We start from the raw sequence: 57,671 nt of genomic DNA, 5'->3' as shown, positions 1-57,671 counted from the left end.
AATAGAGTTTATTCGCTAAGGAGGACATTGTCCATGAGTAATATTGAAGAAAATAATGATTTACTAGAAGCACTAAATAGTGTAATTGAAGTTAAGGTTGGTTCTGTTATAAAAGGTGAAGTTTTAGCGATTGATGATGCTAAACAAGTCATTGTTGGTATTGAAGGCGCCGGTGTTGAAGGTGTCGTTCCAGCAAAAGAACTAGCACTTAAAGCTGGCGAAGAAACAGAAGACGTTGTCAAAATTGGTGACGTTATGGATTTAGTCGTTATCTCAAGTATTGGTGGAGATAAGGAAGGTGGTAGTTACTTACTATCACAAAGAAGAATTGCTGAACGTGAAGTTTGGAATGACTTACAAAAATTGGCTGATGACGATGCTACAATTGAAGCAACAGTTACACAAGTTGTTAAAGGTGGATTAGTTGCTGATGCTGGTGTCCGTGGTTTCGTACCTGCTTCAATGATTGATGATCGTTTTGTTGAAGATTTATCAAAATACAATCATCAAACATTAGATTTCAAGATTATTGAAATTGATCCAACTGAAAATAGATTAATCTTGTCACATAAAGCTATTGTTAAAGCTCAAAGAGATGCTCAAAAAGCTGAAACACTTAAAACATTAACAGTTGGTGAAATTGTAACAGGAACAGTTGCTCGTCTAACAAACTTTGGTGCATTCGTTGACCTTGGTGGCATTGATGGACTTGTTCATATTTCAGAAATTTCATACAACCGTATTTCTAAAGCTGAAGATGTTTTATCAGTTGGCGAAGAAGTTAAAGTTAAAGTATTGGCAATTGATTTAGATAAGAACCGTATCTCATTGTCAATCAAACAAACATTACCTCAACCATGGGATAATGTTGAAAACGATATTCATGTTGATGACGTCTTAGATGGTACTGTTAAACGTTTGACGACATTTGGTGCATTTGTTGAAGTTATGCCTGGAATTGAAGGATTAGTTCATATTTCACAAATTTCTTACACACATATTGCAACACCAGGTGAAGTTCTAAAAACTGGTCAAGCCGTTCAAGTTAAAGTCCTTGAAGTACATCCAGCAGAACATCGTTTAGCTTTATCAATTAAAGCACTTGAAGAAAAACCAGCAACAGAAGAAAAACCAGAAAAGAAAAAAACAGTTAAAAAAGCTGCACCAAAAGCTAAAGCTTCTAAATCAACAATGAGTGGTATGCCAGAAGAAAGTACTGGTTTCACACTTGGTGATATTTTAGGTAAAGCATTAGAAGATGCAGATACTAACAAATAATTAAAATATTATTTTTAAGTAACGACTGAACTGTGGTTCAGTCGTTTTTATTATTACAAAAGATTTTTAGAGAGTGAGGTTATCGTCTATGGCAAATCCTGTTGTAGCAATTGTTGGACGTCCTAATGTTGGAAAGTCTACAGTTTTTAATAGAATAGCGGGTGAACGAATTTCGATTGTTGAAGATACGCCCGGTGTTACACGAGATCGTATTTATGCGCATAGTGAGTGGTTAGCGCAGAAATTTAGTTTAATTGATACTGGTGGTATTGATATTGGTGATGAACCTTTTTTAACACAAATCACTGAACAAGCACAAATTGCGATTGATGAAGCTGATGTGATTGTTTTTCTTGTAAGTGTAAAAGAAGGCGTAACTGATGCTGATGAAAAAGTTGCTAAAATTTTATATCGTTCTGATAAACCGGTAATTTTAGCCGTTAATAAGGTTGATAATCCAGAATCACGACAAGATATTTTTGATTTTTATTCACTGGGATTTGGGGAACCATTCCCACTTTCTGGAAGTCATGGACTTGGTGTCGGTGATTTGTTGGATGAAATTACAAAAAAATTCCCTGAGAATATTCCTGATGAAGATGATAGTCGAATTAAATTTAGTTTGATTGGTCGTCCTAACGTTGGTAAATCTTCGTTAGTGAATGCGATATTAGGTGAAAATCGAGTCATTGTTTCACCTATCGAAGGGACAACGCGTGATGCAATTGATACAGCTTTCGATTCGGAAGAGGGCGATATGTTCTCAATGATTGATACGGCTGGTATTAGAAAACGTGGGAAAGTTTATGAAAATACTGAAAAGTATTCTGTCCTACGTGCTATGCGGGCGATTGATCGTTCTGATGTTGTCTTGGTCGTGTTGAATGCTGAAGAGGGTATTCGGGAACAAGATAAGAGAGTGGCTGGATATGCTCATGAAGCAGGTCGTGGTATTATTATCGTTGTTAATAAATGGGATACACTTGAAAAAGATAATCATTCACTTTCTGATTTTGAAGCTAACATTCGTCAAGAGTTTGCTTATCTAAGTTATGCGCCCATCATTTTCGTGTCAGCTATTACACAACAACGTTTAACTAAGATACCAGCGTTAATTAAACATGTGAATGAGAATCATAGTCGTCGTATTACATCTTCAGTCTTGAATGATGTCATCATGGATGCTGTTGCTCATAATCCAACACCAACTGATAATGGTAAACGATTAAGAATTTACTACGCAACACAGGTAGCAATACAACCACCTACGTTTGTTGTATTTGTTAATGATACTGATTTAATGCATTTTTCATATGAACGTTTCTTAGAAAATCAAATAAGAACATCATTTGATTTTGAAGGAACACCAATTCATGTCATTGAAAGAAGAAGAAAATAAATTCCAATTGATAAAACGCTATCATTATATCTTTTTTTCTTCTAAAGTGGCTAAATACCTTGATGTCATACGTTTTGTATGGTATCTTAAATAAAGAATTAGTAGAGTAATCTCTGGTTCTGTTATTATTATTTAGTTAAAATAATAACGGCTGAATATCTCTTTAGATATTCAGATATATTTTAGGGGAGGTGAAACATTATGGCAAACAAAGCACAATTAATCGAAAATGTTGCAAAAGAAACAGGATTGACGAAAAAAGATGCTACTGTCGCAGTTGACGCTGTATTTGGTTCAATCCAAAGCACATTAGCTACAGGCGAAAAAGTTCAATTAATCGGTTTCGGTAACTTTGAAGTACGCGAACGCGCTGCTCGTAAAGGTCGTAACCCACAAACAGGTGAAGAAATTCAAATTCCTGCAAGTAAAGTACCTGCATTTAAACCAGGTAAAGCTTTAAAGGATTCTGTTAAATAAGACTTAGAAAAAGCTAGTACAATTCATTTTGTACTAGCTTTTTCATTCTATAATTTATTTTATAGACAATAGCCAGGTAAGAGATTACTGGCTATTGTCTGCATGATAGATTAAACTGATCCATATTGATTTAATTAAGGAAGGGAAGTTATGTAATGACACATTCAGAAATTATGTTGGACTATTTGGACGAGGGCCAAATTGATGAAGCAATGAAAGAATTTGCTAAAGCATTGAGAAAAGATAATGATGCAACCTTGTTTAGTTTGGCTGAAGAACTGTATAGTTTAGGCTTCTTAGCGCAATCTAAGCGTACTTATGAAAGATTGTTGGAAAAATATCCAGAAGAAGACACATTAAGAACATTCTTAGCAGATATTGCGATTAGTGAAGGCAAATCTGATGAGGCACTTAATTATTTGTCAGAAATTGATGAAGATTCAGATGCATACCTACAATCTCTTATGGTTGCGGCTGATTTGTACCAAACGCAAGGTATGTTTGAAGTTAGTGAAAATAAATTATTGACGGCATATAAATTAGCACCAGATGAGGAAGTTATTCAATTTGCTTTAGGTGAATTATATTTCAATACGAAACAGTTTAGTCAGGCAATTGGGTTTTATCTTGAATTAATTAAGGCAGGTCAAACTGAGCTTTCGCAAGTTAACCTCGTTCAAAGATTAGGCGTTAGTTACGCAAATAGTGGTCAATTTGAAAAAGCAATGGCTTATTTGGAACAGATTCATTTAGAAAATATGGATTCTGATACTAAATTACAAATGGGATTAACGTATTTACAATTAAATGATCAACAAAAAGCAATTGATATTCTTTATGATTTGAAAGAAGAAGATCCTTCGTACACGTCACTATATCCAATTCTTGGGCAAGCACTGACAAGCGAGAATCGATTGAATGATGCGTTACTTGTCTACCAAGAAGGTTTAGCAGTTGATGAGGTAAATGATACGTTATATGAACAAGCAGCTGTTGTTGCCTTAAAATTGGATGATGAAAAGCAAGCAGAAAAATATTTGAATAAAGCAATTGCTGTTAATCCAGATAATACGGGAATATTGCTTCAATTAAGTAACTTATTAGTTAAGCAAGAACGTGATGATGAAGATATAAAATTGTTAGAAGATATAAAAAGTGATGGCGATGTGGATCCACAAATATTTTGGAATTTGGCAATTTCGTATGAAAGGCTTGAAGATTATGAAAAAGCTGAAGAAAATTATTTAGAAGCCTATCCATATTTTACTAATCAACCTGATTTTTTAAGATCTGTTATATTTGTCTTTAGAGAAAATGGGCGACAAGAGGAATTACAAGATGCAATCAAGCATTATTTAGCACTTGTTCCTGATGATCAAGAAATTATCGACATTCAAAATGACGCAAATTATTAAATTAGAAAAAGATAGTTATACCAATATGAAGGGTATGAGCTATCTTTTTTTAGTGTATCTATTTGGTTGAAGGGAGTGATTAAAATGGCAAAGATTCATTTAGTTACGCCAAAATTAGAAGATAGTGATGAAATATTTAATTTAATTGTTCATAGTCGGTTTGAACTAACCCAATGGCTTCCTTGGGTAGATTTTATGAAATCTAGTGCTGATGAAATTAATTTTTTACGTAAATAACTTCAAGATAAAACTAAATTGACATTCGTTATAAAAATTAGTGGAGATATCGTTGGTATGATTGATTTACATGAGATAAATTGTTTAGAGAGAACAGCTGAAGTCGCCATTGGGAAAGGGACTGTATCGGTGGCGTTGAGGATGCTTGAAGAATTGGCTCACAGAGATTATGAAATTAAAAATTTGAAAATAATTTTAAACTTGAATAATAAAAAGAGTGCACAAGTGGCCAAACGAAATGATTATCGATTCGTAGAAAAAAGTGGCCAAAATTTATATTTTGAAAAGGAATTAGGAAAATCCTAATTCCTTTTTTAATACGTTTAAATAGTTAATTTCTGTTTAATTATTAAATGACGATAGTATAAAAGTGAACTTGGATCAATTCTTAATTTGGCCATAAGTTCTGAATCTGGTGCTGTGTTATTAGTGAGAATAAAAAAGCAAACAGCTGATTGGTATAGCGAACTTGGTGAGCTATTAGGTTCAACAAAGTGTAAATCTTTCTTTAGATATTTATGTAGACCAGGTAAAGATAATAAGGGGGATTGATTATTTTTGCGTAATTTTAAAAAGCAATCATCAGATTGTTGCATATCTTGTAGTTGTTGAATATAAATGTCAAACTGATTCAAAAAAATTTGTTCTGTCTCTGAGAAAATTAACTGCTTAAAAGAACGATAAAATCCAGGTTGTAAGATTTCTGAAATTTTATAGAAGTGTCGTGTCATTAATAAAACAAGTCGAGAATAGTAACTAATGTCTGAATTTAAAAGATAGAAGTCAAAGTTTACTAACCAATCAAATGTTAAAATAGAACTGCTACTATTTTTTTTACCCTTTAACATTAGAGTTGGGATATGGGTATTAATCTGATGAACAAATAAGTATTTAAAATAACCATTCAAATGTGATAAAACCTTTGTATATGTTGAATTTTTAATTTCTCGTTTGTCTTGAAGCATGACTAGATACTGTCGGATGTCTTCTTCTAAAATCGTTTCAACACTGTTAGAGGTTTGATAAGTGATATTAAAATGGAGAAGGTAATTAAAAAAATCATGAATATCGTGATTATATTCTAAAATCGTTGATTTAGATAAAGAACGAGACCTTAATGATAAATTAAAAGCTTGTTTATAGGGATAATTCATTTGGAAAATCTCCTTAGTAATAAATAATAAGTTACTTTAACTATAACGCATTTAAAAAGAAAACGCACTGCAAAAATCGCAGTGCGCAAAACAAGTTATTTATTAAAAATCTGACTTATTTTATTCTTTTTCTGCCGATCATAACTAAATCCTTGACCTAATACCTCATTAACATTGCTAATCGAGACAAATGCATTTGGATCTAGCGTTTGTATTATTTCTTTTAATTGATGAAGTTCATTTCGGTTTATGACAATATAAATCATTTTTTTATCTTGGTGAGAATAAGATCCCTCACCATTAATATAGCTAACGCCTCTTTCTAATTTGGACCAAATTTCATTAGTAATCATTTGATACTGATTGCTAATAATTAAGATGCCAAGCCCGGAGTAACTGCCTTCAAGCGTGAAATTGACAATTCTTGAGAAAACGTATGAGCTTAATAGGGTATACATCATATGTCTAAGGTCCAAGTAACTGAGTGATATAATTAGTACAGCGACATCAAGCGCAAGAATTGTTTTTCCCATTTGAATGCCACGTGTTTTTTCTAAAATTCGTGCAACGACATCCGTACCGCCAGTTGTACCGCCAAAACGATAAACCAATCCAGAACCCAAACCACCGAATGCACCCGCAAGTATACCTGCTAAAAATAAATCATTATTCACATCAATATGAATTGGGACACGTTGCCAAATCCATAAAAAAGCTGATAACATTATTGTTCCATAAATAGTGTAAATTAATGAGCGCTTACCTAAGAATCGGTAACCAATAATGATTAATGGAATATTAATTGCAAGTGTTGAATAGGCTGGATCAATGTGAAACCAATAACGTAAAATTAAAGTTACACCGGTGATACCACCTTCAGCCAGATGATTTGTGATATTAACAGTTGCTAGTCCGAATGCATAAAAACAGCACCCAAGAGCAATCATTATTAAATCTATTAATTTAATTCGTTCATTTTTTAAAATTGGGTTCACCTCCTGAAGTAAAGTTCCTTTGATTATCATACCATATTATTGATAAATGTCTGGCGACTAACATTTTAAATCTAGTATAAATCTGTTAAACTAGATTGTATTAATTAAAAGAGGAGGATTACTATGATTAAAGTTTTGGTCGCTGGATTTAAGGGACGAATGGGTACCACTACAACGAATATGATCTTAGAAAATCCATTATTTGAATTAGTTGGTGTTTACAGTACATCAGCTACAGAAAAAAATATAAATGAAATTGCTGACTATAAAACACATGATGTACCAATATTTAACGATTTAGAAAAAATAAATGTGGCAGCTGATGTTTGGATTGATTTTACTGTTCCAAACGCTGTTTTAAAAAATGTTAAATTCGCTATTTCAAAACATATATCACCCGTTGTTGGGACAACGGGTTTATCAGAAGATAATATAAATGAACTGAAGCAACTGGCTAAAGCTGAAAAGTTAGGTGGCTTAATTGCACCTAACTTTGGGATTTCCGCTGTGTTATTGATGCAATTTGCACAACAAGCTGCTAAATATTTACCTGATGTTGAAATTATTGAAATGCATCATGATAAAAAATTGGATGCCCCAAGTGGGACTGCTTTGAACACCGCAAAATTGATTGCTAAAGTTCGGGAACCTAAAGTTCAAGGAAATCCCGACGAAAAAGAGACATTACCTGGTGCAAGAGGGGCTGACTATGAAGGTATGAAAATTCATAGTGTCCGATTGCCTGGATATGTTGCGCATGAACAAGTATTATTTGGTGGAAATGGTGAGGCTTTAACTATCCGTCAAGATTCATTTGATCGCATTTCATTCATGTCTGGTGTTGCCGTAGCCGTTGAAAAAATAGGTCAATATGAAGAATTATTTGTTGGATTGGAAAATATTTTATGATTGTTTCTAATCTTGCGGATGATTTTATTAATGCAGAACCAGTGATTACGGCCATTGAAGATGCTGGATTTGAAGCTTATTTTGTTGGAGGTAGTGTGCGGGATACCATTTTAAAGTTGCCTATTCATGATATTGATATTGCGACTAGTGCATATCCCAATGAAATTAAAGAAATATTTAATAAAACAGTTGATACTGGCATTCAACATGGGACAGTGATGGTTTTAGATCATGGAGAAGGCTATGAAATCACCACTTTTAGGACAGAATCAACTTATCAAGATTTTAGACGTCCGGACCATGTTGAATTTGTTCGTTCATTAGAAGAGGATTTAAAACGTCGCGATTTTACAATTAATGCATTGGCAATGACTCATGAGGGCCAGATTATTGATTTATTCGGTGGCTTACAAGATTTAGAAAATCATCTTATAAAAGCAGTTGGTAAAGCTGATGAGCGTTTTAATGAAGATGCACTAAGAATGATGAGAGCGATTCGTTTTGCAAGTCAGTTGGATTTTACAATTGAGGAAGAAACCGCTAGGGCATTGGAAAAACATGCACCACTTTTGAAGAAAATTGCCATTGAACGTATTCATATTGAATTCGTTAAATTACTATTAGGGAACAATCCTAAAATTGGCTTACAACATTTCGTTAAGGCTGATTTAGCACGATATTGTCCTGAATTTGATAAATATTTACCAGAATTAATGAATATGTCACAAATATCAACCATTAAATTAACCTCGGAAGTAGCTGCTTGGTCGTTAGTCATTCATGTCTTAAAAATAGCAGAATCTGATATTAGTCGATTTTTAGTGGCATGGAAAAGTTCAAATGAGCTGATTACAAATGTTCAAGTTGTTATTAAAGCACTAACGGGTATCTTAAATGACACTGTTAGTCGAGAACTGATGTATGAGACAGGATTAGAACGTTTGCTAATTGCCAATGAAGTTGCAACAATCTTTAATAACCACTTAGATGCTAAAAAATTGGCAACGACTTATGAGCAACTCCCTATTAAGTCGAAAAAAGAGATGGTTATCAATGGTGGTCAATTAATAAAAGAAGTCGGTATTCGACCAGGTGAAAAGTTAGGTCGTATTTTAGCTATATTAGAACATCGCATTTTAATGGAAGAAGTTCCAAATGAATCAACTCAATTATTAAGATTAGCTGAACAATTAATGTCAGAATTAACGTAATTTAGAAATTACAAGACGTGTTCAGTAAATTTAACCTATAAAAGAGAATCAAATTAGATAAGAGAGTGATGACATGCAAACACTAAGAGTCGAACATTTAAAGAAAACATATGGTGAAAAGACATTATTTGACGATTTAAATTTTATCGTCAATGAAAAAGATAGAATTGGATTGATTGGAACTAACGGTTCAGGGAAAACGACATTGTTAAATGCGTTGACTGAACTTGATCCAGCTGATTCAGGCGATTTAATTAAACCTAATAATTACCGCATGAGTTATTTAAAACAAATTCCTGAATTAAATGACGATATGACCATTATGGAGGCAGCGTTTGAAGGGGCTTCACCTGTTTTTGAAACTATTCGCCACTATGAAGCAGTTTTAACAGCATACAGTGAACATCCTGAAGATGAAAAATTACAGCAACGTTATTCCGATGCAGAAGATCGCATGAACCGTGAAGATGCATGGAATGCCGACAACGACGTTAAAACCATTTTGACGCAATTGCAAATTACTGATTTAACACAAAAAGTCGCTACTTTGTCTGGTGGACAGAAAAAAAGAGTTGGGTTAGCTCAAGTCTTGATTCAAGCACCTGACTTATTAATTCTTGATGAACCTACTAATCATTTAGATTTTAGCTCGATTGAATGGTTAGAAAGCTATCTTAAAACGTATAAAGGCGCTTTAATTGTTGTTACTCATGATCGTTACTTTTTAGACCAAATTGCGAACCAAATTTTAGAATTATCATTTGGTAAGTTGTATGCTTATGAAGGTAACTATCAAGATTTTGTTGCTCAAAAAGCTGAAAGAGTGGCTCAAGAGGTTACGGCAGAACACAAAGAACAACAGTTATATAAAAAAGAATTAGCTTGGATGCGAACGGGTGCCAAAGCTAGATCAACAAAACAACAAGCACGCATTAATCGATTTAATGATTTAAAAGAAAATATGAATTCGTTACAAATCGATCAAGACGTTTCAATTGGATTAGGACAACAACGACTGGGTAAAAAGGTCATTGAATTAAAAGATGCTAGTTTAGTTTTAGAAAATCATAAAATTATAGATCATTTTAATGAATTAATTCAAGCAAGTGACCGAATCGGGATTACTGGTAAAAATGGTGCTGGTAAATCAAGTTTACTTAATGCTATTGCCGGTAAGTTACCGCTTAATTCTGGTGAATTATTAATGGGTGAAACAGTTAAATTAGGGTATTACCAACAACAAACTGAACCGATTCCTGGTGACAAAAGAATGATTAGTTACCTGAATGAAATTGGTGAAAATGTTGAAAACAAGCACGGTGAACGAATCAGTACCACGCAACTTTTGGAACAGTTTCTTTTTCCTCGATTTATGCACGGAACGTTAATTAGACAACTATCTGGTGGCGAAAAAAGAAGACTTTATCTCCTTAAATTGCTTATGCAACAACCAAATGTTTTGTTATTAGATGAACCAACAAATGATTTAGATATTGGAACATTGACTGTTCTTGAGGATTATTTAGAATCATTCAATGGTGCTGTTATTACGGTTTCTCATGATCGATATTTTTTAGATAAAGTTGCAGATCAACTTCTTATTTTTGAAGGTGATGCTAAAATTAAGCGTTATACCGGATTGTTTACATCATATCTTGCAAATAGTGCAATACAAGATGAGACAGTAACAGCGAATAAGGCTAAAACTGTTGAAACTGAAACTATTTCAAATGACAAAGCCAAAATTAAATTAACTTATGCTGAACAAAAAGAGTTTGAAACAATTGAACAAGAAATCGATACGTTAGAAACTAAAAAAGAAAAAGCCGAAAATGATATGGCAAGTACCGACGGCAATGATTTTGTGGCACTAAGTGATTTACAATTTTTAATTGATAAATTAGATACTGAAATCGAAGAAAAAATGACCCGTTGGGACTACTTAGGGAAATATGCAGAAAAGGAGTAATTATCATATGGAAGAAACGTATTTACAACTCGAACGTGATATTTTAGAACATGGAAATGATAAGACTGATCGTACACAGACTGGAACTAAAAGTCTTTTTGGTTATCAAATGAGGTTTGATTTAAGTCAAGGATTTCCATTACTAACGACTAAAAAAGTACCATTCGGTTTAATTAAAAGTGAATTGTTGTGGTTTTTAAAAGGTGATACCAATATTCGCTATTTATTAAAACATAAAAATCATATTTGGGACGAATGGGCTTTTAAAAACTATGTTGAAAGCTCTGAATATAATGGCCCAGATATGACTGATTTTGGTCATCGTTCACTTTCAGACCCTGATTTTAAAAAAGAATATAACAGTCAAAAGAAACTTTTTTGCGATAAAATTATTGAAGATGATGCGTTTGCTGAAAAATTTGGCGAACTGGGTGATGTTTACGGAAGTCAATGGCGTAAATGGAAGACGAGGCAAGGGGACACAATTGATCAAATTAAAGATGTTATTGAAGCAATCAAAAAAACACCTGATTCTAGAAGATTAATTGTATCAGCTTGGAATCCAGAGGACGTCCCTAATGTCGCCTTACCTCCCTGTCATACATTATTCCAATTTTATGTGGCCAATGGTAAATTGAGTTGTCAATTATATCAAAGAAGTGGTGATGTTTTTTTAGGTGTTCCATTTAATATTGCTAGTTATGCGTTATTAACCCATCTAATTGCAAAAGAAGTTGGACTCGAAGTTGGCGAATTTGTTCATACGTTAGGTGACGCACATATTTATAATAATCATATGGATCAAGTGAAGGAACAGCTGACTCGTGACGTTCAACCAATGCCCAAGTTGTGGTTGAATCCGGATAAAAATAGTATTTTTGATTATAATATGTCGGATATTAAAGTTGAAGGTTATAATCCAGCACCTCCAATTAAAGCACCTGTTGCCGTTTAATCGTTTATTCTATAAGGAGATTACGCATGATTAATTTTATTTGGGCCGAAGATAATGAGCATCATATTGGATATCAGGGGAAATTACCTTGGTATCTGCCAAATGATTTAAAATTTTTTAAGGCAACAACTCTCAATAAGGTCATTGTGATGGGTAGAAATACATTTGAAAGTTTCCCAGGATTATTGCCAAATCGAATTAACGTTGTTGTCTCAAGTCAAACAGATTTGATTGAAACAGATAACTTGAAAATTGTCCACTCGATAGCTGAATTGAAGACTTTATTAGGAAACTATACTGGTGATATTTTTATTATTGGTGGCGCAACTTTATTTTCAGAAATGTATTCAAGCGTTGATTGTCTGTACCAAACGAAAATTGATGCTATTTTCGAGGGCGATGTGACCATGATTCCTATCGAATATCACGATTGGAAATTGGTCAAAACAATTCCTGGTATCGTTGATGAAAAAAATAAATATAAGCATGAATTTAGAATTTATGAAAAAAATAAGCACTAAAAAAGTGAAGTTACACTCAAAGATTGAGTATAGCTTCACTTTTTACATTTTCAAGTATAAAATAAAATTGAAAAGAACATTAAGCCTGTACCTAGCATCACAAACAGGTGCCAAACAACATGTAAATATTTGACGCCATTAATACTATAAATGCCCGCACCAATTGTGAAGGCCAAACCACCAGAAACTAATAACCAAAAACCGGTTACGCCAAGACTAGAATAGAGTGGGAACATAGCACTTAGGCAAAGCCAACCCATAATCAGATAAATAATTGTTGAAATTGTTTTGAAATGACCTAACCAGATTGATTTATAAATAATTCCCAAAATGGTCATGACCCAAATAATTCCAAATAATGTCCAACCTAATGCGCCACCAACAGCGATAAGGCAGTAGGGAGTATAAGTCCCTGCAATTAAAATATAAATACTGCTGTGATCAAATATTTGAAAAACGGTTCTTGCCCGTGTAAAAATTAAACTGTGGAATAACGTCGACGTTAAGTAAAGTAATACTAAAGATGAGCCATAAATGGCATATGATGTAATTTCTAATGCACTTCCATCATGAGTTCCTTTGATAATTAAAAGAATTAATCCTGCTATGCTTAATCCAAAACCAATGCCATGGGTCACGGCGTTTAACACTTCATTCAAAATGAGGTAGCGCCTACTGTAATTTTGTTCCAAAAAAACACCTCAGTCATTAATTTCTATGTGAAATAGACTAGCATGTCTGATATACTAGACATTAAACATAGAAAAGTTTATAGTGACGTTATTGTATCATGATTAAAAACTTTTGTTAAGAAAGTGTGGATGAAGAAACATGTCAAACATTAAAATAGTAACAGATTCATCTGTTGGATTAATAGATGCTGAAGTAAAAGAAAACAACATTAATATTATACCTTTAAGTGTTATGATAAATGATTCGATTTACGTTGAAGGTGAATCAATTACAAATGACGAATTCGAAGAAAAAATGGAAACGTCAAAAACATTACCAAAAACAAGTCAACCACCGATTGGAACTTTTGTGGAAATGTTCGATAAACTTGGCTCAGATGGAAGCCAGGTCCTTTCACTTAATATGACAGATCAAATTAGTGGGACGGTGCATACTGCAGAACAAGCTGCACAAATGAGTCAATCAGATGTGACAGTTGTTGATACACGATCTACTGATCGAGGTATGGCATTCCAAGTTTTAGCAGCAGCTAAATTAGCAAATGCTGGTGCATCAATGAACGATATTTTAACAAAAATCGCTGAAATTCGTGAAAATTCAACCTTATATATGGCTGTTATGACCTTGGATAATTTAGTTAAAGGTGGCCGTATATCAAGATTAACAGGAGTCCTTTCAAGCGTTTTGAATATGAAAATCATTCTTGAAATGATAGATGGTGAATTAAAAATTAAAAATAAAGGCCGTGGTATGAAGACGGTTAATAAGTTTGTTTCAGATTTAGTTGAAGAATTAAAAACAACACCTCACGTTAAATCAATTGGTATTTCTCATGCTGGAAATGAAAAAAAAGCATTTGAAGTTCGTGATTTATTACAGGCGGCAGTTCCAACAATAGATATTCTAGTTCGCCAAACAGCTCCTATTATTGCCACACATGGTGGTCCAGGAGCATTTGCGGTTATGTTTTATGTAGATAAAGACTAAGAATCTTAAATGATCACATTTAAACTGGTCCAAAAACAACTGTTTTTGTCCAGTTTTTTTAATCTTAAAAAGGAATGATTTTTTGAAATTTTTAAAAAGCTTTTTAATCACTATTTTAAGTATTATGGTACTAAGTGGCGTTATATTTGGCGGTATGTGGTTTGCAACGGGCCATTTTTCAAATCAAAATTTAATTACAATTCCACACAAAAAAAAGGCGATTAAATTAGTAGCACTTGGTGATTCTTTAACGCAAGGTGTAGGAGATACAACCAATAAAGGCGGATTTGTACCATTGATTAAGGCAAAAATGAATGCTAAGCAACAAGTCAAAGTCACATCTTCTAACTTTGGTTTATCAGGAGATCGAAGTGACCAAATCTATGCTCGTCTAAAGAATCAGCCTAAGATGCAAAAAACGTTATCAAAGGCCAATGTTGTAACTTTAACAGTTGGTGGTAATGATTTATTGCAAGTTATTCAAAAAAATATTTTATCTAATGACGTGACTAAATTAAATAAAGCAATAACTGCTGAAGAGCTGACGTATACAACTAAATTAAACGAATTATTTAAAGAAATTCGGAAATATAATAGTAGTGCGCCTATCTATGTCATTAGTGTCTATAATCCATTTTATGTTTATTTTCCCAATATGAATAGTATGACGACAATTGTTCAATCATGGAATAAAACGACTAATAAAGTTGTTAAGGCTGACAAAAATAGTTACTTTGTTACAATCGCAAAACAGCTTTCTGAGGGACAATATTATGGTAAAACAAATACGTTAACTAAAAAATCAGACAATTCCGATTTATCTGGGTTATCTGGTTTTAACCTTGAGAGTGTTTTACAGGAAAAAGATGAGAAAAACGATTATATTTCTGTAACAGATCATTTTCATCCGAATAATAAAGGCTATAAAAAAATGACCGATTTATTATACGAATCAATGCAAAAAAATCATTTATTTAAATAATGGGAGAGTTATGGCTAAGAGATCAGAACAAATTCACGTAAAATCTAAAAAAAATTTTAACGCATGGAAAATAGCATTTATCGTGTTACTTTCTTTATTAATTGGTACGATGCTTTATCTTTTTGTTAGTGTGGCAAGCCAGTCGCAAGACCAAAAAACATTAACAACGCAAACGAATTCAAAAGCAACAGAAAGAACAAACCTTAGTGTTGAAATGAATAAGGAACAGCTAAATGGAACGATTAATTATTATTTAAAATCAATTCAAAAAGGACAATCAATTAAATATCGATTTTTGGTAGATAAATCTGCGATCTTAATGGGTACAACAAATGTTTTAGGGCAAAATATTTCGTTTACGTTGTACTCTGATCCGGTTGTGACACCTAATGGAAATATCGTATTAAAAACCAAATCAGTTGCTGTCGGTTCATTACCAGTTCCTAAAAAATTTATCATGAATTATGTAAAAAAGGCATACACATTACCAAGCTGGATTACCATTGATAGTCAAAAGCAAACAATTATGCTTAACTTAAAAGAGCTAGATATTGAAAATGGTATACAGGCTAGTGCGACAAAAATTGATTTAAAGAACAATATTTTTAAATTCGATGTATCTATTCCCTTAAATTAAACGAGGTATAATTTTATGAGACAAACATTCTATCAATTTTTGATGACCGAACGTAATGATCACGGTATAGATGAAGTGGCACAATTTGCGAATAATGCTTTTTTTGATCAAAGTTTCCCAAAACTATCAGATAATTATGATTTTGTATCCAATTATCTTGAATTAAATGCGGGCTATTTGCCTTCAATGACCATCTTTGATGATGCTTGGGCACGATATTTAGACAAAATGAATTAGTGGAGGTTTTTAAACATGGAAAAAAGAAAAAAAGCAAGACGGTTTAAAGCCGATCGTCATTTTTGGACATTGTTAGGTTCAATTTTTTTAGCATTCATTATTGGTGCCGCAGCAATGTATTTTTTTGCAATTAAACAAATTAATAAAGAAGTTAGCTCGTTACAAAGTACCAATTCAGATTTAACTAAAATTGAATCTGTATATTCAACGTTAAACAACTCTTATTATAAAAATATAAGCAAGAAAAAATTAATTAATGGTGCAATTAATGGAATGGTTGATGCAACTGGAGATAAATTTACGTCTTACTTAGGTAAAGCTGACGCAACTGATTTAAATTCAACTATTACAAGTAAATTTGTTGGTATTGGTGCGGAAGTTAAACTTAATAAGAAAAATATCCAAATTGTATCCGCCATCAAAGGAACGCCTGCTAAAAAAGCAGGTTTGAAGACAGATGATATTATTCAAAAAATAGATGGTAAATCAATTTATGGTGATAGCTTAGATAAAGCTGTTTCAAAAATTCGTGGTAAAAAGGGAACTACCGTTAAATTAACTATTAAACGTGATTCATCAACTTTTAATGTTTCAATAAAACGAGATGATATCCCTGTTAAAACGGTTTATAGTAATCTTTCGAAGAAAAATAAAAAAGTTGGCTATATTCAAATTAGTACTTTTTCTGAGAATACGTCTAAAGAAGTTAAAGCTGCAGTAAAATCCCTTAGAACAAAAGGTGCTACATCATTTGTTCTTGATGTTCGTGATAATCCAGGTGGTCTTATGGATCAAGCATTGACAATTGGGTCAATGTTCTTAAAAGATGGTAAAACAATCATGCAAGTTAAAGCCAAAACTGGAGATCCGCAAGTATATAAAGCTGGTAAAAAGTATGATTCCGGGTTTAAAGTTACGGAAAAAACAGTTGTTATGATTAATAAAGATAGCGCAAGTGCTTCTGAAATTTTAGCAGCCGCACTTAATCAATCGGGTCATGACAAATTAATTGGTTCTACTTCTTATGGTAAAGGAACTGTTCAAACAATCAGTACTTTTACTGATAAGACAGAATTAAAAGTTACGATTGCTAAATGGTTGACGCCTGATGGTTCTTGGATTAACAAAAAAGGAATCAAACCAACTGTTTCGGCTGATTACCCTGCATATGCTTACTCAGCACTAATCAATACTGATAAAACATACAAAAAAGAAGATGTTTCAACTCAAGTTAAAAATATACAAACTTATTTAAAGGCACTTGGTTATTACAAAAATAAAGATAATGGCTATTACGGTACATCAACGGTTAACGCCGTTAAGGCTTTGCAAAAAGCCAATAAATTGAATCAAACGGGTGAAGTTGATAAAAAAACGGCTTTAAAAATTGAAACTTTGATTCAGGAGAAACTTTCAAAAGATGATCCTGCATACGATGCGGCAATTAAAGCAGCCACAAATTAATAAAAGACTGGAGAGAGTGAAACTAAATAGCGGAACTCTCTTCTTTTTGTGCATAATTTAAGGTATTCTGATTAAGAACGTTAAATATAAAGAATTAAGCAAGTTAATCAAAAATTTTCTTGGCTTAACAAGGAGAATTTAAATGACAGTAATCCAATGGTTCCCAGGACATATGGCAAAAGCCTTACGATTAGTAAAAGAAAAATTGAGTTTAGTAGATATTGTACTCGAATTAGTTGATGCAAGGTTACCTGAATCATCTAGAAATCCACAACTGGAGCAACTACTTGCCACAAAACCTCATGTGATGGTTTTGACAAAAAAAGATATGGCTGATCCTAATGTGACTGCTCGTTGGTTGCATTACTATGAAAGTAAAGGGATTCCAGCTGTTGCTGTAGATAGTCAGCATGGACAACTAAATGCGATTGAAAAGAAAATAAATGTCGTTTTAAAAGATAAATTAGCGTTACGAGAAAGTAAAGGGATTATTCAACAACGTGTTAAGGTAATGTGTATTGGAATTCCTAACGTTGGAAAATCAACATTATTAAATCATTTAGTAAATAAAAATGTTGCCATAACAGGTAATCGACCTGGTGTAACAAAAGCACAACAATGGTTAAAAGCTGGGAAATCAATGTCACTTTTAGATACACCCGGTATTTTATGGCCAAAATTTGAGGATCAAAAAATTGGTCAACGTCTTGCTTTAACTGGCGCAATTAAAGATTCTTTATATTCAAAAGATGATATCGCCTTGTATGGATTAGAGCATTTTAAACAAACAAATCCAAAGGCATTACAAGAAAAATATAAATTAACTGATGAGCAAATGGCGATGAGCGATGTTGATTTATTATTAGCTTTAACAAAAAAAATGGGCTTTAAAGAGGATTACGATCGTGCAAGTGAGCGTGTCATTTTTGACATTAGACAAGGAAAACTTGGTCGTTATACCTTAGAGATTCCGCAATTAGGTGGCGAATAAACGTGTCTGAACTCACAATTGCTCAAATAAAAACACAATTAATTGATCATCCTTCAGATGATTTTATTCAAGAAATTACTGAAGATCCTCGTAAAGGTGTTATTAAACTTTTGGCACAATATCATAATCGACAAACAAAAACTCTTGAACACCAGGCTTCTTTTGAACATAGGTTATTGATAGAAAGAAATCTTTGGCAAAACGGTATTCCGTATATTGCTGGGATAGATGAGGTTGGCAGGGGGCCGTTAGCTGGCCCAGTGGTTAGTGCGGCCGTTATTTTACCTCATAATTTCAACTTAGTTGACGTAAATGACTCTAAAAAATTAACAGCTAATAAACGTGAGGCACTATATGGTCAAATATTAGCTGTGGCGATTTCTGTAGGTGTATCCGTGATAGATAATCAGATTATTGATGAAGTTAATATTTATCAAGCCACTCGAATTGCTATGTTGGAAGCTGTCAATTCATTAGATGTAAAGCCACAACAATTATTAATTGATGCCATGACAATTGATAGCGATATTCCGCAAGAAAGCTTCATTAAAGGTGATTCTAAAAGTGCTAGTATCGCAGCGGCTAGTATTGTGGCTAAGGTTTACCGTGATCATTTGATGACCTTTTATAATGAATTGTATCCGGGATATGATTTCACTCATAATGATGGTTACGGAACTAAAAATCATTTAGCAGGACTTGATGAATTGGGCGTAACACCAATTCATCGTCAAACATTTGAACCAATCAAATCAATGCTAAAAAAATAACCAATTGAATACGTACCTTATTAGTATTAACTAATAAGGAGAACTCATGACAATAAGAGAAACTTTCATTAAACTTAGATTATGTTCAGAAATTACGTATATTGGTGAAAATAAACTTTTTGATTGGTTACAACAAAATCCAAATTATACAGATTTAACTTTGGAATTAATCAATCATATTCTAAAATTTAATAGTAAAAAAAGAGCCAACTTTAATAGGGTCTATACTAGTGCTTCGTTGCAGGCTGAAGTTGTTGCTAATGAAGCACATGCCACAATTGTAACTATTATTGATGAAAATTATCCGTATCGGTTGAAAGAATGTTATCGGCCACCAATTGTTCTTTTTATGCGTGGTAATTTACAACTATTAAATCGGCAATCACTAGCTGTTGTTGGTGCTCGCCAAAGGACAGCCTATTCAATAGAAGCTATTCGATTGTTATTACCGGCAGTTGTTGAAAGTAAAAAAGTTATTGTAAGTGGATTAGCAACTGGTGTTGATACACTTGCACACCAGTTTTCAATCGCTAATGAAGCTGATACGATTGCAGTAATTGGGACTGGTTTAAATAGATACTATCCAAAAATAAATAAAGAATTACAAATTGAGATTAGTCAAAAAGGACTTTTAATTTCCGAATATGGACTCAATACGGGACCTGAACGAAATCATTTTCCAGAACGGAATCGAATTATTGCAGGTCTGTGTGAATGCCTATTAGTTACGGAGGCTAAGCATCATAGTGGTAGCTTAATAACTGCTAACTTGGCGTTACAAGAAAATCGCACGGTTTTGGCCGTACCAGGATCAATTTCAAGTCCACTTTCACTTGGTTGTAACGAGTTGATAATAGCCGGCGCAATGCCAGTTATTAATGGTCAACAAATACTTGAAGAGTTTTACGAAAACTAATTACGCTTGACAAGCCTCTCTATCATGCTTTAAGATTACTTACGATTTTAAAAATGTTATTGCTACCAATATAATTACGATGAAGGAGTTCAATTATGCCAGTAACCAAGAAGAAAAAAAGAACACCGGCTAAGAAAAATCTAGTTATTGTTGAATCACCTTCTAAGGCCAAAACAATTGAAAAATACTTAGGAAGTAGCTATCATGTCGTAGCTAGTCTTGGACATATTAGAGATTTACCTCGAAGCAAGATGGGTGTCGATGTCGAAAATAACTATGATCCCCATTATATTTCAATTCGTGGCAAAGGTGATGTCATTAAAAGTTTAAAAAAAGAAGCGAAAAAAGCGAAAAATGTTTATCTTGCGGCCGATCCTGATCGTGAGGGTGAAGCAATTGCTTGGCATTTATCGCACATTTTAGATTTGGATATTACAGCAAAAAATCGTGTTGTTTTTAATGAAATTACAAAAGATGCAGTAAAAAATGCTTTTAATGAGCCTCGGTCAATTGATATGAATCTGGTTGATGCGCAACAAGCTCGTCGTATCCTTGATCGATTAGTTGGTTATTCAATTAGCCCTTTACTTTGGGCAAAAATAAAAAAAGGATTGAGCGCAGGTCGTGTTCAATCTATCGCTTTGAATTTAATTATTGAAAGAGAAAAAGAAATTCGCGCCTTCCAACCTGAAGAATATTGGACCATCGATTCTGAATTTAAAAAGGGCAAAGAAAAGTTTGATGCTGCTTTTTATGGTATCAATGGAAAGAAAAAAGCACTCAAAACTAACGATGATGTTCAAAAAGTGATGACTTTAATAGACACAAAAGTTGATTTTGATATCACTGCCGTTACAAAAAAAGAACGAAAAAGATTTCCCGCATTACCCTTTACAACAAGTACCATGCAACAAGATGCTAACAGAAAATTAAATTTCCGTACAAGAAAAACTATGATGGTTGCACAACAATTGTATGAAGGAATTCATCTTGGAAAACAAGGGACTGTTGGGTTAATTACTTATATGCGTACCGATTCAACTCGTGTATCTACAACGGCTAAACATGAAACTGCTCAATATTTACATGAAAAATATGGTGCAGAATATGCCGCTACCAAGCCAAGAAAAGGGAAACTACAAGAAGGCGCCCAAGATGCCCATGAGGCTATTAGACCTTCATCTGTCTTACGTACGCCTGCTTCAATGAAAGATTATTTGAGTAACGATCAAATGAAATTATATAAGTTAGTTTGGTCACGATTTGTTGCTAGTCAAATGACACCTGCAGTTATGGATACAATGTCTGTATCCATTGAACAAAATGGGGTCGTTTATCATACTTCTGGTTCAAAAACTAAATTTGCTGGATACACAAAAATTTATGAAGATAACAAAAAATCAGATAATATATTACCTGATTTAGAAGTTGGCGATCATGTTAATTTGGCTAAAAATCAGCCTAATCAGCATTTTACTCAGCCACCTGCTAGATTTACTGAAGCTAATTTAATTAAAACACTTGAAGAAAATGGTGTAGGGCGCCCATCAACGTATGCGCCAACGTTGGATACCATTCAACGCCGTTACTATGTAAAATTAGTTGCTAAACGTTTTGAGCCAACTGAATTAGGTGAAATTGTTGATGATATGATTGAAGCTTATTTCAGTGATATTGTGAACGTTAAATTTACTGCTGAGTTGGAAAAAGGTCTTGATGACATCGAAGTCGGGGACGAGAATTGGGTTAAAGTCGTTGATGATTTTTATAAACCTTTTTCAAAAAATGTTGAACATGCTCAAGAAACAATTGAAAAAGTTCAAATTAAAGATGAACCCGCTGGATTTAATTGTGAAATTTGTGGGTCACCTATGGTTGTTAAAATGGGACGTTATGGAAAATTTTTCGCATGTAGTCGATTCCCAGATTGTCGTAATACAAAGGCAATTGTTAAAGAAATTGGTGTTATTTGCCCATTATGTCATCAAGGTGAAGTCATTGAACGTAAATCTAAACGTAATCGTTTATTCTATGGATGTTCAAGGTATCCAGATTGTGAGTTTGTTTCATGGGATAAACCAATTGGCCGTGAATGTCCTAAGTGTCAACATTATTTAATTGAGAAAAAAGTCAAAGGCGGCAAACAAGTTAAATGTAGCCATTGTGACTACGAAGAAGCCGTTCAAAAATAAATCAGATTATCTGGTAGCAGGAGGATTATAATGCCAAATATTAGCGTTAATGTAATTGGTGCCGGTCTTGCCGGTAGCGAAGCTGCATGGCAAATTGCCAATCGAGGGGTTCACGTTAACTTGTACGAAATGCGCCCCATTAAAATGACACCAGCTCATCACACTGAAAATTTTGCTGAACTGGTTTGTACAAATTCTTTAAGAGCCAATCAAATTTCGAATGCAGTTGGTCTTTTAAAAGAAGAAATGCGCCAATTAGATTCAGTAATTATGACATCTGCTGACCACAATTCAATTCCTGCTGGCGGTGCATTAGCCGTCGATCGAGATAAATTTTCTAAAGAAATTACTAATTTAGTCAAAAATCATGAAAATGTAACGGTTATTAATGAAGAGTTAACTGAATTACCAGAAGGACCAACCATTGTTGCCACTGGTCCATTAACATCAGCAGGATTAGCAGAATCAATTCAGCAATTAAATGGTAGTGAAGGCCTGTACTTTTATGATGCCGCTGCACCTATTTTAGAAAAATCATCATTAGATATGAATAAAATCTATCTAAAATCACGATACGATAAAGGTGATGCTGCTTACCTGAATTGTCCAATGACTAAAGAAGAATTTATTACTTTTTATAAGGCCCTCATTGAAGCTGAAACGGCTGAAATGCATGATTTTGAAGATGAAAAGTTTTTTGAAGGATGTATGCCAATCGAAGAAATGGCTAGAAGAGGTGCTAAAACGATGCTGTTTGGTCCTTTAAAACCAGTCGGTTTAGAAGATCCAAAGACTGGTAAACAACCTTTTGCTGTTGTTCAATTACGTCAAGACAATGCTGTCGGTGATTTATACAATATGGTTGGTTTCCAAACACACCTTAAATGGGGCGAACAAAAGAAAGTTTTTTCATTGATTCCTGGGTTAGAAAATGCTGAATGTGTTCGTTACGGTGTTATGCATCGTAACACATTCATGCGTTCTCCTGACACCTTAGAACCTACGTACCAATCAAAATTTAGAGATAATCTCTTTTTTGCTGGTCAAATGACCGGTGTTGAAGGTTATGTTGAAAGTGCTGCAAGTGGCTTATTAGCAGGTATAAATGCTGCTCATCTTGTTTTAGGAGAAGAACCAGTCGTTCTACCTAAGACAACTATGATGGGAGCCATGGCTCATTATATAACACACGCGAATGGCAAGCATTTCCAACCAATGAACGCCAATTTTGGTATTGTACCAAAATTAGGCGGAAAGAAAATTCGAGATAAGCAAGAAAAAAATCAAGCGGTTGCAAATCGTGCGCTAGAGCATTTAGCCATATTTAAACCAACTCTTTAAATATTTATGAAATATCTGATTAAATAATTGAGTTATCCTTCATTGTTGTGCTACAGTAGTAGCGTTCAATGAAGTTTTTTTATACAATAAAATGAGAAATAATGGAGGAATTTATTATGGCAACTGTTTCATTTCATGCAACAACAATTTGTGCCGTTAAGCATAACGGACATTGTGCAATGGCTGGAGATGGTCAAGTTACGATGGGTGAGAAAGTTATTATGAAAGGGACTGCCAGAAAAGTTCGTCGTATCTATAATGATCAAGTAGTAGTTGGTTTTGCTGGAAGCGTTGCTGATGCATTCAACCTTGAAGAACGTTTTGAAAAAAAATTAAATGAATTTAGTGGGAATTTACAGCGTGCTGCAGTTGAATTAGCACAAGATTGGCGTAGTGAACAATCATTACAAAAATTAGAAGCCCTTTTAATCGTAATGAATAGCAAAGAAATGTTACTTGTTTCTGGTAGTGGCGAAGTTATTGAACCTGATGACGATATTTTAGCAATCGGTTCTGGTGGTAATTTTGCACTTTCTGCTGCAAAGGCACTTAAACACCATACAACTGATATGTCTGCCAAAGAAATTGCCGAGTCATCAATTAATATTGCTGGTGATATTGATATTTTCACGAATCATCATGTTATCTCTGAAGAATTATAGAAAGTAGGTAAATTTATGACTGTAATTGATAAAACACCAAAACAAATTGTAACTGAATTAGATCAATACGTTATTGGTCAGAATGATGCAAAAAAAGCGATAGCTGTTGCCTTGCGTAATCGCTATCGTCGGATGCAACTTTCTGAATCAATGCAAAAAGATGTCACACCTAAAAATTTAATGATGATTGGACCAACTGGTGTTGGTAAAACTGAAATTGCTCGTCGCTTAGCAACTATGTTGGAAGCACCATTTGTGAAAGTAGAAGCAACCAAATTTACCGAAGTTGGTTATGCTGGACGTGATGTGGAATCAATGGTCCGTGACCTAGTTGATGTTTCAATCAAATTAGAAGAAGATGCTCAATATGGTCGTGTTTCGGGCGAAGCATCAAGAATGGCAGATAAGCGTCTCGTAAAATTGTTGGTTCCTGGTATCAGAAAACAAAAAAAAGCTGAAAATATCAATATTATGCAAATGATGTCTCAAATCCAAAAGGGGCAAATGCCAGCAGGTTTGGACACGGAAAACGAAGAAGAGGTTACTGATGACATTAGAAATGAACGGTTATCTGTGTCAGAACAATTAAATCGTGGTTTATTAGAAAATAACGAAGTTACAATCAAAATTGATGAACCTAAACAACCATCTGGTATGAACGGTATGATGGGCCAGATGGGAATTGATATAGGAGATTCATTAAGTGCTTTAACGCCAACTCGAAAAATCGAAAGAACGTTAATTGTATCAGAAGCACGAAAAATTTTAATTCGTGAAGAATCAAAAAAATTAGTTAATTCGGCAGATATTAACCAGGCCGCAATTGAACGTGCTGAAAATACGGGAATTATTTTTATTGATGAAATTGATAAAATTACCTCTAAATCTCAAAAAAATAGTGGTGAAGTCTCAAGAGAAGGTGTGCAACGTGATATTCTCCCAATCGTTGAAGGCTCTCAAATTTCAACTAAATTTGGTCCGATTAATACTGATCACATCTTGTTTATTGCATCAGGGGCATTTCATGAAAGTAAACCTAGCGATTTAATCGCAGAACTTCAAGGTCGTTTTCCAATTCGGGTTGAATTAGATGATTTAAGTCAATCAGATTTTGTTAAAATTTTGACCGAACCCCATAATGCGTTGATTAAGCAGTATATTGCTCTAATTGGCACTGATAATATCAATGTGACATTTACAATTGAAGCAGTAGAAAAAATATCTGAAATTGCATATAACGTTAACCACGATACTGAAAACATTGGGGCACGTCGTTTGCATACTATCCTTGAAAAATTACTTGAAGATTTATTATTCGAAGGACCTGATATGCAGATGGGAGACATTACAATTACTGAAAGTTATGTCGAAGATAAGATTGGCAATATCGTTGCCGATAAAGATCTTAGTCGTTATATCTTATAGAAATGGGTGAATAAATTGACAGTTGAATTGAAAAATGATTTCATCACAGTTAAGATTTCTGAACAAGGTGCTGAACTAGTTAGTGTTAAAGGAAACGACACAGCTATTGAGTATATTTGGCAAGCAGACAAGAAATATTGGGGTCGACATGCACCCGTTTTATTCCCAATTGTTGGACGTTTAAAAAATGATGAATATGAATATAATCAAAAAATGTATCAGATGGGACAACATGGATTCGCTCGTGATATGCTTTTTACGGTGATTTCTCAAACTGAAACGTCAGTTGTCTTGGAATTAGGATCATCTCCAGAAACAAAAATCAAATATCCATTTAATTTTCGATTGAGATTACATTATATTTTGACTAATCATCAAATAAAAGTTATTTACGATGTCTATAATCCTGATGAAAATGAGTTATTATTTTCAATTGGAGGCCATCCAGCATTCAATATTCCATTAAAGAATGCCTATCTAGATTTGGAAAATTACCAAATTGAGATTGCTCCCAACGTTGAAAGACGTCAGATTCCATTAGTTGGACCATTTAACGATATTGCAAATGCAAAATTGGTTAAGTTCAACGAACCTATTAAGCTATCTCGAGAAACTTTCAAAAATGATGCCTTAATTTATGAATTGAAACAATCAGAAACAACTGTTTTACTTTCAACGCCTGAAGATGATCATGGGGTTTCTGTAACATTAAATGGTGCTGATTATGTTGGTGTTTGGTCAAAATATCCTGAAAATTCACCGTTTGTTTGTATTGAACCATGGTGGGGTTTAGCTGATAACGTTGCGTCTACAGGCAAATTATCTGATAAAAGTAGTCTTTACAAGTTAGAAGAAAATCAATCATTTGAAGGATCATACGAAATTACAGTATTTTAGCCAAATAAAAAATCGATGACTATTCATCGATTTTTTTTATTCCGTAAATATAAGCCAAGTCCAAACGGCACCATACTCTCAGTTCCATTAAAAATACGCTTTATATTGTCTTTATGTTTATAAATAACGAAAATAGTTAAAATCCCCGCAATTATAGTTAATAGCCAATCTTGAAAGGCTATCGCAACTATCAACATCCCAATAAATCCAAGGACACTTGCAACACTCACCATACTTGTTAAAAGTATTAATGAAATGAAAATTGTACAAGCTATGATGAAAAATAATGGATTATAGGGTAATAAAATACCTGCGCCAGTAGCGACTGCTTTTCCACCTTTAAATTTAGTGAAAATAGAAAAGGTATGCCCAGCTACGGCGCCGACTCCAATTAGTAAAGGACTAACGGTTGCAGCAACACCGAACATGTAAGGCAGACTTGCAGCAATGATACCTTTTGAGATATCCATTACTAAAACGACTGTACCTGCCTTTGGTCCAAGAACGCGATAGGTATTTGTTGTACCAACGTTTCCACTACCAAATTTTCTGATATCTTTTTGATAAAAATATTTTCCAATCCAAACACCTGACGGAATTGATCCTAAAAAATAAGCAATCACTAACATTAAGACAATTGTACCCATGATTATAAACTCCTTTCGACCAGTAAATCTGATAAGTAGTATTTTAACATTCTTTTTAGAAGACACCAATTTATTTTATAAAAAAGAACGTCTATTCGGATTTTTCTTTACATTTCAAAAAAGAATGGGTTATTATAGTAACGTTACTGTATGAACACAGAGTAAGGAGAGTTTAACTGTATGACTAATCCAAATAAAATAAAATACAACGATGATTCAATTCAAGTTCTTGAAGGACTTGAAGCAGTTAGAAAGCGACCTGGTATGTATATCGGGTCAACAGATAGCAAAGGATTGCATCATCTTGTCTATGAAATTGTTGATAATGCTGTTGATGAAGCCTTGTCAGGTTATGGTTCACAAATTGATGTTACCATTCACAGTGATAACAGTATTACGGTTGTCGATTACGGTCGTGGTATGCCAATTGGTATGCATGCGTCAGGAATTCCAACTGTTGAAGTTATTTTTACTGTCTTACATGCTGGTGGAAAGTTCGGTCAAGAAGGTGGCTATAAAACTTCTGGTGGACTACATGGCGTTGGTGCGAGTGTTGTTAATGCCTTATCATCTTCATTAACGGTTGATACCGTCCGTGAAGGCGTGCGTTATGAAGAAAAATTTGAAAATGGTGGGCATCCAGTTGGAACATTAAAAAAATTGGGTGCTACTAAAAGAGCAAACGGAACAACGGTTACTTTTAAACCTGATGAAAGTATTTTTTCAACGACGGTTTATAAATATGATATTTTAGCTGAAAGACTGAAAGAATCCGCCTTTTTATTACGTGGTGTTAAAATTGTTTTAACTGATGAAAGAACTGATAAACAAGATATCTATCATTTTGAAGAAGGTATCAAAGAATTCGTTGCTTATCTGAACGAAGATAAAGATACACTTGGCGAAGTGATGTATTTTGATGGCACTAAAGATAAAATAGAAGTTGAAGTTGCAGCGCAATATAACGATGGCTATTCAGAAAACCTGATGTCTTTTGTTAATAATGTTCGAACAAAAGATGGTGGTACACATGAAGCCGGAATGAAGTCTGCTTGGACAAAAGCTTTTAACGAATATGCTAGAAAATTAGGCCTTTTAAAAGATAAAGATCGTAATTTAGAAGGTAGTGATGTTCGAGAGGGCCTTTCAGGCGTCATTTCAGTCCGAATACCTGAAGAGTTACTCCAATTCGAAGGACAAACAAAAGGAAAACTTGGCACACCTGAGGCAAGATCGATTGTTGATAGTGTCCTGAGTGAAAAACTTGGTTTTTATTTGATGGAAAATGGTGAGTTTGCACAAGAACTTGTTAGAAAATCAATTAAAGCTAGAGAAGCGCGTGAAGCTGCTCGTAAAGCACGTGATGATTCACGTAATGGTAAGAAGAAAAAGAAAAATGATCGCTTACTCTCTGGAAAATTAACACCCGCACAATCAAAAAACGCTAAGAAAAATGAATTGTTTTTAGTCGAAGGTGATTCTGCTGGTGGTTCAGCTAAACAGGGCCGTGAACGTAAATTTCAAGCGATCTTACCTTTACGTGGTAAAGTCTTAAATACTGAAAAAGCAAAATTACAAGATATTTTAAAAAATGAAGAAATTAATACAATGATTTATACAGTTGGGGCTGGCGTTGGGGCTGAATTCAAGATTGAAGACAGTAATTACGATAAAATTATTATCATGACTGATGCCGATACCGATGGTGCCCATATTCAAACATTATTACTAACGTTCTTTTATAAATATATGCGACCATTAATTGATGCTGGAAAAGTTTACATCGCCTTACCTCCTTTATACAAAATTCAAAAAGGGACTGGCAAAAAAATGGACAGCATCTATGCTTGGACTGATGAAGAACTTGCTAAAGCAACGGAAAAAATTGGACGTGGCTATAGTTTACAACGCTTTAAAGGACTTGGCGAAATGAATGCAGATCAATTGTGGGAAACAACAATGGATCCAATGACAAGAACTTTAGTTAGAATTCGAATTGACGATCCCGCACTTGCCGAAAAAAGAGTGACAACGTTAATGGGCGACAAAGTGGAACCACGTCGAAATTGGATTGAAGAGAACGTTCAATTCTCACTTGAAGAAGATGGTAGTATCTTGGATAAAGTTTCTAGTAAACAAGTTACCGATTCAAAAGATGATGAAGTACAATCAACGACTGACTAAGGAAGGGGGATTACCGATTTGGCTATAGAAAAAGATACATCAAAAATTCAAGAACTAACCTTAGAAGATGTTATGGGCGAACGATTTGGTCGTTATTCTAAATACATTATTCAAGAACGTGCTTTGCCCGATATTCGTGATGGTCTAAAACCCGTGCAACGTCGGATTTTATACGCAATGAATCAAGATGGTAACACGTATGATAAAGGCTTTAGAAAATCAGCTAAATCAGTCGGAAACGTAATGGGTAATTTTCATCCGCATGGAGATAGCTCTATTTATGAAGCTATGGTTCGTATGAGTCAAAATTGGAAATTACGCACGCCATTAATTGAAATGCACGGAAACAATGGTTCAATGGATGGTGATTCTCCAGCTGCAATGCGTTATACAGAAGCCCGTACAAGTAAAATTGCAACTGAAATGTTACGGGATATTGAAAAAGAAACAGTTGATTTTGTTTTAAATTTCGATGATACAGAATATGAACCCACTGTTTTACCAGCAAGATTTCCTAATCTATTAGTAAATGGTGCAACCGGAATTTCAGCTGGCTATGCAACTGAAATTCCACCGCATAATTTAAGCGAAGTTGTTAATGCTGTTGTCTACTTAATTGGACATCCTGATGCAACGTTAGATAAATTAATGACCTTTGTTAAAGGACCTGATTTTCCAACTGGTGGTATTTTACAAGGATTATCTGGTATTCAAAATGCTTATAAAACAGGACGTGGTAAAGTCGTTGTCCGCTCAAGAACAGAGATTCAAGAATTAAAAGGTGGTAAAACACAAATTATTATTTCAGAAATCCCATACGAAGTGAACAAAGCCGTTCTTGTTAAAAAAATGGATGAAATTCGCTTACTTAAAAAAGTGGATGGTATTGCTGAAGTTCGAGATGAAAGTGATCGTGAAGGATTACAAATTGCGATTGAATTAAAGCGTAACGTTAATGCGCAAGGTATTTTAAATTACTTATTCAAAAATACTGATTTACAAATTTCGTATAATTTCAATATGGTTGCCATTAATAATCAACGGCCTGAATTAGTTGGTTTAAAGAAATTCTTATCATCTTACTTGGACTATCAATTAAGTGTTACGAAAAAAAGAACTGAGTTCGACTTGAAAAAGGCTGAGTCTCGCCAACATATCGTTGAAGGACTAATTAAAGCATTATCTATTTTAGATCAAGTCATTAAAGCGATTCGTGCAAGCAAAGATAAAAAGAGTGCTAAAACCAGTTTAATAACTCTTTTTGACTTCACAGAAAAACAAGCTGAAGCCATTGTTTCATTACAATTGTACCGCTTGTCTAATACAGATGTGACTGCACTCGAAAAAGAAAATGCTGAACTTGCTGAAAAAATTATTAATTATAAAGCAATATTAGCCGACCCTAAAGTATTATCTGATGTGGTTAAAAGAGAATTAAAAAAAGTCTCAAAAGAATATGCCACACCTCGGTTAACTGAAATACAAGAACATATCGAAGATATCAAGATTGAAACAGCTGTCTTGGTTACACCTGAAGAAGTTCAAGTATTAGTGAGTCGTGATGGTTATCTTAAACGTAGTTCATTGCGTTCGTTTAATGCTTCAGGAGTAGAAGAAAATGGATTGAAAGATGAAGATTATATTATATTTAATGAACCCGTTAATACTTTGGATCATTTATTTATATTTACAAATAAAGGTAATATGATTTATCGACCTATTCATGAAATCACTGAAGCAAAATGGAAAGATACCGGTGAACATATTTCGCAAACCATTGGATTGGACGCTGATGAATACCTGATTAAGGCATTCTCTTTCAAAAAAGTAGATGCCCCTGGTAAATTTATTTTTGCAACTAAAAATGGCTTTATCAAGCAAACCACAGTTTCAGATTTGAAACCTGGACGAACTTATAAAGGTCATGCAAGTAAATTTATGAAATTAAAGGTCCCTGAAGATGACGTCATCTTAATTTCATATTTAGAAAAAGATGATGCCTCATTATTTGTCTTCAGTGCTTCGCATGATGGCTACGGATTGAGATATCCGCTTGAAGAGGTCCCAATTGTTGGTGCCAAAGCAGCTGGTGTCATTGCGATGAATCTGAAACAAGACGATTTCGTTGCGTCAACTTGTTTAGTTACGGAGAACAGCCAAATTGGTTTGTTAACACAACGTGGCTCATTTAAGCGTATGGCTGTTTCAGAAGTTAGTTCGACAAGTAGGGCGAAACGTGGTGTGCTTATTCTTAGAGAGCTTAAGAAGGAGCCTCATAGAGTGATTGGAATTAAACCAATTACCAAAGATGTTAATTTAAGTGTTATTACTGAAAGTGGTCATGAATTTATTATTGAACCAATGTCACATCCGTTATCAGATAGATATTCAAATGGGTCATTCATTATTGATACAGAACAATTAGGAATACCTAATCTATTAAATGAGATTAAATAATAATTAAATTCTTTAAGAAAAAGGGCGAATTAGTTTGCTCTTTTTTTTTATTACGCTTATTATAATAATATGACTATTATTATTTAAACTGAGGAGACACAACTAATATGAAAACAAAGCAAGAAAATATATTTTCATCAAAAACGTTAACATATTTTCTGCAACTTGCAGATATTATGAATTACACGCAAACAGCACAAATATTAGGTATTACACAACCTGCACTAACGCAACAAATTAAAAAATTGGAACGAACAGTTGGTGCACCACTTTTTTATTCTGTTGGTAAAAAATTACATTTATCTGATGCTGGTTATACGATGTTGGATGCAACACATCAAATTTATGAAACGTTGAACAAAGCAACAAACGAAATTCAACAATCAACCAGTGCAACACAAGGGGAAATCACGATTGGTATCCTAGCCTCAATTGAAGATGAAGTATTTGATGATTTTGTCATACAATATTATAAAAATAATCCAGATATTATTGTGTCATTTCACTTATTGACACGTAAAGAAATCTGGAGTGAACTCGAAAATAATAAAATTGATTTGGCAATTATGTACCTTCCAGATGAAAGTATTAAAAACTGGAAACCGTACGAAAGTAAGAAAATCATTACTGAAAATTTATTATTTTTACATCATAATGAAAAATTAGCTTCTAAGAAGAAAGTTAAGCTTCAAGAAACCATTGATAATGTTTGGGTTACTTATCCAAATGATTATTATCTTGATAAAATAATTAAAACAATTTACCAAAATCAATTAGTGAACTTACCAAAAAGTGTTGCTCGATTTACAGCACCTTCACAAATTTTAAAATTTGCTCGTGCAACCCATGCTTACACGGCATTACCAACTTCATTTCTAGTTGCTCATCCAGAAAGTAAAGACCTTTGGACATCAAATTTTGACCCAGAAATTAAATTTGATTTATCATTTGTCTTTAGAAAAGATAAAGATGAAATTCCTAGAAATGAACATTTTTTAAGTGCTTTTGATGACTATTTAGAAGAAAAAGATTACATGACTCGTCTTAAAGAAATTAACAAAAATTAAGGAGATTATAAATAATGACTAAACAATTAATTTTCGGGCACCAAAGTCCTGATACGGATGCAGTAGTAGCTGCCAAAGCATTTTCATATTTACAAAACAAATTAGGTTTTGATACTGAAGCTGTTGCCCTCGGTTCGTTAAGTGAAGAAACAAAATTTGTTTTAGACTACTTTAATGAACCCGAACCAATAATTATTAAAACAGCTAAAAATGAAGTTGACTCAGTTATGTTAGTTGATCACAATGAATTTCAACAAAGCGTTTCAGATATTGCCGACCTTGTTGTGACAGATGTTGTTGATCATCACCGTATCGCTAACTTCACAACAAATATGCCACTTAATTTCCGTGCAGAAGCTGTTGGTTGTTCAAGTACCATTCTTTGGAAAATGTTTAATGAAAATAATGTTGAAATTCCTGCTAACATTGCTGGTTTAATGATGTCTGCTATTATTTCTGATACCTTATTATTCAAATCACCTACCACAACACCAGTTGATATTGAAGCTACGAAGGCTCTTTCTAAAATTAGCAATACTGACTACAACGTCTATGGGTTAGATATGTTAAAAGCTGGTACTAACTTATCAAGTAAAACTGAAGAAGAATTAATTAACGGAGATGCTAAATCTTTCGATATGGCTGGAAAAACAGTTCGTGTTGCACAAGTCAATACCGTTGATTTAGAAGAAGTATTTAATCGTGAAACTGCTTTAGTTTCAGCAATTGAAGCTGACAGTAAAGCTAATAATTATGATTTATTCTTATTATTAGTGACAAATATTTTGGATAGTGATTCAGAATTATTAGTTGTCGGAGAACCTAAAGAAATGGTTGAAAAAGCTTTCGATAAAAAGCTTTCTGATAATAAATTATCATTACCTGGTGTCGTTTCAAGAAAGAAACAAGTCGTTCCTCAATTGCAAGCTGTTTTTGAAGCAAAATAAAGATTAAAAAAGTTTAGACTTTATCTCTAAGCTTTTTTATTTTAAGGAGGAATTGGCAATGACACCTGAAGAACAAATTCAAGCAGTAAAAGAATATACGCAAAATAAATTAGCATCAGACACTTCTGGACATGACTTTGCTCATATTGAACGAGTCGTTGCAAATGCAAAGAATATTGCCTCAGAATCTTATAACATCAACTACTTAGTCATTGTTCTTAGCAGTTATTTACATGATGTTATTGATGATAAAGTAGTTGATAATGTTGAAAAAGAAACAGCTAGCTTAACTCATTTTTTAACATCTATCAATTTAACTAATAGCCAAATTAATGATATTTTAACGATTATTCAATCAATTTCTTTTAAAAAGCAATTAGGAAACGAAGCGGTTAGTTTGTCTGAAGAAGCTAAAATCGTTCAAGATGCTGATCGCTTGGATGCCATTGGTGCCATCGGAATTGCTAGGACCTTTTATTACGGCGGCCACGTTGGTAGTAAGATTTATGATCCGCAGCATGGTCCAAGAGTAAATATGACTCCAGAGGAATATAGAAACGTTAAAAATCAAACAGTTATTAATCATTTTTATGAAAAATTATTAACATTAGCTGACACAATGAAAACAGAACCAGGTTATAAATTAGCTAAAAAAAGGCATCAATTTATGCTAGATTTTCTAGAAAATTTCAAAGCTGAATGGGACGGACAAGCATAAAAAAAGGTTCTTCGTCAACTGTTGTTGGTGAATGATATTATGAAGGTTCTAATCACTTAGTGATTAGGCCTTTTTTTGTATGAATCTTAAGGGTATAAAATATTCTGATGCGAAATCTATAAAAGTTTCTAAAACCAAAACTAACGCGTTTAATGACCTTTATTTTATTATTTGTGCCTTCTAAAGGACCGTTAGAATAATGATGATTAAAGGTATTTTTAATTTCAAAATGGTGAAGAAACAACGTTTCAATACTTTTAGTCATTTCTTCGGAACAACCTTCGGTGTTTTTAATTGCTGAATCATAGGACTTCCAATCTTTTAGGTGAAGGGCTGATCTAATTTGGTTCATGAGTTCATATGCCTTTTTCAATTCTGGATTTAAACTTAGTAAATGGTCAATGATATCAATTTCTGTTGTTAAGTATGGAAAGTAGGTCCATTTTTTAAAATTCTTGTAATCCAGATTTTCAGCCGGTTTTAATAGGAGCTTCCAGTAACGTTTTAGGGCCTTATAGTCTTGTGATGATGTTGGCAGTTCTTTCATAAGTTTGATTCTAGTTTTGGTGAATCCACGATTCACTGAATTGATAATATGAAATTTATCGATAATAACAATCGCATTAGGAAAGATTTCTTTGGCTAGTTTAGGATAGGTATAATTCATATCAGTCACAATAATCTTCACGTTTTTTCTAGCTGTAGCTGAATAACGATAAAAATAGCGTTGTATTTGGTAGAGTCGTCGACAAGATAAAAAATCGATTAATTCATGATTACTAGCATCCATAAATTCAAAACTCATGGCATCTGTAGCAGATTTAGTACTCTTGACTTCGTCAAGGAGTAGAACATTGGGTAAAAATTTATAATTAGGTTTAAAATCCCGTTCAGAGGCCATGAGAATACGACCTACAAAGGAATCAGAAGTCGAAATTTCATCAGCAATGTGAGTTAAAGAAACGGGTTCTGTCAATTTAGTTAAACAGAGTTTTCTAGAAGTATTGGAAATCGTACAGTTCTTAGGGACTGCACTAGTTTGAGCTAAAAAGTATGATTGACACTCGTTACATTTAAAATATCTGCGTTTGAGAGACAAAATAATATTTTTTCCTAATACTTTAGGATAACGAATGGTTGTTTGACGCCAACCATACTTAATTATCTGACCTTCGTGCTTAATACCGCAGTTGGGACAAGCCTTCGGCTGGTAATCGAGAATACCGTTAAACCTGGTGACACCATCATTAGATGTCTCATAATCAATAATCATTAGATTATTGTCTTCTATTCCAAGCCAAAATTTAGTATGATTAGACATGCGGAGATTCCTTCTTTCTTATTAATTCATCTGTGGTGGTTGAACGATAATGGATTTGGATAAACCGGCTCTTCGTCAACTGTTGTTGGTGAAATTGTCATTGAGAAATCTGTTATTTGATAACAGGTTTCTTTTTTTGCTTAAAATTTAATTGTACTCAAAATACGTAAACGATACTGGCTAAAATTTTTAAACCCATAAGCATTGCGCTTAATTACTTTTAGTTTATTGTTAAGTCCTTCTAAAGGACCGTTAGAATAGGGATATCGTAGCGCATTTTTTAAATAATCTGGTTGTTTCATGAGTGATACAGTTACCTTTTGAAATTGTTCTGAAACGCCTTTGGCGTTAGTTAACTGATAATTAAGTTTTGACCAATCTTTATTACGGATGGCAGTTAAGCTATTTTGAAGACAATCATAGGTATTAGCTAAGATTGGATCAATAGCTAGTAGATTTTGAATTAGATCTGTTTCAGTTTGCCATTCTTTGAAGTAAGACCAATGACGAAAATTCTTATAATTTAATTGGCTCATTGGTTTTAATAACAATTTCCAATATCGTTTTAATTGTTTGTAGGATTGGGAACTTACTGTAAGTTTTTTCATAACTTGAATTCTAGTTTGATTGAAAGCTCTAGTCATAGATTGAACAATATGAAATCGATCATATACAACAATGGCATTAGGAAACAACGTTTCAGCTAGTTTAGGATAGGTATAATTCATATCTGTCACAATTATTTTGACGTTATCACGTGCAGTTTTAACATAACGATTAAAGTGTTTGGTAATCTGATAGATGGTTCGTGCCTCGATTAAATCAATTAATTCGTGAGTTTTGGCATCCATATATTCAAAGCTTAAGGCATCTTTTGTTGTTTTAATCTCATCGAAAAGAAGAACTTCTGGTAAATAATTTAAATTCACTTTGAAATCATGTTTGGTTAAAGCAAGCACACGACTAACGTAGTTAGTCGAAGTAGCGAGTTCTTTTGCGATATGGGTCATAGAACTCGTTTCTTTTAATTTTTCAATACATGCTTTACGGCAGTTAAGTGAAATGGAACAATGTTTTGTTGTGAGTGTTGTTTGTGCCAAAAAGTAACCGTGGCATGTTTTACAGTGGAAATTTTGTTTGCGTAATTTAAGAATAATAGTCCGTTCAAATGAACGAGGTAAGCGAACCGAAACAGTTCGCCAACCATAATTAATAATCTGATTTGTATTGATAACGCCACATTTTTGGCAAGCTTTAGGACGATAATTTAAAGTACCATAAATAAAAATAGTACTATCAGAATCAGACTGAATAGCTAAATTATTATCAATTATAATATTTGGGTCTTCTATTCCAAGTAAAACTTTAGTATGATTAATCATGAGGGAACCTCTTTCTTTTGGGCTGGCTGGCCATTAAAGGAAACGAAGTTCCCTTTTTTGTATTATTATATAAAAAAATTGCCGCCAGTGATAGATTTTCTATCACCAACAACAAATATTGTAGAGCCGATAAACCGTACCCAAAAGTCTTATGGCTTTTGGGTCTTTTTTTGTCATTATACAAAAAAACTGTTATTAGTAATAGAATTAATTTCTATTACCAACAACAGATATTGTAGACCCTAAAAAAAACGGTTAACTCATCAAAATGAGTTAACCGTTTTTATTTTATAATTTATTAATAGCATTTCGCTGCTCTTCATCAATCATATGTGTATATAGCGCGGTTGCGCTTGTTGAGCTTTGTCCTAACTGTGTCGCAACAAGTTGCTCATTTTTTGTCTCTAAATATAGCTTAGAGGCAAGCGTATGTCGCAATTTATGAGGTGTAACGCGCACCTTAAACGCCGAGGAGTACTTAGCAACCAATTTTTCAATTGTACCACTCTCAATACGTTTACCAATGCCACGATAAGATGAACAAAATAAGGCTTTTTCTGATTTATCTGTTTTATAGTTTATTGCTCGCACTTCAAGATACTTAACAAGATAAGGAATAACCCATGGCGCAATTGGAACAGTATCTTTTTTACCACCTTTTCGAATAACAGTAATGTTGTTTGTTTTTAAATTTAGATCGGGTAGGTCACTATTTGCAACTTCTGAAACCCGTAAACCACTGCCTAGCATCAACGCATTAATCGCAATGTCACGATCCTTATCACGTTTAAAAAATGAAAGACCTTTTGGTTTCAATAAATTTGCATATTTTTGATCGATAAAATTGATATAATCACGATCTTCAGTTCCTAACATCAATTTATCCTTGATATTAGCCGCACGTGTTGCAAAAGTCTCATTATCTTTTACCACAGAAATTTTTTTCATTACATTACGATAAAAATAGGGCTCTCCGTCTTCTTTTTCTGTTTCTTCAGAAAGATACCTAAACAAAGATGAAATAGCTGTTAATGAGCGATTTACCGTACTTCTCGAGAGCTGTGTATTACTATTAGCATTGTTTGATTTGCTTCTTGAAAGTAGGGAAGACTTGTATAATTCCATATCTTCCTTTTTTAAATGTTCCAAAACGCTAATATCGATTGTTTTAATAGATGTACCATCAACAATTCCTTCAGCCAATAACCAATCAAAAAAACGTCTAAATTCTGTTAAATATTGATATAAAGTCGCATTGGATAGGGGAATAGTAGATTTAGATTGGTAATACTCCTGTGCATACCAAGGCTGTTGTTGTAATTCATTTTCAATCAATTCTAAATACTTTTCTTTTCTCAAAAGAACACCTCATTCCACTAAATAATTCTATATGTAGAGAATAACATATCAAGCAGACAAGTTTCAACTTTCGTTAAAATCTAAAAAAATAGTTAAATAATAGCCATATCATAGCAATATTTAACATTTAGACATTAATTTAGCAAATTGGCATAAAAATACCTTAAAATTGCATTTTACTCATTAAAAATGCAATTTTAAGGTATTTATTGATTTAATCCTATAAATGATGTTTTTAAGACATTCTAAATAATTAATAAAATCATATTATAATAATGAGATTTTATTTTTTATAAAATAAAAATACGCTTGAATATAAGAAATTATAAAATATTTTTATAATTATCTAAAACAATCATACGTAAGTAAGTATTTACAACATATTACTTTGAATGTACTGCTATCCAACTTTCATTAAATTGTGTGTTTTAACTAAAGTTGAATGTAATTCATTTGATGAACCTTGATTAACCAATATTTTTAGTCTTTTCAACTTTATGCATTTTTAACATCTATTTTACTTTGCTTTTGCTGATTCAGTCATCTACTGATGATTTTTTATCAGCATTCGATTTGGATTCTTTATTAAGCTTATCAGAACTTGTCGTTTCTGGTGCATTATTTTTATTTGATTCAATATGGCTGTATGTCGCATAGCCACCAATTGCTAAAAAGAATAGTACAAGTAGAATAATATATGATTTATTCATTATTTAAGACCCCTTTATCAGAATATTTAGATGATAATGAAAAACTGACACTCATGAAATTTGAATGAGTGTCAGTTTATTAATATAAGTAATGTTACTATGCTTGATCAAAATCTTTAATCCATGCTAAGGCTAAGGCTTTTTCGCCCAAATGAGTCCCAATAACAGGTCCAAAGTAACTGATATCAAATGTCATATCAGGATATTTTTTCTTCATTTTAACTTGCCATTTAACAGCCGCAACTTCATCGTTTGCATGAATAATCAGTCCACGTAAAGGATAATCAACTGACGTACGATGTTCTTCAAATAAATCCTCAACTCGTTTAATGGCTTTTTTTGTTGATCTGATTTTTTCAAACGCCACAATTTTATTTGAAATGCTATCAAACGTTAAAATTGGTTTAATTTTTAGAACACTTCCAATAAATGCTGAAGCATTAGATAAACGACCACCTCGTACAAGGTTTTGTAAATCATCAACAATAAAATACTCACCTAATGTGGTTTTTAAATCATCTAATCGCGCAATAATAGCGTCGATATCAGCTTCTTCGTTAGCCATCTTAGCGGCTTCTAAAGCTAAATAACCCATTAACATAACTGTAATTCCTGAATCATAGGGTATGACACGTGTTGATTCAATCGTTGGTGCGATATTTTTTAAATTATCAATAAATCCTGAAATTGTATTTGTTAAATGAATACTTAAAACAATATCATAGCCTTCACTGCCTAATTTATCATACAAATTAATCATTTCTCCGACAGAAGGTTGTGAGGTACTGGGAAAAGATTCAGATGTCTTTAATTGTTCATAAAATTCTTCCGTTGTAATATCGACACCTTCATTATAAATTTTATTGTCGATAATTACTGGAATAGGGATAATCGTAATATTATTTTTTTCAATCTGTTCTTTAGATAAGTACGCCGTACTATCTGTTACAATTGCTATTTTCATTAATTAAACACCTCGTTTTTATAACAGTTTAAACGTCAGTTCTCGTTAGACTTTTATCTAAGCGATTTAATAACATTCTTAATAAATTTTGTTCATCTTCTGGCCATTTTTCAAAAATGGTTGCTTCAAGATTAGTAAATCCTAAGTCTACCGCTTTTGAAGATTCAACACCAACTTCAGTCATCGTATAAATTAATTGTCGTTTATCTTCACCAATACTGTGCTTATCAAGCATCTCTTTTTCAACTAAACGTTTTAATTGACGGCTGAGTGTTGAAATATCCAAATCAGTTTCTAAAGCTAACTTTTCTTGCGTGTTAAATTTAGCACTGATTTTTTTTAATAACTGCCACTCAGATATCGTTAAATTATTTTTTTTAGTTAAACGTTGTAAAATCATTTTATACTGTTTGTCAATTGATAATAAGTTTTCAAGACTTGTTTTCATTTTGCTAACCCCTCAAATTCAATATATCTTGCATTATACAACATTTATACTAATTATGGCAAGAAAACTATTTAATAACGTTTCTTTGCGATTTATCGCTCAAAACGTTACACTTATAGATATTAAACATATTTTATAGAAAGTGAGTTGATTAAATGTCATTTGATGGCGTTTTTACTCATGCAATGATTAGTGAACTGAGAACGAAACTAATCGGTGGTCGGGTCTCAAAAATATCACAACCCTACCCTAATGAGGTTATTGTTACAATTCGTGCTAATAGAAAGAGTCACCCGCTTCTATTATCTGCACATTCGAGTTATGCTCGTGCACAAATTACTAATATTCCCTATTCAAATCCTAAAACACCAACTAACTTTACCATGATGCTTCGTAAATATATAGAAAGTGGTCAACTTGTTGCAATTGACCAAATTGCTAATGACCGGATCATTAATTTTTCATTCTTAACTAGAAATGAATTGGGTGATGAACAACCCTTAATCTTAAGTTTGGAAATGATGGGTCGCTATAGTAATTGTCTCTTGATTAATCCGACAAACGATAAAGTTTTAGATACAATTAAACATATCAGTTCAGACCAAAATCGTTATCGAATGCTGATACCTGGTGCAACCTATCGTCAGCCACCAGCACAAGATAAATTAAATCCATTTACGGATACATCTAACGTTTTTAAAAATCTCCTATCTGAATTCCCAAATAAGGACGTTTTAGCAAAAGAACTTCAAAATCATTATCAAGGGCTGGCTGGTCAGTCTAGTATGGATCTTGCAACTGCACTCCACACTAATTTTGAAGATTTAGATGTAAGTTGGAAAGCTTTCTTTGCACAATTTGATACGCCTACGCCAACTATTTTATCTGGTAAGCGTCTTGATTTTTCAGCTATTCCAAATAAAGAAATCGGGACTGGTCAAACATTTGAGTCATTAAGCGAAATGCTTGATACCTACTATCTTGACAAAGCTAATAAAGACCGCGTTCAACAACAAGGTAGTCATTTAATTCGTGTTGTTAAAAATGAACTCAAAAAAAATCGTGGTAAACAAAAAAAATTAGAAAAAACGCTTAAAAATACTGAAACTGCTGACAAATTACGCGTCCAAGGTGAATTATTAACCACCTATCTTCATTTAGTTAAACAAGGAATGACAGAGATTACGTTACCTAACTTTTATGATAATGAAAAAAAGATGACAATCCAATTATCTAATCAAATTTCACCATCAAAAAATGCACAAAAGTATTTTAAAAAGTATCAAAAACAAAAAAATGCAGTCATTTTTGTTAATGAACAACTCCTTCTTAATCAAAAAGAAATTGATTATTTAGAAGAAATTCAATCAGAAATTGAATTAGCAGAACCTAAAGATTTACCAGACATTAAAACTGAATTACAACAACAAGGTCTGGTAAAAGAACAAAAATTAAACAAAAATAAAAAAGTAATTAAAGTTAAATTAAGTAAACCAGATGATTATTATGCAACTGATGGAACACTCATCTCTGTTGGGAAGAATAATCTTCAAAATGATCAATTAACAATGAAAACTGCTAATAAATCAGATATTTGGTTACATGCTAAAAATATACCTGGCTCACATGTAATTATTCATAGCTCTGATCCCAGTGATGAAACAGTGACGGAAGCTGCTAACTTGGCCGCTTACTTCTCAAAATATCGTCAATCAGCATCTGTCCCAGTTGATTATATTCAAGTTAAACGTATCAAAAAACCTAACGGTTCAAAACCTGGATTTGTTGTTTATGAAGGGCAAAAATCAACATTTATTACCCCTGATTTTAAGAAAATATTGGCTATGCGTCGCAAATAAAAAATATCGACTAAGATAACTTCTTAGTCGATATTTTTATTTATAGCCAATCACTTGGATTAATACGCCATTTATCCAGTAATAATTTTTCCTCAGAATCAATTTTTCCTTGTTCATTAGCAACTTTAATTAGTGTCGAATAAGTTGTTAAAGTATCAAATGGTGTGTCAATTTCAGCAAAGTTAGTGATACTTGCCTCTAGTTCATAACTAAAAATACCAACAACACCTAAAACGTCAGCACCTTCATTTCTTGCTGCTTTAACTGCTTGAATAACACTTCCACCCGTTGAAATAAGATCATCAATCAAGATAACTTTTTGTCCTTTAATTAAGCGACCCTCAATTTGTTGACCGGTTCCATGATCTTTAGGCTTCGTTCTGACATAAATTAAAGGTAAATTCAATTCTTCGGCAATCCATGCAGCGTGTGGAATACCTGCAGTCGCAGTTCCAGCAATAACTTCTGTTTCAGGATACTTTTCACGAATAATATCGGCAATACCTTTAGCGATTCTAGTACGAATAATTGGATAGCTAATTGTTAAACGATTATCACAGTAAATTGGACTTTTTAACCCACTTGCCCAAGTAAAGGGTTCATTCGGTGATAATGTGACAGCCTCAATTTCTAATAAGTCACTGGCAATTATTTCTGCTAAATTCATCTAAGCGTCCTCCCACATTTTTTTAATTGTTTGATAAGCAGAAAAAGAATCTTCAGCTTGCGTAATTGATCGACCGACAACGATTGCACTACTTTGATTTTTCTTTGCCTCAGTCGGTGTCATTACTCTCTTTTGATCACCTACTGCCTGACCTGCTAATCGAATACCAGGTGTGACAGCTAAAAATTTTTCAGATGTTGCGTCCTTAATCATTTTAGCTTCCTGCGCTGAACAAACAACGCCTGCTAAACCAGCCTGTTCTGTTAATTTAGCATAATTAACAACACTTTCAATTAAAGGACGTTCAACTAATTGTTCTGTTTCTAATTGTTTTTGACTAGTAGATGTTAATTGTGTAATCGCAATGATTTGTGGTAATTGTTTCGAATGGTTCCCTTGATCTAGTCCATCTAATGCATATTTCATCATTTCAACACCACCAGCTGCGTGAACTGTTGTTAATGAAATACCAAGCCGGCTTAAACTTGTCATTGTTTGCCGAACTGTATTTGGAATATCATGACATTTTAAATCAAGAAAGATATCATGTCCTTGGTCAATTAATTCTTCAACGAAATGGGTCCCTTCACTGTAAAATAATTCCATTCCAACTTTAACAAAGAGACGTTCATCTTGAGGAAATAAATGTAAAAAATCCATTGTTTGCGTTTTATTTTGAAAATCTAAGGCAATAATAGGTCGATTAATCATTATCTACTCTCCCTTACTTCAGTAATTAATTCAGCTAAAGATTTTATATTGAGTTCATCTAATTTTGCAGGTAATGCTTCGATTAAATCTGGACAAACCATTGCATTTTTAAAATGAGCCGAACCAATTCCGACAGCACTGGCACCAGCAAGATACATTTCGATGACATCGTCAACTGTTTCAATACCGCCCATGGCAATAATCGGTAAGTCAGACACACGACTCACTTCATAAACCATACGAACGGCAATTGGTTTAATTGCAGCCCCTGATAAACCACCGATTTGCCGTCCAAGAACCGATTTTCGAGTATGAATATCGATCTTCATACCTTGGACTGTATTAATTAAACTAAATCCATCTGCGCCATTAGTTTCCGCCGCAATGGCAATTTTTGTAATATCCGTTACATTAGGGGTTAATTTTACAAAGACTGGAATTGTTGTGACTTTTTTAACAGCTGCGACCAAATGACCCGTAATTTCTGGGTCTGTACCAAATAACATGCCACCGACATCAACATTTGGACAAGATACATTTAATTCTAAGGCAGTAACAAGGCCCGAATCATTTAGCGACTTGGCCACTGTTACATATTCTTCTTCAGTGGCTCCCGCTACACTTGCAATAATTGGTAAGTCTGGATGAGCTGCTTTTAATGCTGGCATTTTTTCAGTCACAATAGCATCAATTCCGGGGTTCTTTAGCCCAACAGAATTTAAAATGCCATCGTTGATGGGCATGATTTGTGGTTGTTCATTACCATTTTTTCGTTCCATAGTTGCTGTTTTCGTAATGATGCCACCCAATAAATCCAAATCATATTTTTTAGCACTTGGAACATCGCCAAATCCAAAACAACCACTAGCTGGCATAATTGGATTTTTAAAATGAATGCCTGCTAATGTAACTGCTAATCGCTCTTCAACCAAATCATTTTCCCCCTCATTTTTTATAGTGCAGCTACTGAAAATGCCTGACTTTCTAAAGCTTGAATCAGCGCATCAACCGTTTGTAATGATGTAAATAACGGAATATGTTGCATGATTGCCTTTTGACGAACTTGGTAACCATATGACCTTTTTTCATGATCATCTGATAACGTATCAATCACAAATTGAACCGTTCCAGATTGAAGTAAGTGGCTAATATCATCTAACTGCTTATCAATACTTTTAGCTTCCGTACTAACAAATGTTTTAAGGCCATGTGCTGCAAAGAAATCAACCATTTCAGTTGATGTTAAAACTTGATAGCCCAATGAAATAAATCGCTGGACAAGTGGTAATGCGGCATTTTTGTTTTTAGCGTCATTATTCAATAAAACAGAGCCATTACCTGATAAATTAATATTAGAAGCAACTAGCGCTTTGTAGAGTGCTTTAGAGAAGGTTTGATCTGTTCCCATGACTTCTCCAGTTGATTTCATTTCTGGCCCTAAAAATGGATCAACGTCATTCAATTTACTGAATGAGAAGACAGGTGCTTTTACATGAATTAAATCAGGTTCTGCAAACAAACCATCTCGATAACCTTGTTCTTGTAAGCCGTAACCTAAAATAATCTTGGTTGCAACCTGAGTCATTTTTATACCTGTCACTTTACTTAAAAATGGCACTGTCCGACTGGCACGTGGATTAACTTCCAAAATATAAAGCTCATTTTGATGAACAATAAATTGGAGATTCATCAAACCCACACATTTTAGTTTAAGCGCAATTTTTTTAGTTGCACGAACAATTTCAGTTTTAATTTCATCTGATAAATGTTGTGATGGATAAACCGCCATTGAATCACCTGAATGAATCCCAGCATGCTCAATATGTTCCATAATTCCTGGAATTAAAACTGAAACACCATCACATATCGCATCAACTTCACATTCGATACCTTCAAGGTAACTATCAATTAAAATAGGATGTTGTGGCGCAACTTTAACATTATTAATCAAGTACGTTTCAAGTTCTGCTTGATTTTGAACAATTTCCATTGCACGTCCACCTAAAACATAGCTAGGTCTAACAAGCACCGGATAGCCAATTTCTGTGGCGCGTTCGATAACTTCATCTTGTGTCGTTGCCGTCTTACCAATAGGTTGTTTTAATCCTAATTGGTTAATGACTTGATTAAATGATTCTCTATCTTCGGCACGGTCTAGATTTTCAACCGATGTTCCTAATATTTTAACGCCATGCTGTTGTAGTCCCCCAGCAAGATTAATGGCAGTTTGCCCACCAAACTGTACAATAACCCCTAAAGGTTTATCAACATCAATCACGTTCAAGACATCTTCTAATGTTAATGGTTCAAAATATAATTTATCTGCAATCGAGAAATCAGTTGAAACCGTTTCAGGGTTACTATTCATAATAATGGCTTCATATCCAGCAGCTCGAATGGCTCTAACGCAATGGACAGTTGCATAGTCAAACTCGACTCCTTGACCAATTCGAATAGGTCCCGAGCCAATGACCATAATGGCTTGTTTGTGACTCTTTTTACTTTCATTTTCATGTTCATACGTACTATAAAAATAAGGCGTTGATGATTCAAATTCCGCAGCACACGTATCAACCATTTTATAAACTGGTATAATGTTATTTTCTTTCCTTAACGTTCTAACATCATCGGGCGTTACCTGCCAAATATTAGCAATAACTTTATCACTAAACCCATGAATTTTTGCTTCACTAAGAACATCAACATTTTGGGCATGAGTACTTAATGCCATTTCAATTTCGATGATATGTTTTAATTTATCTAAAAAAACTAAATTAATTTTTGTGAGTTCTGCAATTTCATCAATTGTGTATTCTCGGCGAATGGCTTCTGCCAAATAGAAGAGTCTTTGGTCAGTTGCATTAACCAATTGATTTTCTAATTCAGAATCGGTCGCATTTTGTGCACCCTCCAACTGTAAGTAATCTTCATCAATTTCTAAAGATCGAACCGCCTTTAGTAAACTTTCTTCCATGTTACGGCCAATCGCCATAACTTCACCAGTTGCCTTCATTTGTGTTCCAAGTGAACGATTAGCACGATTAAATTTATCAAATGGCCAGTGTGGTATTTTAGCAACAACATAATCTAATGCTGGTTCAAATTCAGCAAAAGTTGTTTTAGTAACTGGATTTAATATCTCATCTAAATTGAGTCCGATAGCTATTTTAGCAGCTATTTTAGCAATTGGATAACCCGTTGCTTTTGAAGCTAATGCTGATGACCGGCTCACTCGTGGATTAACTTCTATAATATTATATTTGAAACTATTAGGGTCAAGGGCAAGTTGTACATTACAACCACCTTCAATTTTTAACGCTCTAATTAATTTTAATGAAACATCTCGTAACATTTGATATTCTCGATCAGATAAAGTTTGAGTTGGTGCAAAAACAATTGAATCCCCCGTATGAATTCCGACTGGATCAAAATTTTCCATACTACAAACAACAATGGCATTGTCAGCATGATCACGCATAACTTCAAATTCAATTTCCTTGTATCCTGCAATACTCTTTTCTATCAAGCATTGTGTCGTTGGTGATAGTTCCAATCCATTAACAACCGTTTTTTCAAGTTCCTCAGCTGTTTTACACAAACCACCACCAGTTCCACCCATCGTAAATGCTGGTCTAACAATAACTGGATAGCCAGCAACGTTCGCAAATTCAAGTGCATGCTCTAACGTTTCGACCGTCAAAGATTCTGGAATTGGTTCATTTAACTCTTGCATTAATTGCTTAAATTGTTCACGATCTTCAGCTTGGTCAATTGATTTTAATTTTGTCCCTAACAACTCAATATTTAGTTCATCTAAAATACCTGATTGGGATAATGCCATGGCTAAATTAAGCCCTATTTGCCCACCCAGCGTTGGCACAATAGCGTCTGGGTATTCTTTACGTAAAATACCTGAAACTGATTCAACCGTTAAAGGTTCAATGTACACTTCATCTGCAATTTCTTTATCCGTCATAATTGTTGCCGGATTTGAATTGACTAAAACGACTTCATAACCTTCTTCTTTTAAAGATAAACAAGCTTGTGTACCAGAATAATCAAATTCTGCGGCTTGACCAATAATAATTGGTCCAGATCCAAGAACCATTATTTTATGAATATCATTTCTCTTAGGCATCTTTATTTTCTCCCAACTCTGTTTATCATTTCAATAAATTCATCAAATAAATAATCTGCATCATGAGGTCCAGGTGCGGCATCTGGATGGAATTGAACACTAAATGCTGGATCTGTTTTATGTCTAATCCCCTCAATGGAATCATCATTAATCTCACGATAAGTAACCATTAATTTATCTGAATCAATGGAATCACTAGCTACTGCATAACCATGATTTTGTGACGTAAAATCAATTCGACCAGTTGCGATTTCTCTGACCGGATGATTAAATCCACGATGACCAAATTTCATTTTATATGTATCCGCGCCGTTGGCTAGTGCAAATAGCTGATGACCTAAACAAATCCCGAAAATAGGGAATTTAGGCTGAATTTCTTTAATCATTTCAACAACTTCTGGCAAATTTTTAGGATCTCCCGGTCCATTTGATAGGAGAACACCATCGGGTTGTAAATCAGATATTTGTTTTGCAGTTGCATTATAAGGTAATACAATGACATTACAATCTCGTTTTGATAATTCTCGTAAAATACTATGTTTTAACCCAAAATCAACTAATACAATATTTAATTTTGTTCCTGGATTAGGATAAGGTCTTGTTGTTGAAACCTGTTGAACAATGTTTTGATTAAGAACGGTTGCGCTCATTGCGTCAAATGCGTGATCAATATCAGCATCTGAGTCAATAATGCTCCCTTTCATTGTTCCTACAGACCGTAATTTTTTCGTTAATTCACGGGTATCAATTCCATAGATACCTGGGATATCCTTTTGCTTTAAAAATTCATCTAGCGTTAATTGTTGACGCCAATTGCTAGATACTCTGGCAACATTATTGACAATAACGCCTTTACATGAGGGTTCTATAGATTCATAATCATCCAAATTAACCCCGTAATTACCAATTACTGGATTAGTAAACGTAATAATTTGGTTGCTAAATGATTGATCTGTAATGGCTTCTTGATACCCCGTCATTCCCGTAGTGAAAACGACCTCACCAGTTGTTGATGCCTTAGCCCCAAAACTATATCCTTTAAAAATACTACCGTCTTCTAAAATTAAGAATCGCTTCATCTTCATGAATTACTCAACCTTTCGACCATCATATTTAATCTCTCCGCTAACCATTGTTACTAGTGTTGCGCCATAAACTTCTTGACCTGTGAATGGACTATTTTTACCCTTTGATAAATAATCTGCCGCCTTGATTGTTTGTTTATTTTTGAGATCAAAAATAGCAATATCAGCATTCATTCCAGGTTTCAGCGTACCACTATCTAAATTGAATTTTTTAGCAGGATTTTCACTCATTAAAACAATCAGCTGACTCAACGTTAAAATCCCTGTTTTAACAAGTCTTGTATATAACAATGAAAAGGCCGTTTCACTTCCAGTTATACCAAAAGCGGCATCAATCATACTTCCTCGTTTTTCATCTTCACTATGTGGGGCATGATCTGTTGCAATCATATCGATTGTGCCATCTAATAGGCCTTTAATTAAAGCTAAGCGATCATCTTCAGTTCGTAATGGTGGATTCATTTTATAATTGCCATTATCCATATGAATATCTGAATCGGTTAATAATAAATGGTGTGGCGAAACTTCACAGGTAACCTTAATACCATGGCTTTTAGCAAGTCGTATTAATTCAACACTTTCTTTTGTAGAAACATGACACATATGATAATGAACTCCTGTTTTTTGTGCCAGCATTAAATCACGTGCAAGTTGTGATGATTCTACGATTCCCATAATACCGGGTAAGCCAAGATTTTTTGCACGAATGCCTTCATTCATAACGCCACCAAATAATAATGAATTATCTTCAACATGCGAGACCAGCGGTAAGTTAACACTTGCTGCTTCTTTCATTGCAAGATACATCGTTCCTGCCGTCTGGATACCTGAACCATCATTGGTAAAGGCAAATGCCCCAGCTTCTTTTAATCCAACAAAATCGACTAATTCTTCTGAAGTTCTATTCTTAGTAATTGCAGCATATTGAGCAATATGTACTTGACCATCTTTTTGATTACGGCGCTTTATTTCAGAAAAATGTTCAATAGTATCTGGAACTGGGTCTAAGTTAGGCATTGCTCCAACTGTTGTAAATCCACCACGTGCAGCCGCTTGACTGCCTGTTTTAATTGTTTCTTTGTATTCAAATCCAGGTTCACGGTAATGAACATGAAGATCCACTAACCCAGGCGTAACAATTAAATTTTCTGCATCAATGACTAAATCAATATTTGAAAGCTCATCAGCTAACCCAACACCAATTGCTTTAATTTTGTCATCTTCAATTAATACATCTTGTTGACTAAAATCATGGTTTAAAAATACTGTGCCATTTTTAATTAATTTTTTCATGCTTCATGTGCCTCCATTAAATGACGGCCGTTAATAACGGCTTCTAAAATAGCCATTCGGACGAATACGCCATTTGTCATTTGTTTAACAAATCGTGATTGCTCACATTCAACTAATTCGCTTGCCAATTCCACATCTCGATTAATCGGACCTGGATGCATAATAATTGTTGATTTCTTTAATTTTTTACCTCGTTCAACGCTTAATCCAAATTTTTCATGATAATTCTTTTTTGAAAATTGACTATCATCAGTGTGACGTTCATGTTGAACACGTAACATCATCATAACGTCAACTTCACCGACAAGTTCGTCCATCTCTAAGTATTGACCATATGCAGCAAATTCTTCAGAAAACCATTCTTTTGGACCTGAGAAATATAATGAAGCACCTAATTTTTTCAATAATTGCATATTACTTTTAGCGACTCGTGAATTAGTTAAATCACCAACAATTGCGACTTTTAAGTCTTTAAATGTTCCGAATTCTTCTTTAATAGTCATCATATCCAGTAAACATTGCGAAGGATGTTGACCACTTCCGTCTCCACCATTGATAATACCGACGCCTAAATCATTATCACCAATCAATTGTTGATAATATTCATTTTCAGGATGACGGATAACAGCGATTTGAGTCCCAATTGCCCCCATTGTTAAAACCGTATCATATAAGGTTTCGCCTTTACTAATTGCACTAATACTTGGGTTAAACGACACAATATTTAAGCCCATTCGTTGTTCAGCTACTTCAAAGCTACTGTGTGTTCTTGTACTATTTTCAAAAAATAAATTTGTTGTAAAAATTGGACATTTTAAGTTAAATAAAGACGGGTTTCGTTTAAATGTTTCAGCTCTTTCAATTAATGCCTCAACTTCTTTTGTCGATAAGTCCTCGATTGATACTAAATGTTGTAACTGAACTAAATTTGTCTTTTCATCTAACAAAATATCATCTCCTATTATTTTTCGCTCTTAGCTTCTTTAGGTAAAATAAGGTTTAATGCAATTCCTACCACTGTTGCAAGTGCAATACTGGTTAATTGTAAATCACCAATTTTTAAGTACATACCGCCAATTCCTAAAACTAGAATACTAGCTGTAATCATTAAATTGCGTTTTTTATCGTAATCAATTTTGTTATCAATTAGAATACGTAGACCACTTGATGCAATAACACCGAAAAGTAGAAAACTAATACCACCAATAACAGGACCTGGAATACTCTGAATTAACGCACTAATCTTTCCAACAAAACTGAAAACAATAGCGAAGAAAGCAGCGCCACCAATTACCCAGATACTGTGAACTTTAGTCATGGCTAAAACACCAATATTTTCACCATATGACGTTGTTGGTGGGCCTCCTACAAATCCAGCAATGATTGATGATAACCCATCACCAAGTAACGTTCTATTTAAACCAGGATCTTTGAAAAAATTTCGTTTCGTTAATTTATTCAAAACCATAATGTGTCCCATATGTTCCGTCATTGTGACAAATGCAATTGGCGCCATACCAATAATTGCGCTCCAATAGATTTTAGGTTGATAATTTACAAATGCAACATTGAATGCGGGTAATGTGAACCAATGTGCCTTTTCTACCGTTGAAAAATCAACAATCCCACATAAAACTGCCATCAGGTAACCGCAAACGATTCCTAATAAAATCGGGATTAAACTAATGAACCCTTTAAGATACATGTTGAAGAAAATGGTAATTGCTAAAGTAAAAATTGCGACCCATACATATTTAATATCGTAAGTGCCTGATTTTAGCATCGCATTATTTGCTGCCGTTGTTGCCATAGATAACCCAATAACCATGACGACAGGTCCAACAACAACTGGTGGCAAGACCCGATCAAGCCAACCTGAACCCGCTTTTCCAATAATAATTGAAACAATTAGATAAACCAATCCGGCTGAGATAGTTCCTTGAGCAACTGCAGGATAGCCAGATGTTTTCATTAACATCTGCATGACAGCAATAAAAGCAAAACTTGACCCTAGATAAGCTGGAATTTTCCCATTCGTAATACCAATGTAGACTAAAGTACCAACTCCTGAGCTAAATAAAGCAATGCTTGGATTTAAGCCAACTAAGATGGGAACTAAAACTGTTGCCCCAAACATTGTGAATAAATGTTGAATTGATAAGCCCATCCATTGTCCAAAAGATGGCTTATCATGAATATCAAGTACCGCATCTTCATTTCTAAATTTTTCTGCCATTTTTTATCATTCCCTTTCTGTATAAAAAAAACGCACCTCTATAGAGAGATGCGTTCGACGTTGAAACTCAGCACGGACTTAATCCATACCAAGTTCATAAATCGTTTGCTCTCTCTGGAACATCTTAACGACTTATTATTTAATTTTTTCAATTTCGATTGAATCTTTACCATCAATTTCTTCTACTGAAACTGAAATTTGTTCATCTGGAGATGTTGGAATATTCTTTCCAACAAAGTCAGCTCTTATTGGTAATTCTCTATGGCCTCGATCAACAAGAACAGCTAAGTTGATTGTTTGAGGACGGCCTTGATCCATTAAAGCATCAAGTGCAGCTCTAATCGTACGACCAGTGAATAAGACATCATCAATTAAAATAACTTGCTTACCTGTTATATCAAAATCAATTTGTGTGCCTTGCTTATTAACAGTTGGTTCATTTCCTAAACTTGCATCATGACGATCATCACGGTAAAGTTCGATATCTAATGAACCTACCAAAACATCTGCACCTTCAAGTTGTTTTAAACGATCTGCAATTCGCTGTGCTAAATAAATACCTCTCGTTTTAATCCCAATTAATACCAGATTATCAATACCCTTGTTCTTTTCAATAATTTCGTATGTCATTCTTGTTAAGGCACGTTTCATTGCCAATGAATCAATTACTTCTTTTGCCATTTGACGTTCCTCCTCTTTTTTATCCAATAAAAAAGCCTCTTAATCTAAAAATACTTAGACTAAGAGGCAGACTTCTACAAAAAAGAAATCTATTCGCACGTTACCTTTTAGTCTCACGGGACTATTTTAAAGGAGCTTTATTGGTTTTTATGTTACGTGATAGAATTCGTTTTGTCAAGATAATCTAGTGTACTTTTGAAAATAGGTGGAATTGGGACTTCAAAAATAAGTTCTTTACCCGTAGTGGGATGCTTAAATCCAAGTTTAGCTGCATGTAAAAATTGACCATGTCCTTTAATTGTTTTACGCGGTCCATATAAAGGATCTCCAACAACTGGGTGACCAATGTACTGCATATGCACTCGAATTTGATGTGTGCGCCCTGTCTCCAATTGACATTTTATTAGTGAATAATCTTCATAATTTTTTTCCACTTTAAAATGTGTCACTGCTGGCCGACCATCTGCAACCACTGCTTGTTTCATCCGATCTTTAGGCGAACGACCAAGTGGTGCTTTAATAATACCTGATTCTTCTTTAATTGGCTGATGAACTAAAGCAATATATTCACGAATATTTGTTTTAGCTTTCAATTGAGCTGCCAACGATTGATGCGCTTTATCATTTTTAGCCACCATTAGTAACCCAGAGGTATCCTTGTCAATCCGATGAACAATCCCGGGTCTAAAGGCCCCATTAATTGTTGACAAAGGGCTATGGAATAATAGAGCGTTAACTAATGTCCCATCTGGGTGTCCTGGTGCTGGATGAACAACCATGCCTTGCGGTTTGTTTACGACAATGACATCGTCATCTTCGTAAACAATATCCAAAGGAATATCTTGTGGTATCAGATTTAACTCAATAGGTTCAGGTTCAACCAAACTAATTTTGTCACCTGGTTGAACCGCATATTTTGTTTTTTCCATTTTGCCATTAACTAAGACATCGCCACTTTCAATCCAACGTTGGACTTTTGATCTGGATATTTCTGGCATTAACGTCGCAATCACTTTATCGAGACGTCCTACTTCACTTTGAATCACTAATTCTGTCATTTATCGTCTTCCTTTAAAACAATTATTAATAAAATGATAACGCCAACGGTTAATGCCATATCTGCTACATTAAAAATTGGAAAATTGATAAAGTCGGTTTGAAACATATCGACAACATACCCAAATCTTAATCGATCAATAAAATTACCCAAGGTCCCAGCAATCATCAAAACAATACTAAGTTTATAACCTGCATTTGTTCGATATTTGTAGAAATAATAGACCATTAAAACTAAGGCAGCAATCGACACAATGAAAAAGAACCATTGTTTACCCGCTAACAAACTCCAAGCAGCACCATCATTTCTGATATTTGCAATTGAAAAAAAGTTAGGTATAACGGTTTGACTTGTATTCAGCGCAATATTAGCTGAGACTGCATACTTAACGACTTGGTCAACAACTAATATCATTAGCGCTAATAACGCATATAAAATCATGTTAATTCCTCTTAATTCTTAATTAATATAAACCTGAAATCAGACCATTGTCATCAATATCCATGTGATTTGCAGCTGGTACTTTAGGCAATCCAGGCATTGTCAAGACATTACCCGTTAAGGCAACTAAGAAACGTGACCCTAATTTAGGATTGAATTCACGAATATGAATAGTGAAATCTGTAGGGGCTCCTAACAGTTTAGCATTATCTGACAATGAATACTGTGTTTTTGCCATACAAATTGGTAATTTATCCCAACCGAGTTCTTTAAACTGGCGTAATTGTGTTTTGGCCTTAGGTGCATATTCAACATGAGCACCACCATAAATAGTTGTGACAATTTTTTCGATTTTAGTTTCAGCAGAATCATCTGCCTCATATAGTGCTTTAAATTCATGCACTTCACTTGTTGTTTCAATTACTTTTTTAGCCAAATCAATTGCACCAGCGCCACCTTGACCCCAAACATCTGCGGGAATAGCATCAACCCCAATTTCAGCAGCTAGATCAATCAACGTTTGTACTTCAATAGCCGTATCAGCAGTGAACTTGTTAATAGCAACAACAACTGGGATATTGTAACGTTGCATACTTTCAACATGTTTTTTTAAGTTTACAAATCCTGCTTTTAATGCCTCAACATTTTCAACATTTAATTCAGTTTTTGCAACACCACCATGCATCTTCAAAGCACGAATTGTAGCAACAATAACAATTGTATCTGGTGTTTTACCCAAGATGGGTGTTTTAATATCAAGGAATTTTTCGGCACCTAAATCAGCACCAAATCCTGCTTCTGTTATCGCATAATCACCTAACTGTAAAGCTGTTTGAGTTGCAAGAACACTGTTACAGCCATGAGCAATATTAGCAAAAGGGCCACCATGAATAATAGCAGGTGTATGTTCTAATGTTTGAACTAAATTTGGTTTAATAGCATCTTTTAATAATAAACTAATAGCCCCAGTCACACCTAAATCAGCAACCGTAATTGGTTTTTTATCACTATTGTAGGCAACAACGATATCACTAATTCTAGATTTCAAATCTTTAATATCTTCTGATAAACATAAAATAGCCATTAACTCACTGGCAACTGTGATATCAAACCCATCTTCTCTAGGAATACCTTGCATAGGCCCACCAAGGCCCACCACAACATGACGAAGTGCACGATCATTAATATCAAGAACTCGTTTCCAAATAATACGTCTTTGATCAATTTTCAAATCGTTACCTTGCTGAATATGATTATCAATTAAAGCGGCAAGTGTATTATTTGCAGTTGTTAAGGCATGCATATCACCTGTAAAATGCAAATTAATATCTTCCATTGGGACAACTTGAGAATAACCACCACCAGTTGCGCCACCTTTCATCCCCATGACAGGACCTAATGAAGGTTCTCTAAGAGCAATCATGACTTTTTCATTTAAACGATGCATAGCATCCCCTAAACCAACAGTTACTGTTGATTTACCTTCCCCTGCTGGAGTGGGACTAATTGCTGTGACAAGAATTAACTTAGCGTCTTTCTTTTCAGGCAAGTCTAAAGGCAAATTAATTTTTGCTTTAAAGTTACCGTATAATTCAATATCAGTTTTTTTCAAACCAATCTCATTTGCTACTTCTTCTATTGGTTTCATCACGTTTTTTTGTGCAATTTCTATATCAGTCAAATTAATCATCCTTTCATATTCAGTTTCCTAAGTATAACTGAGAAAACTGTGGTTGTCATTAGTTGCGCTACTGGCTAAAGTTACATATACTGTAAGAGTACTTAATTGTACGACCAATTTTGGGAGGCGTTCGATATGGTATCTGGTATTGTTGAATGGTTTAGCGCACAAAAAGGTTATGGCTTCATTGCTTACGGTGATGAACAAGAAATATTTGTTCATTATACCGCTATACAGTCTGACGCGTTTAAAGTACTTGGAACTGGTCAAAATGTCTCATTTGAAATTAAAGAAGGTAGTCGTGGATTACAAGCCGCAAATGTTACAATTATTAACGGATAGTCTTTCATAAAATGATAAAACGTTCATGCTTACTTACTCTATAGTAAACATGAACGCTTTTTTATTCTAAGTTCGCACGATAGCCAATATCCATTCGGTAAAATGTTTTTGGTACTTCAAAATTGTCAATTAATTGATAAACACGTTGTTGTGCATCAACCATATCTAAACCTGTCTCATGCAGAATATAGATGCGTCCACCCGAATTAACTAATTCATTATTAATCACTTTCACACCTGCAAAGTCAATTTTATCAGCAATTGGCTTAAAATCAGTCAAGCTTGGTAATGCAATATTTTTCAAAGGACGCTCTGGATACCCATCAGCGGCAATCACCACGCCTAATGTTATGCCTTTTGTTTCCCATTCTAAAAGTGGCGCTTCATGTCGCAATAATTTTGAAATAGCTACCGCAAAATCTGATTTTAACCGCGGTAAAACCACTTCTGTCTCAGGATCTCCAAATCGAACATTGTATTCAATCACTTTAGGTCCAGATTCCGTTAAAATTAAACCAACATATAAGATACCTGTAAATGGAATACCCCGTTTCATCATCTC

Annotated in this window: 54 protein-coding genes (1 of these 54 running past the window's edge); 31 read left to right on the top strand and 23 right to left on the bottom strand. The window is 34.0% G+C overall.

Annotated features, from left to right (window positions below; translation table 11 throughout):
- The first annotated feature begins 33 nt into the window (after positions 1-33).
- The 6 genes from rpsA (at position 34) to ACVPPR_RS04635 (ending at position 5,112) form a co-directional block, all read left to right on the top strand.
- Complete coding sequence (rpsA, locus tag ACVPPR_RS04660) at positions 34-1,278, top strand: 30S ribosomal protein S1 (RefSeq protein ID WP_462296975.1); 1,245 nt, start codon at positions 34-36, stop codon at positions 1,276-1,278.
- An 88-nt stretch (positions 1,279-1,366) separates the two neighbouring features.
- Complete coding sequence (gene der / locus ACVPPR_RS04655) at positions 1,367-2,677, top strand: ribosome biogenesis GTPase Der (RefSeq protein ID WP_462296976.1); 1,311 nt, start codon at positions 1,367-1,369, stop codon at positions 2,675-2,677.
- Between the two features lie 201 nt (positions 2,678-2,878).
- Entirely contained in the window at positions 2,879-3,154 is a 276-nt protein-coding gene (locus ACVPPR_RS04650) for an HU family DNA-binding protein (protein ID WP_409022511.1), read from the top strand.
- A gap of 155 nt (positions 3,155-3,309) precedes the next feature.
- Positions 3,310-4,569, top strand: coding sequence for a tetratricopeptide repeat protein (locus ACVPPR_RS04645; protein ID WP_462303755.1), 1,260 nt, complete (start codon positions 3,310-3,312; stop codon positions 4,567-4,569).
- Between the two features lie 84 nt (positions 4,570-4,653).
- Positions 4,654-4,806: a hypothetical protein gene (locus ACVPPR_RS04640; RefSeq protein WP_462303754.1), complete on the top strand. Its 153-nt coding sequence runs from the start codon at positions 4,654-4,656 to the stop codon at positions 4,804-4,806.
- A gap of 57 nt (positions 4,807-4,863) precedes the next feature.
- Complete coding sequence (locus ACVPPR_RS04635; RefSeq protein ID WP_462303753.1) at positions 4,864-5,112, top strand: GNAT family N-acetyltransferase; 249 nt, start codon at positions 4,864-4,866, stop codon at positions 5,110-5,112.
- A 17-nt stretch (positions 5,113-5,129) separates the two neighbouring features.
- On the opposite strand, the gene ACVPPR_RS04630 is transcribed toward ACVPPR_RS04635, so the two are convergent.
- Positions 5,130-5,960 (bottom strand): site-specific integrase, encoded by an 831-nt coding sequence (locus ACVPPR_RS04630; RefSeq protein ID WP_462303752.1) that lies wholly within the window; start codon positions 5,958-5,960, stop codon positions 5,130-5,132.
- Positions 5,961-6,055: 95 nt separating this feature from the next.
- Positions 6,056-6,985 (bottom strand): YitT family protein, encoded by a 930-nt coding sequence (locus ACVPPR_RS04625; protein ID WP_462303751.1) that lies wholly within the window; start codon positions 6,983-6,985, stop codon positions 6,056-6,058.
- A gap of 93 nt (positions 6,986-7,078) precedes the next feature.
- On the opposite strand from ACVPPR_RS04625, the gene dapB reads away from it, so the two are divergent.
- From dapB to ACVPPR_RS04600, 5 genes are all read left to right on the top strand, one after another.
- On the top strand, positions 7,079-7,864 hold the full coding sequence (dapB, locus tag ACVPPR_RS04620; protein ID WP_462303750.1) for a 4-hydroxy-tetrahydrodipicolinate reductase: 786 nt from the start codon (positions 7,079-7,081) through the stop codon (positions 7,862-7,864).
- Positions 7,861-9,075: a CCA tRNA nucleotidyltransferase gene (locus tag ACVPPR_RS04615; RefSeq protein WP_462303749.1), complete on the top strand. Its 1,215-nt coding sequence runs from the start codon at positions 7,861-7,863 to the stop codon at positions 9,073-9,075. The genes dapB and ACVPPR_RS04615 overlap by 4 nt, the downstream gene beginning before the upstream one ends.
- Before the next feature lie 73 nt (positions 9,076-9,148).
- Positions 9,149-11,044 (top strand): ABC-F family ATP-binding cassette domain-containing protein, encoded by a 1,896-nt coding sequence (locus ACVPPR_RS04610; protein WP_462303748.1) that lies wholly within the window; start codon positions 9,149-9,151, stop codon positions 11,042-11,044.
- A gap of 7 nt (positions 11,045-11,051) precedes the next feature.
- A complete protein-coding gene (locus ACVPPR_RS04605; protein ID WP_462304776.1) occupies positions 11,052-11,999 on the top strand; it encodes a thymidylate synthase in 948 nt (315 codons plus the stop codon).
- A 26-nt stretch (positions 12,000-12,025) separates the two neighbouring features.
- On the top strand, positions 12,026-12,520 hold the full coding sequence (locus ACVPPR_RS04600) for a dihydrofolate reductase (protein ID WP_462304775.1): 495 nt from the start codon (positions 12,026-12,028) through the stop codon (positions 12,518-12,520).
- Between the two features lie 50 nt (positions 12,521-12,570).
- Here ACVPPR_RS04600 and trhA read toward each other — a convergent pair whose 3' ends face one another.
- Positions 12,571-13,212, bottom strand: coding sequence for a PAQR family membrane homeostasis protein TrhA (trhA, locus tag ACVPPR_RS04595; protein ID WP_462304774.1), 642 nt, complete (start codon positions 13,210-13,212; stop codon positions 12,571-12,573).
- A gap of 139 nt (positions 13,213-13,351) precedes the next feature.
- Here trhA and ACVPPR_RS04590 point away from each other — a divergent pair, with 139 nt between their 5' ends.
- The 13 genes from ACVPPR_RS04590 (at position 13,352) to ACVPPR_RS04530 (ending at position 26,714) form a co-directional block, all read left to right on the top strand.
- Positions 13,352-14,200 carry a DegV family protein gene (locus ACVPPR_RS04590; protein WP_462296989.1) on the top strand — a complete coding sequence of 283 codons (849 nt, stop codon included), beginning with the start codon at positions 13,352-13,354 and terminating at the stop codon, positions 14,198-14,200.
- Positions 14,201-14,282: 82 nt separating this feature from the next.
- A complete protein-coding gene (locus ACVPPR_RS04585) occupies positions 14,283-15,182 on the top strand; it encodes an SGNH/GDSL hydrolase family protein (RefSeq protein ID WP_462296990.1) in 900 nt (299 codons plus the stop codon).
- 10 nt (positions 15,183-15,192) lie between these two features.
- A complete protein-coding gene (locus tag ACVPPR_RS04580; protein WP_462304773.1) occupies positions 15,193-15,819 on the top strand; it encodes a YpmS family protein in 627 nt (208 codons plus the stop codon).
- A gap of 15 nt (positions 15,820-15,834) precedes the next feature.
- A complete protein-coding gene (locus tag ACVPPR_RS04575) occupies positions 15,835-16,056 on the top strand; it encodes a YozE family protein (RefSeq protein WP_462296992.1) in 222 nt (73 codons plus the stop codon).
- A 15-nt stretch (positions 16,057-16,071) separates the two neighbouring features.
- The gene (locus ACVPPR_RS04570) at positions 16,072-17,520 is read left to right on the top strand and encodes a S41 family peptidase (RefSeq protein ID WP_462304772.1); all 1,449 of its coding nucleotides are present in this window, start codon (positions 16,072-16,074) and stop codon (positions 17,518-17,520) included.
- Between the two features lie 142 nt (positions 17,521-17,662).
- Complete coding sequence (gene ylqF / locus ACVPPR_RS04565) at positions 17,663-18,511, top strand: ribosome biogenesis GTPase YlqF (protein ID WP_462296994.1); 849 nt, start codon at positions 17,663-17,665, stop codon at positions 18,509-18,511.
- Positions 18,512-18,513: 2 nt separating this feature from the next.
- Entirely contained in the window at positions 18,514-19,281 is a 768-nt protein-coding gene (locus ACVPPR_RS04560; protein WP_462304771.1) for a ribonuclease HII, read from the top strand.
- Positions 19,282-19,327: 46 nt separating this feature from the next.
- Positions 19,328-20,197 carry a DNA-processing protein DprA gene (gene dprA, locus ACVPPR_RS04555; RefSeq protein WP_462304770.1) on the top strand — a complete coding sequence of 290 codons (870 nt, stop codon included), beginning with the start codon at positions 19,328-19,330 and terminating at the stop codon, positions 20,195-20,197.
- A 95-nt stretch (positions 20,198-20,292) separates the two neighbouring features.
- Complete coding sequence (gene topA / locus ACVPPR_RS04550) at positions 20,293-22,389, top strand: type I DNA topoisomerase (RefSeq protein ID WP_462296997.1); 2,097 nt, start codon at positions 20,293-20,295, stop codon at positions 22,387-22,389.
- 30 nt (positions 22,390-22,419) lie between these two features.
- A complete protein-coding gene (trmFO, locus tag ACVPPR_RS04545; RefSeq protein ID WP_462304769.1) occupies positions 22,420-23,730 on the top strand; it encodes an FADH(2)-oxidizing methylenetetrahydrofolate--tRNA-(uracil(54)-C(5))-methyltransferase TrmFO in 1,311 nt (436 codons plus the stop codon).
- Between the two features lie 116 nt (positions 23,731-23,846).
- Complete coding sequence (gene hslV, locus ACVPPR_RS04540; RefSeq protein WP_462304768.1) at positions 23,847-24,392, top strand: ATP-dependent protease subunit HslV; 546 nt, start codon at positions 23,847-23,849, stop codon at positions 24,390-24,392.
- A gap of 15 nt (positions 24,393-24,407) precedes the next feature.
- Entirely contained in the window at positions 24,408-25,817 is a 1,410-nt protein-coding gene (gene hslU, locus ACVPPR_RS04535) for an ATP-dependent protease ATPase subunit HslU (protein ID WP_462297000.1), read from the top strand.
- Between the two features lie 15 nt (positions 25,818-25,832).
- Positions 25,833-26,714, top strand: coding sequence for an aldose 1-epimerase family protein (locus ACVPPR_RS04530; RefSeq protein ID WP_462304801.1), 882 nt, complete (start codon positions 25,833-25,835; stop codon positions 26,712-26,714).
- Between the two features lie 23 nt (positions 26,715-26,737).
- Here the strand turns inward: ACVPPR_RS04530 and plsY are convergent, their stop codons facing one another.
- The gene (plsY, locus tag ACVPPR_RS04525) at positions 26,738-27,361 is read right to left on the bottom strand and encodes a glycerol-3-phosphate 1-O-acyltransferase PlsY (protein ID WP_462304767.1); all 624 of its coding nucleotides are present in this window, start codon (positions 27,359-27,361) and stop codon (positions 26,738-26,740) included.
- Positions 27,362-27,541: 180 nt separating this feature from the next.
- Here plsY and parE point away from each other — a divergent pair, with 180 nt between their 5' ends.
- From parE to ACVPPR_RS04500, 5 genes are all read left to right on the top strand, one after another.
- Positions 27,542-29,545 carry a DNA topoisomerase IV subunit B gene (gene parE, locus ACVPPR_RS04520; protein WP_462297003.1) on the top strand — a complete coding sequence of 668 codons (2,004 nt, stop codon included), beginning with the start codon at positions 27,542-27,544 and terminating at the stop codon, positions 29,543-29,545.
- Positions 29,546-29,617: 72 nt separating this feature from the next.
- Complete coding sequence (gene parC, locus ACVPPR_RS04515) at positions 29,618-32,002, top strand: DNA topoisomerase IV subunit A (RefSeq protein ID WP_462304800.1); 2,385 nt, start codon at positions 29,618-29,620, stop codon at positions 32,000-32,002.
- A 107-nt stretch (positions 32,003-32,109) separates the two neighbouring features.
- On the top strand, positions 32,110-33,069 hold the full coding sequence (locus tag ACVPPR_RS04510; protein WP_462297004.1) for a LysR family transcriptional regulator: 960 nt from the start codon (positions 32,110-32,112) through the stop codon (positions 33,067-33,069).
- 14 nt (positions 33,070-33,083) lie between these two features.
- Positions 33,084-34,016, top strand: a complete 933-nt coding sequence (locus ACVPPR_RS04505; protein WP_462304766.1) for a manganese-dependent inorganic pyrophosphatase — start codon at positions 33,084-33,086, stop codon at positions 34,014-34,016.
- Positions 34,017-34,074: 58 nt separating this feature from the next.
- Entirely contained in the window at positions 34,075-34,734 is a 660-nt protein-coding gene (locus tag ACVPPR_RS04500; protein ID WP_462304765.1) for an HD domain-containing protein, read from the top strand.
- Positions 34,735-34,786: 52 nt separating this feature from the next.
- On the opposite strand, the gene ACVPPR_RS04495 is transcribed toward ACVPPR_RS04500, so the two are convergent.
- The 6 genes from ACVPPR_RS04495 to ACVPPR_RS04470 form a co-directional block, all read right to left on the bottom strand.
- Positions 34,787-36,055, bottom strand: a complete 1,269-nt coding sequence (locus tag ACVPPR_RS04495) for an ISL3 family transposase (RefSeq protein ID WP_462296923.1) — start codon at positions 36,053-36,055, stop codon at positions 34,787-34,789.
- A gap of 140 nt (positions 36,056-36,195) precedes the next feature.
- Positions 36,196-37,437 (bottom strand): ISL3 family transposase, encoded by a 1,242-nt coding sequence (locus ACVPPR_RS04490; RefSeq protein ID WP_462303914.1) that lies wholly within the window; start codon positions 37,435-37,437, stop codon positions 36,196-36,198.
- Positions 37,438-37,725: 288 nt separating this feature from the next.
- Complete coding sequence (gene xerS / locus ACVPPR_RS04485) at positions 37,726-38,796, bottom strand: tyrosine recombinase XerS (RefSeq protein WP_462304764.1); 1,071 nt, start codon at positions 38,794-38,796, stop codon at positions 37,726-37,728.
- Positions 38,797-39,332: 536 nt separating this feature from the next.
- On the bottom strand, positions 39,333-39,506 hold the full coding sequence (locus tag ACVPPR_RS04480; protein ID WP_462304763.1) for a hypothetical protein: 174 nt from the start codon (positions 39,504-39,506) through the stop codon (positions 39,333-39,335).
- Between the two features lie 97 nt (positions 39,507-39,603).
- Complete coding sequence (locus tag ACVPPR_RS04475; protein ID WP_462304762.1) at positions 39,604-40,470, bottom strand: DegV family protein; 867 nt, start codon at positions 40,468-40,470, stop codon at positions 39,604-39,606.
- A gap of 28 nt (positions 40,471-40,498) precedes the next feature.
- Positions 40,499-40,918, bottom strand: a complete 420-nt coding sequence (locus ACVPPR_RS04470) for a MarR family winged helix-turn-helix transcriptional regulator (protein ID WP_462304761.1) — start codon at positions 40,916-40,918, stop codon at positions 40,499-40,501.
- A 155-nt stretch (positions 40,919-41,073) separates the two neighbouring features.
- Here ACVPPR_RS04470 and ACVPPR_RS04465 point away from each other — a divergent pair, with 155 nt between their 5' ends.
- Complete coding sequence (locus tag ACVPPR_RS04465) at positions 41,074-42,777, top strand: NFACT RNA binding domain-containing protein (RefSeq protein ID WP_462304760.1); 1,704 nt, start codon at positions 41,074-41,076, stop codon at positions 42,775-42,777.
- 40 nt (positions 42,778-42,817) lie between these two features.
- Here ACVPPR_RS04465 and pyrE read toward each other — a convergent pair whose 3' ends face one another.
- From pyrE to ACVPPR_RS04405, 12 genes are all read right to left on the bottom strand, one after another.
- The gene (pyrE, locus tag ACVPPR_RS04460; protein WP_462304759.1) at positions 42,818-43,444 is read right to left on the bottom strand and encodes an orotate phosphoribosyltransferase; all 627 of its coding nucleotides are present in this window, start codon (positions 43,442-43,444) and stop codon (positions 42,818-42,820) included.
- Positions 43,445-44,158, bottom strand: coding sequence for an orotidine-5'-phosphate decarboxylase (gene pyrF, locus ACVPPR_RS04455; RefSeq protein ID WP_462304799.1), 714 nt, complete (start codon positions 44,156-44,158; stop codon positions 43,445-43,447).
- Entirely contained in the window at positions 44,155-45,087 is a 933-nt protein-coding gene (locus ACVPPR_RS04450; protein WP_462304758.1) for a dihydroorotate dehydrogenase, read from the bottom strand. The genes pyrF and ACVPPR_RS04450 overlap by 4 nt, the downstream gene beginning before the upstream one ends.
- 20 nt (positions 45,088-45,107) lie before the next feature.
- Entirely contained in the window at positions 45,108-48,293 is a 3,186-nt protein-coding gene (carB, locus tag ACVPPR_RS04445; protein WP_462304757.1) for a carbamoyl-phosphate synthase large subunit, read from the bottom strand.
- Between the two features lie 2 nt (positions 48,294-48,295).
- The gene (locus ACVPPR_RS04440) at positions 48,296-49,372 is read right to left on the bottom strand and encodes a carbamoyl phosphate synthase small subunit (protein ID WP_462297048.1); all 1,077 of its coding nucleotides are present in this window, start codon (positions 49,370-49,372) and stop codon (positions 48,296-48,298) included.
- Between the two features lie 9 nt (positions 49,373-49,381).
- On the bottom strand, positions 49,382-50,671 hold the full coding sequence (locus ACVPPR_RS04435) for a dihydroorotase (RefSeq protein WP_462297015.1): 1,290 nt from the start codon (positions 50,669-50,671) through the stop codon (positions 49,382-49,384).
- Complete coding sequence (locus tag ACVPPR_RS04430; protein ID WP_462297016.1) at positions 50,668-51,618, bottom strand: aspartate carbamoyltransferase catalytic subunit; 951 nt, start codon at positions 51,616-51,618, stop codon at positions 50,668-50,670. Before ACVPPR_RS04430 ends, ACVPPR_RS04435 begins: the two co-directional genes overlap by 4 nt.
- Before the next feature lie 14 nt (positions 51,619-51,632).
- The gene (uraA, locus tag ACVPPR_RS04425) at positions 51,633-52,907 is read right to left on the bottom strand and encodes a uracil permease (protein WP_462297017.1); all 1,275 of its coding nucleotides are present in this window, start codon (positions 52,905-52,907) and stop codon (positions 51,633-51,635) included.
- Between the two features lie 135 nt (positions 52,908-53,042).
- The gene (pyrR, locus tag ACVPPR_RS04420) at positions 53,043-53,588 is read right to left on the bottom strand and encodes a bifunctional pyr operon transcriptional regulator/uracil phosphoribosyltransferase PyrR (protein ID WP_462297018.1); all 546 of its coding nucleotides are present in this window, start codon (positions 53,586-53,588) and stop codon (positions 53,043-53,045) included.
- A gap of 152 nt (positions 53,589-53,740) precedes the next feature.
- A complete protein-coding gene (locus tag ACVPPR_RS04415; protein WP_462297019.1) occupies positions 53,741-54,646 on the bottom strand; it encodes an RluA family pseudouridine synthase in 906 nt (301 codons plus the stop codon).
- Positions 54,643-55,086 (bottom strand): signal peptidase II, encoded by a 444-nt coding sequence (gene lspA / locus ACVPPR_RS04410; RefSeq protein WP_462297020.1) that lies wholly within the window; start codon positions 55,084-55,086, stop codon positions 54,643-54,645. The genes ACVPPR_RS04415 and lspA overlap by 4 nt, the downstream gene beginning before the upstream one ends.
- Positions 55,087-55,108: 22 nt before the next feature.
- Positions 55,109-56,767, bottom strand: a complete 1,659-nt coding sequence (locus tag ACVPPR_RS04405) for a formate--tetrahydrofolate ligase (protein WP_462297021.1) — start codon at positions 56,765-56,767, stop codon at positions 55,109-55,111.
- 135 nt (positions 56,768-56,902) lie between these two features.
- On the opposite strand from ACVPPR_RS04405, the gene ACVPPR_RS04400 reads away from it, so the two are divergent.
- Positions 56,903-57,109, top strand: coding sequence for a cold shock domain-containing protein (locus ACVPPR_RS04400; RefSeq protein ID WP_462297022.1), 207 nt, complete (start codon positions 56,903-56,905; stop codon positions 57,107-57,109).
- A 61-nt stretch (positions 57,110-57,170) separates the two neighbouring features.
- On the opposite strand, the gene purD is transcribed toward ACVPPR_RS04400, so the two are convergent.
- Positions 57,171-57,671 carry the 3' portion of a phosphoribosylamine--glycine ligase gene (gene purD / locus ACVPPR_RS04395; RefSeq protein WP_462304756.1) on the bottom strand. 762 nt of this gene lie beyond the right edge of the window, so the window shows 501 of its 1,263 coding nt (coding positions 763-1,263); its start codon lies beyond the right edge, outside the window; the stop codon is at positions 57,171-57,173.

The organism is Dellaglioa sp. L3N (genome assembly GCF_054941095.1).
The sequence above is the reverse complement of the archived record's forward strand: the minus strand, read 5'-3'. Positions and strand labels throughout refer to the sequence as shown.

Excerpts from the sequence above, each read along its gene's own strand:
- rpsA (WP_462296975.1), top strand. The coding sequence starts at position 34 with ATGAGTAATATTGAAGAAAATAATGATTTACTAGAAGCACTAAATAGT.
- der (WP_462296976.1), top strand. The coding sequence starts at position 1,367 with ATGGCAAATCCTGTTGTAGCAATTGTTGGACGTCCTAATGTTGGAAAG.
- ACVPPR_RS04650 (WP_409022511.1), top strand. The coding sequence starts at position 2,879 with ATGGCAAACAAAGCACAATTAATCGAAAATGTTGCAAAAGAAACAGGA.
- ACVPPR_RS04645 (WP_462303755.1), top strand. The coding sequence starts at position 3,310 with ATGACACATTCAGAAATTATGTTGGACTATTTGGACGAGGGCCAAATT.
- ACVPPR_RS04640 (WP_462303754.1), top strand. The coding sequence starts at position 4,654 with ATGGCAAAGATTCATTTAGTTACGCCAAAATTAGAAGATAGTGATGAA.
- ACVPPR_RS04635 (WP_462303753.1), top strand. The coding sequence starts at position 4,864 with ATGATTGATTTACATGAGATAAATTGTTTAGAGAGAACAGCTGAAGTC.
- ACVPPR_RS04630 (WP_462303752.1), bottom strand. The coding sequence starts at position 5,960 with ATGAATTATCCCTATAAACAAGCTTTTAATTTATCATTAAGGTCTCGT.
- ACVPPR_RS04625 (WP_462303751.1), bottom strand. The coding sequence starts at position 6,985 with ATGATAATCAAAGGAACTTTACTTCAGGAGGTGAACCCAATTTTAAAA.
- dapB (WP_462303750.1), top strand. The coding sequence starts at position 7,079 with ATGATTAAAGTTTTGGTCGCTGGATTTAAGGGACGAATGGGTACCACT.
- ACVPPR_RS04615 (WP_462303749.1), top strand. The coding sequence starts at position 7,861 with ATGATTGTTTCTAATCTTGCGGATGATTTTATTAATGCAGAACCAGTG.
- ACVPPR_RS04610 (WP_462303748.1), top strand. The coding sequence starts at position 9,149 with ATGCAAACACTAAGAGTCGAACATTTAAAGAAAACATATGGTGAAAAG.
- ACVPPR_RS04605 (WP_462304776.1), top strand. The coding sequence starts at position 11,052 with ATGGAAGAAACGTATTTACAACTCGAACGTGATATTTTAGAACATGGA.
- ACVPPR_RS04600 (WP_462304775.1), top strand. The coding sequence starts at position 12,026 with ATGATTAATTTTATTTGGGCCGAAGATAATGAGCATCATATTGGATAT.
- ACVPPR_RS04590 (WP_462296989.1), top strand. The coding sequence starts at position 13,352 with ATGTCAAACATTAAAATAGTAACAGATTCATCTGTTGGATTAATAGAT.
- ACVPPR_RS04580 (WP_462304773.1), top strand. The coding sequence starts at position 15,193 with ATGGCTAAGAGATCAGAACAAATTCACGTAAAATCTAAAAAAAATTTT.
- ACVPPR_RS04575 (WP_462296992.1), top strand. The coding sequence starts at position 15,835 with ATGAGACAAACATTCTATCAATTTTTGATGACCGAACGTAATGATCAC.
- ACVPPR_RS04570 (WP_462304772.1), top strand. The coding sequence starts at position 16,072 with ATGGAAAAAAGAAAAAAAGCAAGACGGTTTAAAGCCGATCGTCATTTT.
- ylqF (WP_462296994.1), top strand. The coding sequence starts at position 17,663 with ATGACAGTAATCCAATGGTTCCCAGGACATATGGCAAAAGCCTTACGA.
- dprA (WP_462304770.1), top strand. The coding sequence starts at position 19,328 with ATGACAATAAGAGAAACTTTCATTAAACTTAGATTATGTTCAGAAATT.
- topA (WP_462296997.1), top strand. The coding sequence starts at position 20,293 with ATGCCAGTAACCAAGAAGAAAAAAAGAACACCGGCTAAGAAAAATCTA.
- trmFO (WP_462304769.1), top strand. The coding sequence starts at position 22,420 with ATGCCAAATATTAGCGTTAATGTAATTGGTGCCGGTCTTGCCGGTAGC.
- hslV (WP_462304768.1), top strand. The coding sequence starts at position 23,847 with ATGGCAACTGTTTCATTTCATGCAACAACAATTTGTGCCGTTAAGCAT.
- hslU (WP_462297000.1), top strand. The coding sequence starts at position 24,408 with ATGACTGTAATTGATAAAACACCAAAACAAATTGTAACTGAATTAGAT.
- plsY (WP_462304767.1), bottom strand. The coding sequence starts at position 27,361 with ATGGGTACAATTGTCTTAATGTTAGTGATTGCTTATTTTTTAGGATCA.
- parE (WP_462297003.1), top strand. The coding sequence starts at position 27,542 with ATGACTAATCCAAATAAAATAAAATACAACGATGATTCAATTCAAGTT.
- parC (WP_462304800.1), top strand. The coding sequence starts at position 29,618 with ATGGGCGAACGATTTGGTCGTTATTCTAAATACATTATTCAAGAACGT.
- ACVPPR_RS04510 (WP_462297004.1), top strand. The coding sequence starts at position 32,110 with ATGAAAACAAAGCAAGAAAATATATTTTCATCAAAAACGTTAACATAT.
- ACVPPR_RS04505 (WP_462304766.1), top strand. The coding sequence starts at position 33,084 with ATGACTAAACAATTAATTTTCGGGCACCAAAGTCCTGATACGGATGCA.
- ACVPPR_RS04500 (WP_462304765.1), top strand. The coding sequence starts at position 34,075 with ATGACACCTGAAGAACAAATTCAAGCAGTAAAAGAATATACGCAAAAT.
- ACVPPR_RS04495 (WP_462296923.1), bottom strand. The coding sequence starts at position 36,055 with ATGTCTAATCATACTAAATTTTGGCTTGGAATAGAAGACAATAATCTA.
- ACVPPR_RS04490 (WP_462303914.1), bottom strand. The coding sequence starts at position 37,437 with ATGATTAATCATACTAAAGTTTTACTTGGAATAGAAGACCCAAATATT.
- ACVPPR_RS04480 (WP_462304763.1), bottom strand. The coding sequence starts at position 39,506 with ATGAATAAATCATATATTATTCTACTTGTACTATTCTTTTTAGCAATT.
- ACVPPR_RS04475 (WP_462304762.1), bottom strand. The coding sequence starts at position 40,470 with ATGAAAATAGCAATTGTAACAGATAGTACGGCGTACTTATCTAAAGAA.
- ACVPPR_RS04470 (WP_462304761.1), bottom strand. The coding sequence starts at position 40,918 with ATGAAAACAAGTCTTGAAAACTTATTATCAATTGACAAACAGTATAAA.
- ACVPPR_RS04465 (WP_462304760.1), top strand. The coding sequence starts at position 41,074 with ATGTCATTTGATGGCGTTTTTACTCATGCAATGATTAGTGAACTGAGA.
- pyrE (WP_462304759.1), bottom strand. The coding sequence starts at position 43,444 with ATGAATTTAGCAGAAATAATTGCCAGTGACTTATTAGAAATTGAGGCT.
- carB (WP_462304757.1), bottom strand. The coding sequence starts at position 48,293 with ATGCCTAAGAGAAATGATATTCATAAAATAATGGTTCTTGGATCTGGA.
- ACVPPR_RS04440 (WP_462297048.1), bottom strand. The coding sequence starts at position 49,372 with ATGAAGCGATTCTTAATTTTAGAAGACGGTAGTATTTTTAAAGGATAT.
- ACVPPR_RS04435 (WP_462297015.1), bottom strand. The coding sequence starts at position 50,671 with ATGAAAAAATTAATTAAAAATGGCACAGTATTTTTAAACCATGATTTT.
- uraA (WP_462297017.1), bottom strand. The coding sequence starts at position 52,907 with ATGGCAGAAAAATTTAGAAATGAAGATGCGGTACTTGATATTCATGAT.
- pyrR (WP_462297018.1), bottom strand. The coding sequence starts at position 53,588 with ATGGCAAAAGAAGTAATTGATTCATTGGCAATGAAACGTGCCTTAACA.
- ACVPPR_RS04415 (WP_462297019.1), bottom strand. The coding sequence starts at position 54,646 with ATGACAGAATTAGTGATTCAAAGTGAAGTAGGACGTCTCGATAAAGTG.
- lspA (WP_462297020.1), bottom strand. The coding sequence starts at position 55,086 with ATGATTTTATATGCGTTATTAGCGCTAATGATATTAGTTGTTGACCAA.
- ACVPPR_RS04400 (WP_462297022.1), top strand. The coding sequence starts at position 56,903 with ATGGTATCTGGTATTGTTGAATGGTTTAGCGCACAAAAAGGTTATGGC.